The 57,671-nt window shown below is 55.7% G+C and carries 39 protein-coding genes and 5 pseudogenes (1 of these 44 cut by a window edge); 26 read left to right on the top strand and 18 right to left on the bottom strand.

Annotated features, from left to right (window positions below; all coding sequences use genetic code 11):
• Both RYB09_RS02705 and queF read left to right on the top strand, forming a co-directional pair.
• Nucleotides 1–296, top strand: the 3' end of a protein-coding gene (locus tag RYB09_RS02705) for a lipoprotein-releasing ABC transporter permease subunit (RefSeq protein WP_316887404.1). It extends 949 nt beyond the left edge of the window; the window shows 296 of its 1,245 coding nt (coding positions 950–1,245); the start codon falls outside the window, past its left edge; it ends in the stop codon at nt 294–296.
• 129 nt (nt 297–425) lie between these two features.
• Nucleotides 426–1,256 carry an NADPH-dependent 7-cyano-7-deazaguanine reductase QueF gene (queF, locus tag RYB09_RS02700; protein WP_122280302.1) on the top strand — a complete coding sequence of 277 codons (831 nt, stop codon included), beginning with the start codon at nt 426–428 and terminating at the stop codon, nt 1,254–1,256.
• 254 nt (nt 1,257–1,510) lie between these two features.
• On the opposite strand, the gene RYB09_RS02695 is transcribed toward queF, so the two are convergent.
• Together RYB09_RS02695 and RYB09_RS02690 are read right to left on the bottom strand one after the other, a co-directional pair.
• Nucleotides 1,511–1,777 carry a DUF4404 family protein gene (locus RYB09_RS02695; protein ID WP_002552893.1) on the bottom strand — a complete coding sequence of 89 codons (267 nt, stop codon included), beginning with the start codon at nt 1,775–1,777 and terminating at the stop codon, nt 1,511–1,513.
• Nucleotides 1,778–1,880: 103 nt separating this feature from the next.
• Entirely contained in the window at nt 1,881–2,489 is a 609-nt protein-coding gene (locus RYB09_RS02690; RefSeq protein WP_316887401.1) for an HAD family phosphatase, read from the bottom strand.
• 198 nt (nt 2,490–2,687) lie between these two features.
• Between RYB09_RS02690 and RYB09_RS02685 the strand changes: the two genes are divergently transcribed.
• A complete protein-coding gene (locus tag RYB09_RS02685) occupies nt 2,688–3,389 on the top strand; it encodes a VacJ family lipoprotein (RefSeq protein ID WP_004659844.1) in 702 nt (233 codons plus the stop codon).
• 88 nt (nt 3,390–3,477) lie between these two features.
• Here RYB09_RS02685 and RYB09_RS02680 read toward each other — a convergent pair whose 3' ends face one another.
• Entirely contained in the window at nt 3,478–3,777 is a 300-nt protein-coding gene (locus tag RYB09_RS02680) for a PilZ domain-containing protein (protein WP_316887399.1), read from the bottom strand.
• A 267-nt stretch (nt 3,778–4,044) separates the two neighbouring features.
• Between RYB09_RS02680 and rssB the strand changes: the two genes are divergently transcribed.
• Together rssB and rssC are read left to right on the top strand one after the other, a co-directional pair.
• Nucleotides 4,045–5,229, top strand: a complete 1,185-nt coding sequence (gene rssB / locus RYB09_RS02675; protein ID WP_002552897.1) for a two-component system response regulator RssB — start codon at nt 4,045–4,047, stop codon at nt 5,227–5,229.
• Nucleotides 5,226–5,711, top strand: coding sequence for an anti-sigma factor antagonist RssC (rssC, locus tag RYB09_RS02670; RefSeq protein ID WP_002552898.1), 486 nt, complete (start codon nt 5,226–5,228; stop codon nt 5,709–5,711). The genes rssB and rssC overlap by 4 nt, the downstream gene beginning before the upstream one ends.
• Nucleotides 5,712–5,796: 85 nt before the next feature.
• On the opposite strand, the gene tal is transcribed toward rssC, so the two are convergent.
• Both tal and RYB09_RS02660 read right to left on the bottom strand, forming a co-directional pair.
• A complete protein-coding gene (tal, locus tag RYB09_RS02665; protein ID WP_316887398.1) occupies nt 5,797–6,723 on the bottom strand; it encodes a transaldolase in 927 nt (308 codons plus the stop codon).
• A 208-nt stretch (nt 6,724–6,931) separates the two neighbouring features.
• Nucleotides 6,932–9,301, bottom strand: a complete 2,370-nt coding sequence (locus RYB09_RS02660) for a TonB-dependent siderophore receptor (RefSeq protein WP_316887396.1) — start codon at nt 9,299–9,301, stop codon at nt 6,932–6,934.
• Between the two features lie 240 nt (nt 9,302–9,541).
• On the opposite strand from RYB09_RS02660, the gene RYB09_RS02655 reads away from it, so the two are divergent.
• The 4 genes from RYB09_RS02655 to RYB09_RS02640 all read left to right on the top strand — a co-directional run bounded on the left by RYB09_RS02655 (nt 9,542) and on the right by RYB09_RS02640 (nt 12,944).
• Entirely contained in the window at nt 9,542–10,786 is a 1,245-nt protein-coding gene (locus tag RYB09_RS02655) for a M20/M25/M40 family metallo-hydrolase (protein WP_316887394.1), read from the top strand.
• A 134-nt stretch (nt 10,787–10,920) separates the two neighbouring features.
• Nucleotides 10,921–11,364: a LexA family protein gene (locus RYB09_RS02650; RefSeq protein ID WP_029241055.1), complete on the top strand. Its 444-nt coding sequence runs from the start codon at nt 10,921–10,923 to the stop codon at nt 11,362–11,364.
• Nucleotides 11,365–11,442: 78 nt separating this feature from the next.
• Nucleotides 11,443–11,682: a hypothetical protein gene (locus RYB09_RS02645; protein ID WP_002552903.1), complete on the top strand. Its 240-nt coding sequence runs from the start codon at nt 11,443–11,445 to the stop codon at nt 11,680–11,682.
• Nucleotides 11,683–11,816: 134 nt separating this feature from the next.
• Nucleotides 11,817–12,944, top strand: a complete 1,128-nt coding sequence (locus tag RYB09_RS02640; RefSeq protein ID WP_316887392.1) for a sensor histidine kinase — start codon at nt 11,817–11,819, stop codon at nt 12,942–12,944.
• Between the two features lie 91 nt (nt 12,945–13,035).
• Here the strand turns inward: RYB09_RS02640 and RYB09_RS02635 are convergent.
• Nucleotides 13,036–13,278, bottom strand: a pseudogene (locus RYB09_RS02635) (GNAT family N-acetyltransferase); the annotation flags it as partial.
• 392 nt (nt 13,279–13,670) lie between these two features.
• Between RYB09_RS02635 and RYB09_RS02630 the strand changes: the two are divergent.
• The 4 genes and pseudogenes from RYB09_RS02630 to RYB09_RS02615 all read left to right on the top strand — a co-directional run bounded on the left by RYB09_RS02630 (nt 13,671) and on the right by RYB09_RS02615 (nt 21,122).
• Nucleotides 13,671–16,208, top strand: coding sequence for a hypothetical protein (locus tag RYB09_RS02630; protein ID WP_316887391.1), 2,538 nt, complete (start codon nt 13,671–13,673; stop codon nt 16,206–16,208).
• A 10-nt stretch (nt 16,209–16,218) separates the two neighbouring features.
• On the top strand, nt 16,219–18,036 hold the full coding sequence (locus RYB09_RS02625; RefSeq protein WP_316887389.1) for a nuclease domain-containing protein: 1,818 nt from the start codon (nt 16,219–16,221) through the stop codon (nt 18,034–18,036).
• Nucleotides 18,037–19,024: 988 nt separating this feature from the next.
• Nucleotides 19,025–19,766 (top strand): annotated as a pseudogene (locus tag RYB09_RS02620) (DNA adenine methylase).
• Between the two features lie 384 nt (nt 19,767–20,150).
• Nucleotides 20,151–21,122 (top strand): hypothetical protein, encoded by a 972-nt coding sequence (locus RYB09_RS02615; protein ID WP_316887386.1) that lies wholly within the window; start codon nt 20,151–20,153, stop codon nt 21,120–21,122.
• 56 nt (nt 21,123–21,178) lie between these two features.
• Here RYB09_RS02615 and RYB09_RS02610 read toward each other — a convergent pair.
• Nucleotides 21,179–21,625 (bottom strand): annotated as a pseudogene (locus RYB09_RS02610) (site-specific integrase); the annotation flags it as partial.
• Nucleotides 21,626–21,987: 362 nt separating this feature from the next.
• On the opposite strand from RYB09_RS02610, the gene RYB09_RS02605 reads away from it, so the two are divergent.
• Both RYB09_RS02605 and RYB09_RS02600 read left to right on the top strand, forming a co-directional pair.
• Nucleotides 21,988–22,797, top strand: coding sequence for a DUF6602 domain-containing protein (locus RYB09_RS02605; protein ID WP_316887384.1), 810 nt, complete (start codon nt 21,988–21,990; stop codon nt 22,795–22,797).
• A 193-nt stretch (nt 22,798–22,990) separates the two neighbouring features.
• Complete coding sequence (locus tag RYB09_RS02600; RefSeq protein ID WP_316887381.1) at nt 22,991–24,784, top strand: NACHT domain-containing protein; 1,794 nt, start codon at nt 22,991–22,993, stop codon at nt 24,782–24,784.
• A gap of 105 nt (nt 24,785–24,889) precedes the next feature.
• Here RYB09_RS02600 and RYB09_RS02595 read toward each other — a convergent pair whose 3' ends face one another.
• The 3 genes and pseudogenes from RYB09_RS02595 to RYB09_RS02580 all read right to left on the bottom strand — a co-directional run.
• Nucleotides 24,890–25,159 carry a pyocin activator PrtN family protein gene (locus RYB09_RS02595; protein ID WP_316887379.1) on the bottom strand — a complete coding sequence of 90 codons (270 nt, stop codon included), beginning with the start codon at nt 25,157–25,159 and terminating at the stop codon, nt 24,890–24,892.
• Nucleotides 25,156–25,797, bottom strand: a pseudogene (locus RYB09_RS27135) (hypothetical protein). The gene RYB09_RS02595 and the pseudogene RYB09_RS27135 overlap by 4 nt, the downstream one beginning before the upstream one ends.
• A gap of 500 nt (nt 25,798–26,297) precedes the next feature.
• A pseudogene (locus tag RYB09_RS02580) lies at nt 26,298–26,783 on the bottom strand (DNA cytosine methyltransferase); the annotation flags it as partial.
• 171 nt (nt 26,784–26,954) lie between these two features.
• Between RYB09_RS02580 and RYB09_RS02575 the strand changes: the two are divergent.
• Together RYB09_RS02575 and RYB09_RS02570 are read left to right on the top strand one after the other, a co-directional pair.
• Nucleotides 26,955–27,599, top strand: a complete 645-nt coding sequence (locus tag RYB09_RS02575) for a hypothetical protein (RefSeq protein ID WP_057401597.1) — start codon at nt 26,955–26,957, stop codon at nt 27,597–27,599.
• Between the two features lie 5 nt (nt 27,600–27,604).
• On the top strand, nt 27,605–27,922 hold the full coding sequence (locus RYB09_RS02570; protein WP_225231654.1) for a hypothetical protein: 318 nt from the start codon (nt 27,605–27,607) through the stop codon (nt 27,920–27,922).
• Between the two features lie 72 nt (nt 27,923–27,994).
• On the opposite strand, the gene RYB09_RS02565 is transcribed toward RYB09_RS02570, so the two are convergent.
• Nucleotides 27,995–28,489, bottom strand: a complete 495-nt coding sequence (locus tag RYB09_RS02565; RefSeq protein WP_016982465.1) for an Hcp family type VI secretion system effector — start codon at nt 28,487–28,489, stop codon at nt 27,995–27,997.
• A 40-nt stretch (nt 28,490–28,529) separates the two neighbouring features.
• Between RYB09_RS02565 and RYB09_RS27130 the strand changes: the two genes are divergently transcribed.
• The 3 genes from RYB09_RS27130 to RYB09_RS02550 all read left to right on the top strand — a co-directional run bounded on the left by RYB09_RS27130 (nt 28,530) and on the right by RYB09_RS02550 (nt 31,694).
• Nucleotides 28,530–28,931, top strand: a complete 402-nt coding sequence (locus RYB09_RS27130; RefSeq protein ID WP_410478293.1) for a hypothetical protein — start codon at nt 28,530–28,532, stop codon at nt 28,929–28,931.
• A 61-nt stretch (nt 28,932–28,992) separates the two neighbouring features.
• Nucleotides 28,993–30,012 carry a tRNA dihydrouridine(20/20a) synthase DusA gene (dusA, locus tag RYB09_RS02555; protein WP_316887370.1) on the top strand — a complete coding sequence of 340 codons (1,020 nt, stop codon included), beginning with the start codon at nt 28,993–28,995 and terminating at the stop codon, nt 30,010–30,012.
• A gap of 194 nt (nt 30,013–30,206) precedes the next feature.
• A complete protein-coding gene (locus RYB09_RS02550) occupies nt 30,207–31,694 on the top strand; it encodes a glucan biosynthesis protein D (RefSeq protein WP_316887473.1) in 1,488 nt (495 codons plus the stop codon).
• A gap of 19 nt (nt 31,695–31,713) precedes the next feature.
• On the opposite strand, the gene RYB09_RS02545 is transcribed toward RYB09_RS02550, so the two are convergent.
• Together RYB09_RS02545 and RYB09_RS02540 are read right to left on the bottom strand one after the other, a co-directional pair.
• Nucleotides 31,714–33,120 (bottom strand): glucosyltransferase domain-containing protein, encoded by a 1,407-nt coding sequence (locus RYB09_RS02545; protein WP_257605797.1) that lies wholly within the window; start codon nt 33,118–33,120, stop codon nt 31,714–31,716.
• 121 nt (nt 33,121–33,241) lie between these two features.
• Nucleotides 33,242–34,720 carry a hypothetical protein gene (locus tag RYB09_RS02540; RefSeq protein WP_058402044.1) on the bottom strand — a complete coding sequence of 493 codons (1,479 nt, stop codon included), beginning with the start codon at nt 34,718–34,720 and terminating at the stop codon, nt 33,242–33,244.
• Between the two features lie 239 nt (nt 34,721–34,959).
• Here RYB09_RS02540 and RYB09_RS02535 point away from each other — a divergent pair, with 239 nt between their 5' ends.
• Nucleotides 34,960–35,391, top strand: coding sequence for a universal stress protein (locus tag RYB09_RS02535; protein ID WP_005782898.1), 432 nt, complete (start codon nt 34,960–34,962; stop codon nt 35,389–35,391).
• A 7-nt stretch (nt 35,392–35,398) separates the two neighbouring features.
• Here the strand turns inward: RYB09_RS02535 and RYB09_RS02530 are convergent, their stop codons facing one another.
• From RYB09_RS02530 to RYB09_RS02515, 4 genes are read right to left on the bottom strand one after another with little or no spacing between them, the layout of a single operon-like run.
• A complete protein-coding gene (locus RYB09_RS02530) occupies nt 35,399–35,863 on the bottom strand; it encodes a response regulator (protein WP_002552910.1) in 465 nt (154 codons plus the stop codon).
• Nucleotides 35,860–38,196: an ATP-binding protein gene (locus tag RYB09_RS02525; RefSeq protein ID WP_058402045.1), complete on the bottom strand. Its 2,337-nt coding sequence runs from the start codon at nt 38,194–38,196 to the stop codon at nt 35,860–35,862. The genes RYB09_RS02530 and RYB09_RS02525 overlap by 4 nt, the downstream gene beginning before the upstream one ends.
• Nucleotides 38,193–38,861 (bottom strand): response regulator, encoded by a 669-nt coding sequence (locus tag RYB09_RS02520; RefSeq protein WP_122280295.1) that lies wholly within the window; start codon nt 38,859–38,861, stop codon nt 38,193–38,195. The genes RYB09_RS02525 and RYB09_RS02520 overlap by 4 nt, the downstream gene beginning before the upstream one ends.
• Entirely contained in the window at nt 38,858–40,042 is a 1,185-nt protein-coding gene (locus RYB09_RS02515) for a sensor histidine kinase (RefSeq protein ID WP_122280294.1), read from the bottom strand. The genes RYB09_RS02520 and RYB09_RS02515 overlap by 4 nt, the downstream gene beginning before the upstream one ends.
• A 193-nt stretch (nt 40,043–40,235) precedes the next feature.
• Between RYB09_RS02515 and RYB09_RS02510 the strand changes: the two genes are divergently transcribed.
• On the top strand, nt 40,236–40,760 hold the full coding sequence (locus tag RYB09_RS02510) for an SgcJ/EcaC family oxidoreductase (protein WP_058402047.1): 525 nt from the start codon (nt 40,236–40,238) through the stop codon (nt 40,758–40,760).
• Between the two features lie 72 nt (nt 40,761–40,832).
• Here the strand turns inward: RYB09_RS02510 and RYB09_RS02505 are convergent, their stop codons facing one another.
• Nucleotides 40,833–41,369 carry an RNA polymerase factor sigma-70 gene (locus tag RYB09_RS02505; protein ID WP_002552913.1) on the bottom strand — a complete coding sequence of 179 codons (537 nt, stop codon included), beginning with the start codon at nt 41,367–41,369 and terminating at the stop codon, nt 40,833–40,835.
• A 316-nt stretch (nt 41,370–41,685) separates the two neighbouring features.
• Here RYB09_RS02505 and RYB09_RS02500 point away from each other — a divergent pair, with 316 nt between their 5' ends.
• The 4 genes from RYB09_RS02500 to RYB09_RS02485 all read left to right on the top strand — a co-directional run bounded on the left by RYB09_RS02500 (nt 41,686) and on the right by RYB09_RS02485 (nt 57,442).
• On the top strand, nt 41,686–42,444 hold the full coding sequence (locus RYB09_RS02500; RefSeq protein WP_219171220.1) for a thioesterase II family protein: 759 nt from the start codon (nt 41,686–41,688) through the stop codon (nt 42,442–42,444).
• A gap of 111 nt (nt 42,445–42,555) precedes the next feature.
• A complete protein-coding gene (locus tag RYB09_RS02495) occupies nt 42,556–55,566 on the top strand; it encodes a non-ribosomal peptide synthetase (RefSeq protein WP_316887362.1) in 13,011 nt (4,336 codons plus the stop codon).
• Nucleotides 55,567–55,729: 163 nt separating this feature from the next.
• Nucleotides 55,730–57,142 carry an aspartate aminotransferase family protein gene (locus RYB09_RS02490; RefSeq protein ID WP_058402068.1) on the top strand — a complete coding sequence of 471 codons (1,413 nt, stop codon included), beginning with the start codon at nt 55,730–55,732 and terminating at the stop codon, nt 57,140–57,142.
• An 81-nt stretch (nt 57,143–57,223) separates the two neighbouring features.
• Nucleotides 57,224–57,442 (top strand): MbtH family protein, encoded by a 219-nt coding sequence (locus RYB09_RS02485; RefSeq protein ID WP_003304661.1) that lies wholly within the window; start codon nt 57,224–57,226, stop codon nt 57,440–57,442.
• Nucleotides 57,443–57,671: the final 229 nt, after the last annotated feature.

Genomic DNA, 57,671 nt, shown 5'->3' with positions numbered 1-57,671 from the left:
CGATCTTCATGGTCCAGGGCACGGTGATCGGTATTGTCGGCACCCTGATCGGCGGCGTGCTGGGCATTATTGCCGCGCTGAACGTCAGCAGTCTGGTCGGTTGGGTCGAGCGGGTCAGTGGTCAGCACATCTTCAGTTCCGACGTGTACTTCATCAGCAACCTGCCTTCCCAATTGCAGGGCGGCGATGTGCTGCTGATCTGCAGTGCCGGGTTTATCCTGAGCTTTCTGGCCACGATCTACCCAGCCTGGCGCGCCGCGCAGATCCAGCCTGCGCATGCATTGCGTTATGAGTGATCAGAACCGAGTGTAGTCGCCGAGGCCGCATTGCGGCCCGCGACGGCTGCGGGCTGAAGCGGATTTTCGCTGAAAGCCCTGCGCAAACGCTATAAACTCGCCGCGTTAATTCATGATCCAGGTATCGCCATGCATCCCGCAGCCGAACACTCGCCGCTGGGCAAGTCCAGTGAGTACATCGCCACCTATACGCCATCTTTGCTGTTCCCGATCCCCCGTGCTGCAAAGTGGGCGGAGCTTGGGCTGACGGCTCAGACGCTGCCTTATCAGGGTGTCGATTTCTGGAATTGTTACGAGTTGTCCTGGCTGCTGCCGTCCGGCAAACCAGTGGTGGCCATTGCCGAGTTCAGCATTCCGGCCGATTCGCCGAACATCATCGAATCGAAGTCCTTCAAGCTATACCTCAACTCGTTGAATCAGACCGCCTTCGCTGCCGTTGAGCAGGTGCAGGCAACCCTTGAGCAGGATCTGTCAGCTGCGGCCGGCAAGCCGGTTGGCGTGCGCATTCGCAGCCTGAGCGACATTGAGGGGGAGGGTGTGGCGACTTTGCCGGGCGTCTGCATCGACGATCTGGATATCACGGTCAGTAGCTACGATCGCCCTCAGCCTGAGCTGCTGCGCTGCGATGAGTCGCGAATTATCGAAGAGAGCGTGCACAGTCATTTGCTCAAATCCAACTGCCCGGTCACCAGTCAGCCCGACTGGGGCAGTGTAGTGGTCGAGTATCGCGGTGCGGCGCTGGATCACAGCAGCCTGTTGGCGTATATCGTCAGCTTCCGCCAGCATTCCGACTTTCACGAGCAGTGTGTGGAAAGAATCTTCCTCGACCTGCAGCGTTTGCTCAAACCGGAAAAACTGACGGTTTATGCACGCTACGTACGCCGCGGTGGTCTGGATATCAACCCGTATCGCAGCACAGAAACGCTCAATGTGGACAATCGCAGGCTGGCGCGGCAGTAGCAGCGTCTGCCGCCAAGGGCGTGGACGCAGAGCGTCCGGAACGGCATTCTCACGCGGAGTGGTGGAACGATAGTTGTCTGTGTCCATCAGTGCCGATGCAGCGCGTCGTTACCCACTGACTGATATTTCCAGGTTCAGGATTATCGTGCCGACGCCCCGCGTCGGCATGCATTGGGTGACGCTCTGCGTCACAACTCTACGCCTCACCATGCAGCAGCGGCCGGACGCAGAGCCAGCAGAGCGGCATTCCCTAATCAGACTCCGATATTGCCCAGCGTCTGCACGATGTTGCGCAGGGTGCCAGCGATGGTCGGATGCTCCAGCTCGAAACGCTCGACGGCCAGGTTCACGCCGTCAGCCAAACTGCTGTCTTCATGGGTGGCGTTTTCCAGCTGAATTTCAGTTTCGATTTGTTGCATGAGTTCGTGAAGATTTTCCCGGTCAGACTCCGAAAGCGGGGGGTTATGCTCCAGTTGCTCGCGCAGGGTGTTGAGTTGTTCTTGCAGTTCGCGGGCGGGCATGACTTGCTCCTTGATTGATAAGTCTGTCTCATGGACTTCGCCGAAGAGCTAAAGGTCCATGATCACTCAAGACTAATCCAGTCAGTGCCTGGCTGCACGTGTATCAGGGTTTTTCACCTTTGCTGCGGCGTAATGCGATATCGGCCAGGCAGGACTCCAGATCGCCAAGGTGATCAATGACCGAGTGCACACCCATCGAATAGAGTTTGAGCGTGGCCTGCGCGCGTCGCTGCTCGCGTTCGGCGTCACTCAGTGCCTGCCATTGCGAAGGCGAAAGTCCGCACAGTGGCCCGCAAGACGCCAGGCCAATGGTCCACAGCCCGGCATTCAGCCCGGACTGCAACAGGCGTGGGTCGCCGCTGATCAGCACGCAGCCATCCAGCTGGCTGACCTTCAGGGCCATCAGCGCCATCCAGCAAGCATCCGGGGCGGGCCATTTGGCGGTTGGGCGAGGGGCGGGAATCATCCAGTCACTTACTGGCTCAGCCAGCGTAGCGCTGACGGTTTCAGGCAGCTCGTCAAGCCAGGCGCAAGGCATTCCCTGATCACGCAGAGTCCGCAGAATATCCGTTGCGCCAGGTGTGAGCTGCGTGTGCTCATGGCCTGGTGCAGGCAAGGTCGCGGCCTGTGCACCGAAGTCCACCAGACAGCCGCTAAGGCCGAACAGCAGGGCGGGAAAGGTTGGCAGGGGCGTGAGGACCGGCGCGAGCATGAGGAACTCTCTGAAATATCCAGAAACGCTACCGGTATTTTGTGACACTTCGATGAATGTGCGATGACGGGGTTTATCCGGAACCCTTTGCTGACAGACCTGCCTTATTCATGACAGAAGGCTTTATACTCCCTGTCCTAGCGTGTGGGGCGTAGCACCCGCGTCATTATTTCGATATCTCGATCAGGAGTGTCAGCTATGCCCGTGACCGGTGCAGGCTTTATCAAGCGTTTGCTGCAATTGTCCCTCTGTGCCGGCATTGCGCTGGTTCCGGTAGCTGTTCAGGCCGCCGAAGATGACCCATGGGAAGGCATCAACCGCTCCATTTTCAGCTTCAACGATACCCTCGACGCTTACACGCTCAAGCCGCTGGCTAAGGGGTATCAGTACATCGCGCCGCAATTTGTCGAAGACGGTATCCATAACTTCTTCAACAACATCGGCGATGTCGGCAATCTGGCGAACAACGTGCTGCAAGCCAAGCCTGAAGCGGCCGGTGTCGACACTGCGCGTCTGATCGTCAACACCACGTTCGGGCTGCTGGGTTTCATTGACGTGGGTACCCGCATGGGCCTGCAACGCAACGATGAAGATTTTGGCCAGACACTGGGCTACTGGGGTGTGCCGAGCGGCCCGTTCGTGGTGATTCCGCTGCTGGGTCCAAGCACCGTGCGTGATGCCTTCGCGAAATACCCGGACACCTACACGTCTCCGTACCGCTACATCGATCATGTGCCGACCCGTAACACGGCGCTGGGCGTGAATCTGATCGATACACGTGCCAGCCTGCTGTCTGCCGAGCGTATGGTCAGCGGTGATCGCTACACGTTCATTCGTAACGCTTACCTGCAGAACCGCGAGTTCAAGGTCAAGGACGGAAAGGTCGAAGACGATTTTTAATCGACACTTTGCCTCTGCGTGAATCAATAAAGGCGACCCTGGGTCGCCTTTATTATTTTTTGAAAGTGTGAAGTAATTCCGCCTGCAGTCAGCTCATCGAGACGATGGAAAGCCCCAGTTTCTGTCCGCCGCCTTCTTCGTCATTGACCCACACCACCTCGGTTTCGGCCTCAAGTCCCTTGAGCGCAGGATGATCAGAGTCGATGCTCACGCTAAGCTTGTCCCCGACCTGGAATGAGCGTGGTGCCTGGACCTGCATGCCTGAGCTGGAAAGGTCAATGCATACGGCGGGAATCACCTGGCCCGCGTGGATCAGGTTGACGTCTGCTTCGACGCGCATGCGGATGTAATCCCGCTTTTCCTCGTAGTTGCGATCATTTCCACTCATGTACAGTCCTTCGTTTTAGTTGCTGATTTGTGAGTTCTTATAACTCCGGGTGATTTGCGATGTAAAGAGCGCAAAGTGAGGATAGGAGCATGCTTGAAACACCCGTCGGATGGGAGTACCGTCTGCGCCTTGAAGGGCACCTCTGAGACACGCCACGCACATCCAGTTGTCGCGTGTTATTACGGAGAGGCTAGAAGCGAATCCAGTAAGCTGGTTCCGGAAACACCGGGCCGCCTACGCCAACCTGATCTGGCGCCGTTTGCCCCCATGCCAAAAACCAGTGCCAAGCTGCTGATTATCGATGACGACGACGTAGTGCGCGCGAGCCTTGCCGCCTACCTTGAAGACAGTGGCTTCAGCGTTCTGCAAGCGAGTAATGGCTTGCAGGGAATTCAGATGTTCGAGCAAGAGAACCCCGATCTGGTGGTCTGCGATCTGCGCATGCCTCAGATGGGCGGGCTTGAGCTGATCCGTCAGGTCACCGCCATTGCTCCGCAGACGCCTGTCATCGTTGTATCCGGTGCGGGCGTGATGAGCGATGCGGTAGAGGCCTTGCGCCTCGGCGCTGCCGATTATCTGATCAAGCCCCTTGAAGATCTTGCCGTGCTGGAGCATTCAGTGCGTCGGGCGCTGGATCGGGCTCGTCTGCTTACTGAAAACCAGGTCTACCGCGAAAAGCTGGAAAAGGCCAATCGCGAACTTGAAGCCAGTCTTCACCTGTTGCAGGAAGATCAGGACGCAGGTCGGCAAGTGCAGATGAACATGTTGCCGATCACCCCGTGGTCGATTGACGAATTCAAGTTTGCCCATCAGATCATTCCGTCGTTGTATCTGTCCGGCGATTTTGTCGATTACTTCAGGGTCGACGAACGGCGTGTTGCCTTCTACCTGGCAGATGTTTCAGGTCACGGTGCTTCATCGGCGTTCATCACGGTGCTGCTGAAGTTCATGACGACTCGGCTGCTGTTTGAATCCAGGCGTGGCGGAACACTGCCGGAATTCAAACCGTCGGATGTACTGGGGCATATCAACCGCGGGCTTATCAGTTGCAAGCTGGGCAAGCACGTTACGATGGTCGGCGGTGTTATTGATGAAGAGTCAGGTAAACTGACGTATGCCGTGGGTGGTCATCTGCCACTGCCGGTGTTGTATTCCGAAGGGCAGGCGCGGTATCTGGAAGGTCGCGGCCTTCCGGTCGGTTTGTTCAACGAAGCGACCTATCAGGATCACGAAATCGACCTGCCAGCATCCTTCAGTCTGACCATGTTGTCTGATGGCATACTGGATCTGTTGCCCGGTGATACACTCAAAGAGAAAGAAGCCGTCCTTCCCGAGTTGGTCAAGACGGCTGGCGGCAGCCTGGATGGCTTGCAGCGGGTTTTTGAATTGGCAACGCTAGGGGAGATGCCGGATGATATCGCCTTGTTAGTGTTAAGCAGGAATCTTGAATGAGTACCGGTAGAATCCAGTTCGCCGAGCAGGAAGGCACCTTCGTTCTCAAGTTCGTGGGTGAAGTGCGGTTGACGCTGTGTTCGGCCCTGGATGCGACTATCGAGCGTATCTTCACTGCGTTGAATTTCTCGGCGGTGGTCATCGATCTTACCGAGACGCGCAGCATTGACAGCACAACGCTTGGCTTGCTGGCCAAACTTTCGATCCTGTCGCGCCAGAAGGTCGGACTGTTGCCGACTCTCGTGACCACTCACGAGGACATCACGCGCCTGTTGCAGTCGATGGGCTTTGATCAGGTGTTCAACATCGTTGACCGGCCCCTGCCGCGGCCTGAGAGCCTGACTGACCTGCCTTCGCAGGATCAGTGCGAAGAAGTGGTCAAGGCCAAGGTACTTGAGGCGCACAAGATCCTCATGGGCCTTAACGACTCGAATCGTGAAGCATTCCATGATCTGGTCAATGCACTGGAAGGTCAGCGCTAGGGGCCATTGGCGTCTGTCCTTCTGATCACTGAACGACAGGCAGCAAAAAGGGCGACACCCGTTAAGGTGTCGCCCTTTTTCGTTATCAGGCTTTTGCGGAGAGCAGCGCTTCCAGCTTTTCCTGATCGCGAGCGAACTGACGAATGCCTTCAGCCAGTTTTTCAGTGGCCATGGCATCTTCATTGGAGGCCCAGCGGAACTGGCTCTCGGTCAGGCTCTGGCGAGCCTCACCGGCATTGCCCGGTGCAAGCTTGCGTTCCAGCGTACCGGTATCTTCAGCCAGTTTCTTGAGCAGGTCGGTGCTGATGGTCAGGCGATCACAGCCCGCCAGCTGTTCGATCTGGTTCAGATTGCGGAAGCTTGCCCCCATGACCACGGTTTTGAAGTCGTTGGCCTTGTAGTAGTTGTAGATTCGCGTCACGGACTGCACACCCGGATCCTTTGCGCCTACATAGTCGGTGCCTGAAGATTTCTTGTACCAGTCGTAGATACGGCCCACGAACGGCGAAATCAGGAACACGCCTGCCTCGGCACAGGCGATTGCCTGGGCGAAGGAGAACAGCAACGTTAGGTTGGTCTGAATACCGTCCTTCTCTAGCTTCTCAGCGGCACGGATACCTTCCCACGTGGCTGCCAGCTTGATCAGCACCCGATCACGTTTGATGCCGGCGGCATCGTAAAGGCCGATCAAGCGCTCGCTGCGCTCGATCAGGGCATTGGTATCGAACGAGAGGCGTGCGTCCACTTCAGTGGATACGCGGCCCGGAACCACCTTGAGAATTTCCTGACCGATGGCGACTGCAAAGCGGTCGCAGGCCAGGCCGATGTCACCCTTGGCACCGCTGAATGCGTCGGCGAGCATCTGAGCGTTGTTGACGTCGGATGCGGCCTTGAGCAACAGCGAAGGATTGGTGGTGGCGTCCTCTGGTTCGAGGCTTTTGATTGCACCGAAGTCGCCTGTGTCAGCAACAACGGTAGTGAATTTCTTGAGTTGATCCAGCTTGGAAGTCATGAGCGTGCTCTGTCCTGTGCGGTTGGATGACATTACCCGAGCGCTGCCGACCACTCAAGGCCGCAGCGTTTCCTGCTGCCGATGATAGGCCCTGAGGGACGGCATTGTCGTGAATACCTTTGTCGAGACTGTTTTTGAGCCTCGCACGCACTGCTTGTTCCCTTGATGTGAATTTAACGGCCATCAGGCACCTTGCAGCGTGCAAGAGTCAGAGCGACCACTTCAGCGAGACCATCAGGTTGCGCGGGTCGCCGTAAACGCCGCTGCCGGTCGCCAGGGGAATGCCCTGCCAGTATTTTTCGTCGAATACGTTGTTGAGGTTGACCCGCGCGTCCCAGTGCTCGTCGAAGCGGTAGCCTGCCATCAGTCCAACAATCGCATAGGCCTCCTGCTCGGAGTGACCGGTGCCGACCCGGTTGTACGTCTCGCTTTGCGCCAGAACGTCGGCACCCACGCGCCATTTGTTCAGGTTGCCGGGCAGGTGATAGGACGTTGCTGCCTTGAACAGGTGTTTCGGTTGATTGGGCGCAAACAGGTCGCCCTTGTCATTGCTCCTGTCTTTGACGTACTGGCTCAGCACCAGTGTGTAGGACGCGGAGGCTTGCCAGTCAGGTGTCAGCTGGCCGCTGATTTCTGCGTCGATCCCTCGGCTGCGCACTTCACCGGCTGCTTCGTAGCAGACGCGATTCTGCTGCTGGCAAGTGACTGGCGGATTGACGATGGCGTACGCGCGGTTTTCCTGGGTCATGTCGAAGACTGCCAGCGATGCGTTCAAACCACCGTCGAAGTATTCGCCTTTCAGGCCGATTTCGTAACTTTCGCCTGTCATCGGGTCCAGCACGCCGCCGCCCACGTCCAGCTGGTTCTGCGGCTTGAAGATCTCGGTATAGCTTGCGTAGGCCGAGTAGGTATCGTTCAGGTCATAGACGATGCCGGCATAAGGCGTGACCTCACGAATGACTTTGTAGTCACCATTGCTGGCCGACCGATTCTGATAGTCGTACCAGCTCACCCGGCTGCCGACGATAACGTGCAACGGATCAATCGGGTTGAAACGCGCGGCTGCGTAGACGCCTTCCTCGGTGGCGGTGTTCTGATTGACATAGGCGGTACGCGTGGCAGGGTCCGGTTTTGCAATGAGATTGGGGTTGAAGGTGTAGATATCGACCGGTGTTGAGCCGTAAAAGCCGCCTTTCTGGTCAAACTTTTCTTCGCGCCGACTGACGCCGAGCATCAGCTCGTGCTGTCGGCCAAACAGCTGGAATGGCCCGGACAGCGAACCATCCAGACTGGTCTGCACGTCTGTGGTGTCGTATTCGCCGGCCGCCTGGCCGTAACCCGTGCCACTGGCGGTCAGGTAGTTGGAGTACATGTCGGATTCGGCCCAGATTCTGGTCGCCGCCAGTTTGCTGCTCCAGCCGTTGTCGAAGCGATGAGTCAGGTCAGTGAAAACGCTGACGTTCTCCCTGTCCCAATACGCCCAGTCGTTACTGAGGAAGGTAGAGCGCGGCAGGTGAAGGTTTTCACCATTAGGGCCTGATGGCAGGCTGCCCCAGTCCGAGGTTGCGTCATCGCGCTGTTTCGAGGCTCCGATGGTCCAGGTGGTCGATTCGTTGAGGTCGGCTTCCAGAACGCCATAGAACGTCTGGCGCTCTTTGTCGCGTTCATCGACAAAACTGTTGCCCGTTTCATAGGCTGCTACCACCCGGCCACGTAACGTACCGGAATCGTTGAGCCTGTTCGACGCCTCCACCTCGGTACGGTAGCGGTCCCAGCTCCCGGCGCTGGTGGTCACGCTGACTTGCGGGGTAGCAGTAGGGCGCTTGCGGATCAGATTCAGTGTCGCCGACGGACTGCCTGCACCGGTCATCAGCCCAGTAGCGCCGCGTACCACTTCAACGCGGTCGTACAAGGCCAGGTCAGCGCCGGAGATGGTGTCCAGTGTGAAGGTGCTGACGATAGTCGGCAGACCGTCATACATCAGGTTATCGATTGTAAAGCCGCGCGCCAGAAACTGCTGACGGTCCGAGCCGAATTTGCGTAGCGTCACGCCGGGTGCATATTTGACGACATCATTGAGGTCGTTCATGCCCTGATCTTCAATTCGCTGGCGGGTGATCACGCTTACCGACTGCGGTGTCTCGCGAATCGAAAGGGGCAGCCCGGTCGCGCTGCTCATCGAGCCCGTGGTGTAAGAACCGCTGCCTTCTGTGGTGGCCATTCCTGCAATGCCCGCCTGAGCGCTGATGTCCACATTGCCCAGCGTCAGCGAGCCACCGCTCGATGGCTGGAATACCCTCGCAGCATTGCCCTGCACCTGCGCATCAAGGCCGCTGCCCAGCAGTAGCTGATTCAATGCCTGAGCCGGTTCCAGGCTGCCTTTGATAGCTGGAGCCTGCTTGCTTGCAAGCAATTGGTCATCCACCGATATCTGCATGCCGCTCGCCTGACTCAGTTGTGCGAGCGACCTGGAAAGTGCCTGTGCAGGCAGATCGAGTTGAACGGGGCTGGCCACAGCGGCGGCCGACAGACCGAGAGCCACAAGGCTGGCCAACGAAGGTAGAAACGGACGAAGCATTGGGGTAATTCCTGCAGGGACTGGGACGTGGCGGGAAACCTGGGTGATGGCGTGCTGGCTGGCAGGTCGTGACAGGCGGCAGCGGAGGGCGAGACTAACAAATTTTTCACATCTTATTAAATGCTAATCACTATCAGTTACATTCTCATACATATTTGTCTGATGAGACTCGCTTGTGGCGTCGAGCAGTGCATTGGGGTAAAGATGCTGTTCAACTCGCGATGATCTGAAGGAACCAGCATGCATTCACGACGTTTCCCCATCACGGCCGCAATCGGCTTTTCATTGTTTTCCATGGGCGTCATCGCCGCTGAGCTGCCATCTGATCTGTTACTGAAAAAAGCTCAGGCTGAACAACACTCCTACCTCGAAACCGTCCGGCAACTCGTGGATATCGATACGGGTACCGGCCAGGCACCCGGACTGAAAACCGTCAGCGCGATGCTGGTGGAGCGTCTCAAGGCATTGGGTGCCGAAGTTTCCACCACGCCGGCAGACCCTTCTGCGGGTGACAACATCGTTGGCAGGTTCAAAGGCAATGGCACCCGGTCCTTTCTGCTAATGGTCCATTACGACACGGTCTTCGGGCCGGGCACTGCCGCCAAACGCCCGTTCAGGCTCGACGGCGAACGCGCCTATGGCCCTGGTGTGGCAGATGCGAAGGGCGGCGTGGCGATGATTCTGCATTCGCTGCAACTGCTGCAGGACCAGAAGTTCAAGGATTTCGGCACGCTCACCGTGCTCTTCAATCCGGACGAGGAAACCGGCTCCAGCGGGTCGAAAAAAGTCATAGCCGAACTCGCTCGTCAGCATGACTACGTGTTTTCCTACGAGCCGCCTGACAAAGACGCCGTGACTGTCGCCACCAATGGCATCAATGGCCTGCTCCTCGACGTCAAAGGCAAGTCGTCACACGCAGGCTCGGCCCCTGAAGCCGGGCGCAATGCGGCCATCGAGTTGGCGCACCAACTGCTGCAACTCAAGGACCTTGGCGATCCGGGCAAGGGTACGACGGTCAACTGGACGCTTGTCAAAGGCGGTGAGAAGCGCAACATCATCCCGTCCAGCGCTTCGGCCGAGGCGGACATGCGCTACTCCGATCCAAGCGAGAGCGACAGGGTGCTCGCTGACGGTCAGCGGATTGTGAAGAAAACCCTCGTTGATGGCACCGAAGTGACCTTGCGCATGGAAAAAGGCCGTCCGCCGCTGGCCAGGAATCCGGGTTCCGAGCAACTGGCGAAAACCGCGCAGACGCTCTATGAAAAAATCGGTCGCAGTGTCGAGCCGATCGCCATGCGCTTCGGTACCGATGCGGGCTACGCCTACGTACCGGGTAGCGCAAAACCTGCCGTGCTGGAAACCATGGGCGTTGTCGGAGCTGGCTTGCATGCGGACGATGAGTACATCGAACTGTCGAGCATCGCGCCCAGGCTTTACCTGACAGTGGCGCTGATTACCCGGTTGTCGCAAGACGAAGCGCCGTGACAGTACGCGAGCATTGACCGTGCATCGGGTTGAGTCCACACCATTTGTCGATGTGTCAGGTCGTGGAGATTGACCTGGCCCCTGATAAACGATTAACTGTATATGTATACAGTTAATCATAAAAGGCTCGTCCCATGAGTGTCACATTCCTTGGCCCCTTGTCGGCAGGGGGCATCAAGCTCCCTTTGCTATCCTTGTCATCCGTCGGTTCCAGGTCGCCAGTGGTCGAGAAGCATGTCTCTATCGCAGAGCTTTGTGAGGTCCGTGAGCCGCACGTTTATCTGGCCAGGGTCGAGGATGAAGGCATGCAGGGAGGCGGCATGCGCACCGGTGACATGTTGGTTGTCGACCGCAGTCAGTACGCCGAGCACGGTGACATCGTCGTCGCCTCACTCAACGCAAGGCAGATGTGTCGGCGTTTGCACATGCGTGGCGACGTCGTGATCCTCAAGTCCGAACACCCGGATTATCCACCACTGCATGTCACTGACCACGACGACCTGATCATTCTGGGTGTGGTGACCTACAGCCTGAAAAACCTTCTTGAAGGGCGCACCGCCTCTTCAGCTCATCGATGATCGGGCTCATGGCCTTGCATTGCACGCTTCACCGTGATCTGCTGCCGACCCTATGGTTTTAACCCGGAAATTGAGCGAATGCAGGAACAACTTGACCAGTTACGGCTCCCCAAGGCTGTCCAGGGTGCTATCAGTGATCTGGTAAGAGCGCTCGAGGCAACCAGCACCCGCGCTGACGTGGAGGCCGAAGGGGCGTTGCAGATCGAATACATTCACGGTCTTGAGACAAGCAGAAAGCTGCGTCCCGCCGATGCCGAGGCGCTCTACATCATTTTTGACGACGCAGTTCAGGCTCGTTTACAAGCGCTTTCCGATTAGCTCCGGGCCTCGATATTTTCCTGGTCTGCGTGAAATTCATTTAACAAATGTATCCGTCTTTTTGATCGGAATTGGTGTTTAACTCGCCCCACGAATCTGCAATTCGCGGGGTTCATTTTCGGGTTTTAATTGCTATGCGGTTATCGGGCTTCATCCTTGAGAACATCGAGCCTATTGTACTGGAGTGGACCGACTTCGCGCGCACCATGTCCACGCTCGGCGAGCCTCTGGATACCAAGGAGCTCAGGGATCACGCCGAGCAGATGCTTCGAGCCATTGCCACTGATCTGAGGACGGATCAGTCGTCGCAGCAACAGGTCGAAAAATCTCAGGGTCAGGTCGTATCGCAAGAAGACACCGCTGCGAAAAGCCATGCGATCACTCGTTTGATGTCAGGCTTCACCATCGATCAGGTGGTCTCGGAGTTTCGAGCGTTACGCGCGAGCGTGATAAAACAGTGGATGATGCGCCCGACCTCGGACACCCAGCAGCAGATGGATGACATGATCCGCTTCAACGAAGCAATAGATCAGGCTCTCGCGGAATCCATCTCCAGCTATACCGGTGCGGTTCAAGCCTCGCGCAATATCTTTCTGGGCATCCTCGGGCACGACTTGCGTACACCGTTAAGTGCCATATTGCTGGGCGCAGACGTGCTGTTGCGTACCAATGACCTGGGCGCGCGGCCAACCAAGGTGGCATCAAGGATCTACTCAAGCGTGAAACGAGCCAATCAGATCGTTGGCGATCTGCTCGACTTCACACGGTCACAGATCGGTCCCGGCATTCCGTTGAAAAAGACTCAGACAGACATCCAGCCCGTCTGTGCTCGCATCGTTGACGAATCGCGTACGGTCAATCCAGAGGCGGATATTCACCTGACTTCCAACGATCCGGTCATTGGCAATTTTGATGGTGATCGCCTGGAACAGGTCTTCTCGAACCTCATTGGCAATGCGATACAGCACGGCAACAGCCGCGATCCTGTCGAGGTAACGCTGGCAGCTTCTGACGGCACGCTTCAGTTCACCGTGCATAACACAGGCAGTCCGATTCCCGAAGACGTGCTTCCTTTCATCTTCAACCCGATGGATCGCTACTCGCCCGAGAAAATGACTGACAACGGTCCCTACTCAAGCCTTGGGCTTGGCTTGTTCATCGTCGCCAAGATCGTCGATGCCCATGGCGGGCGTATTGAAGTGACGTCAAAAGCGGACCTGGGGACTACGTTTGCGGTGTTTATTCCGTTGCATGCGGAGTGAGCCCCCGACAGATGGCGCTTGTGTCATCTGTCTTTCTCGATCGACTGCGTCTTCGCGTAAAAGCCTTTGTACGGTCCAACGTTGCCGCAGTATCTTCGTCACGGCTGGCACCGACTGATATCCAGCCGACCACCTGCTCGTTCAACTCCTCGACCAATACGCAAGGCTCGCCCGATTCAATCGAGCGAACCCAAAATGATTCACGCTGAGCCAGATTCGCTTCCAGCGAATTCAAGTATTCGGCCGGCATCAAGTCACGGTATGCGTCTTGCCAACTGCTGACATGCACCTGGGCAATGGCCTTTGCGTCAGAGGGGCGCGCCATGCGAATCATTGATGTGCTCCTTCTTTGAAAGCGTTCAGGAGAGGGAGAGCCGGTTACTTTAGCCTTGATTAGGTGAGTCAAAGATGGAGTCAGCCTAGATGTATATCAATTTGGCGATTAAAACGTATTGAGGTAATGGAAAGCATATTAAAATCAATGAGTTACATTAGACTCTCAGCAGCGGCATATTCGGCCGAATTCTTCATAGGGCTGAGGATGATTTCATTTTTGGCTAAAATATGAGGCTGTGGAAAACGATCTGATGCTGAAAAGCTGGCGGATCACTTGCTTACTACACGCAGCTGTCAAATTGACATCAATAGGCTGGACAGTCGTTGGTCGGTGAGGTAGGTTTTGACTTCGATCTGATGTGCATACCACTGAAAATAAATGAGAGAAAAATGGAAAGCTCGAACAAACGGATTCTTTTTGGTAAAAAATATCGCGCAATACATAACTCGGATGCTCCATCTAATCTTGGATACTTAGATGTGGTTTTTGAGCAGATTAATGGTGAGTTATATCTTGTCAATGAAAAGGATTTCTTTTGTGAGACCTGTCAAGTATTTGTAACTAGCAACTATCATGATATTGACTCCCGATTTGAAACGGGGGAGCTTTTTCAAATTGAAGCAATGCCAACTACCCAAGACTGGAAGGAAGGTGATTGCCGTTACGTCACCACTGCGACCAAGGTAGAGTCGAGATTGCCTCGAAAAGCAGCCTTACAGATATTCAGTACCGAGCTCCCGTCGCCTAATGAAAAAACTATTTACACAGATGCACCCCCTTTCACTACGCTGATTCTCATTAAAAATGGTACCTCGCTCTATGGACCATTTCAAACTTCGTCTGAGAGCGATATCGACGGTAGCACTGTAATAAAGCTATCGGCAGTTGAAGGTCCGTTTCCAGGCAAGAGCGTTACTGGCAGTATTCGTAAATATCGTTATGAAGATATTGAGCCGGGAGTTGCCCACTATGACGTACGAGGGGATAGATACTCATTTCTCTTGAGGGCGGAAATGCTTGAGCAGCAGTATTGCGAGTATATAGACTTTGCATCAGACGAAGAAGTCGTAAAGCTCGGAAGCGAGCTTATGAAAAAAGTAAATTTTAAATCTTTCACAAAACATGAACAGATGATGTTTAGGGCTGCTTTGAGCAAGTCTAAAAATATTCCTAGCAACTCTGTTGAGCAATTAAACCGTTTTTTTGCATTGGCTACAGTTACCGCAGATAAGCTAGATTCGCTGGACAGTGCTCTGCATGATTATCTACAAACGTCGATTGGTCAGGATCTTCTAAGTAAACATATTGATTCAAGAGAGGAAGTGTATTTAAGGAGGTTTAGGGTTGAAAAGGAAGAGAAATTAACGGAGGAGTTTTCTGCTCTAACATTGAAAGTCGACAAGCTTAGCAAACTTCAGAAGAGTCTTGAGGCTGAAAACCAGAGCGCTACAGAAAAGCTTGAACAGCAGAATGCTAATTTCAAAGCACAGCAAAGAGTTTTTGTAGATGAAGCGCGAAATAAAGAGCGCAGCGAACTAGAGGCTGAAATTACAAAAGCTAAAACTGAACTTAAGTTGTTAAAGGATGAAGCTCAGCCTTATAAGGACTTAGCCGCATTAAAAAGTGACATAACCTCTGCCGATGCTCGTTTGAAAGTCTATCAAGAGCAAAGCACTATGGCTAAACAGAGCAAAGATCTCATGGAGGATGAGCTCAAGCAACGTGACGAGGAACTACGTAAAAGGCTTTTCACGCTTCGCCCGTACGTAGAGGCTATATCAGGGATGACGAATCCGACTGAAGAACTTCTCAAAATCTTGCCGCACTCTAATGCACGTGAGGTTGATCCTGATCTTATGCTTGCTGAGCGTAATCGGTACATCGATGAGCTTCGCCTAAGACTTGCACACAAGGGTCGCCACTACCCAAAAGACTTCATCGCCAACCTTTTAATATCCATTCAACAGAGTTTTATTGTTATTCTCTCTGGGCTGCCAGGCGTAGGTAAAACGTCCTTAATAAAAATTCTTGCAGACGCAAAAAATCTTTCATCTCGTATGTTGAATATATCCGTAGGCAGAGGATGGACAAGTCAAAGAGATCTTATAGGTTACTTTAATCCGCTCTCCAACCGCATGATCCCAGCTCCTACTGGGTTCTACCAGTATATCAAGTCTTGTCAGCACGAAAAGTTTGAGGCAGCAGCTCCGCTGTGGATACTTCTAGATGAGGCAAACCTTTCTGCAATTGAGCATTATTGGGCACCATTCATGGGTATGGCCGATAAGGAGTCCGACAAGATACTTAGGGTGAATGACACTGAACTACCTATTCAAATTCCGAGTTCTTTACGTTTTATTGGAACAATTAATAATGACTTGACCACTGAGCCTCTAAGTCCTCGCCTTATTGATCGGGCTCCTATAATTACTCTGGTGCCAAACGGTGAGCGCTATGAAGATGAAGGCTTGGACACAGAGTTGGATGCACTGGAACTACCAGTGAGTCACAGCACGCTTCATCACATGTTTGACGTTGACCAAGGCCTTCCTCTTGAGGATGAAAGGAACGCCATAGCACATCAAATGGCATTTCTACAGGAAGTAAAAACTGTTCTCATGGATGATAATGTCGCATGGGGGAAAAGATGTGTTATCTCTAAACGTAAAGAGAACGCTATCGAGCGTTACTGCTTAGTCGCTCATCCATTAATGCGTTCAAGTTCTAATATGCGTGCTTTGGACTACGCGTTGAGTCAGCACGTTTTGCCTCTAATACAAGGTAGCGGAGACGGGTATGCATTGCGACTTGAAAAGCTAATTGATTTATTAGATAAAGACGATTTTAAGATCAGTCACGGATTGCTACGTCGGATGCATGAAACAGGCCGGATGGATATGAATTCTTTTAGCTATTTTTCGCACTGAGTAGTTGTTCATGATTGAAATATCAATGTTATTACAAGATCATGAAGGAATTCACGTTTTTCCTCTGCATGAGGTCTTCACGGAAATTCCCTCTATCCGAGAGACTGATTCGATATCCTTTAGGGTAAGTTGCCCAAACAGCTTCGGCGAGCCAAAGGTGTTTATCCAAGATCATGGTATTTCTCTTAACCGGCCAAGTCTCAATGGTGAGGTGGTAGAACATACTGTTGAGTTTAGTCGATATTTGTCAAACCATTTTGGAGTGACATCCATAGCTGTGTCTTTCTCCAATAGTCAAGAGTTGGTGAGGGTGACTCCGATTAACGTGTATGCTATGAAAGTTAATAAAGAACAGGCGGAAAAGATTTTAGAGTATCTTTCATCTAAGATGAGCGACGTAACCCGACTGTGTTTTTCTAAGACTCATATTGGTTCTGATTCCAAACAGGGTGAGACTTCGGATACACTTACAAAGATAGACTATTCGCGTCGGGTTTTGGAGTTTCTTAGTTCGAATCGATATCGGTTTGCCACTCAGCCTTGTAAGCGCTCAGCTGAAACTCTGAAAGTTGCAAGCTATGAGGATAATACCCACATTACTGATAAGGACATCTCTTGGCTTTTTCAGCATCTGGATCAGATTTATCCAGTCTCCACTGACGCCTCTAAAGTTACTATAAATAATCGGCATTTTTCCATAGATCAAATACAACGTAGCTCCGTGAAGGCCAATACAGATCTTTTTGAAAATCGTGTTATATACAGCTTCTTGCTGAATTTAAAAGGGTTTTTATTATCTATTCCTGATTTCAGAAGGAAATATCAAACCTTGACGCCATATAAAGACTATTTTGCGTTTGATAGCATACTTCAGAAAGTGGAAGCTCCTCTCATGGAGCGTCGCTTTCGAGAGGCAAGAGTTCTTTTGCAGCAATGCAATGAGTTGCTTGCTTTTTTTGCTAAATATTTGCCTTGTACATGTCGGGGTACTGTCGCTCCTATTTTGACTCCTCACGCCAAGCGTTTTATGCATTATGAAAGATCTTTCAGGATGATAGATAGTTGGTATAAGTTGGGTCAGCCTGCATGGAATGGAACTAATTATCTGTTTGGCTTGAAGTCACTTGATAAGCTTTACGAGTTTTTTTGCTTGTATAAGATCGTAGATAATATTTTAGGTATAGGTTATAAGTTGACTAATGCGGGTGTCAATGAGCCTAATAGAAGCCACGGCATGCGTGGTAGGATTGCTCAATTTTCTGACGAAAAGATTACTAACTACTATAGGTTCGAGTCTGCCGGACGAGTTCTAGAATTTTTCTATGAGCCAACAATTTGGGCTTATAGTGAACTATCAAAATCTGGCGAGTTGATCGATGTTTTTCATTCCAATGGCGTATCAAACCCATACTATACACCGGACTTTGTGGTCCGGCTGGATAATGGTGGGAACGACCCCGCTTACTATATTTTTGATGCCAAATACTCGACAGAAAGCCAGACTAAAGAACGCCACCTACCTGAAATAATTGAAAAGTATTATCTGAAGATAAAAGCTACTGGCAAGGATAGGCGGATTGACTCCAGCGCTGTAAAGCTCGTGTATGCGCTCATCCCTAAGACTTTTAATCAAGAGCATGGATATCACGGCGGACCGTTTAATATTTACGATAGTATGCCTACCAGCCCATATTTTGGTTTTTTAAAAGTTACCCCTGATGAAGAACGTCCACTAGATAGGCTTTTATCCACCCTTTTCAAGGCTAGCGCTCCAATAGGTACAGGTTCCGGTGAGAGCATGCCAAGTGAAGTCGTCACTCTAACCTGAAAAGGAATCCTGGCGCCCCTCTTCACTAAATAATGCTGAGGCTATGTTGCACCTGATGTTACTAAATTAAAAAAATCAAAGTTTCATTGGTTGGATCTGATCTTTCGTAATGTAAGTCCCGCTTTCCGAGGCGGGCTTGCTTCATCAGATCTGCTCAAGCATCCAGAACTCCTGTAGCGCTCAGAGCAAGCAGCTATGTTGGCAGGCTGGTTCTAGTCTCGGGCAGGCTTGAACTCATTGATTGGTAAATCGGATATTTGTTGGTCACGAAGCGCATCAACATTGGCGCAAACGAGCTTAGGGGCGTGAAAAGTTCTATAAACGAGCACAAAAAAGTTACTGCCGTGAGCACAACAGCTTGACGCTCCGGCAGCCTGACAACCTTACTTAACGAGTGCGTCTATTCCAGACACAACGCCATTTGAAAAATGAACGCGAATACCTGGGCAGGTCACTTTACTCTGAGTGCACCTATAGGTAACGACTCTGTTAGTAACTTGGCCTTTGGTATTCGTTTTTGTAGTGATAACGGCTCGATCTAATCCATATGCAGCGTAAGCTAGGCATTCGGAGTCGCCGATACGTACCTCCTGCTTAACTGCGCGCTGCGCCTGTGAGCGACTTAAAGCTCCTGAGGCAATAAGTCCCTCGAGTACTCCAGGATTGGAGAACTGTTTGCTAACGCGGTACTGCCCACATGCTCCATAGGCTTTCTCGTTAGTTTCGTCCGTCCAGCCGCTGTCGTAAGCGCTCTTGCTTGCGCATGCCGCCAGTTGTGAAATGAGGGCAAAAACTAAAAAATTTTTCAGCACTGTCGTGATCCTTTATTTTTCTGAGTTAAAAGAGCGGCGAGTCTTGATACGTTAGCACCTCGACTCGTCATTGCCCCCTCATGTTACCCCTGTAAGTTCAGCCAAGGCTCTCGCTTCGTGCATAAAGCGAAAGCCTATCACCTGCTTATATATACAGTAAAAGTCTTGCTTTTTTTATGTCCATACCTATCATCCCTTGGATGGGCGGCAGACCGTCTCATTCCACCTCACGAATGCTACGTCGAAGTGTTCGCTGGCGGTGCGGCTGTATACTTCATGTGTCCCCAGACCGCAACCATTGAAGTCTTGAGCGACATCAATGGAGACCTGGTGACGTTGCATCGCGTCGCCCCAAACCACCTTGAAGAATTTGTCCGCCAGTTCAAATGGGACTCAGCTCCCGCCAGGTATTTGAGTGGCCGAAGATGACCCGCCCCGAAACCTTCACCGATCATCCATTGCGCCGCTCGTTTCTTCTACCTGCAGCACCACGCTTTCGCAGGCAAGGTCAGCGGGCAGATTTTCGGGACCGCAACGACGGGCCCGGCTATCAACCTGCTGCGGATCAAGGAAATCTTGTAGGCAGCCTGGCAGCGTTTGTCAGGTACGTATGTGGAGAACCTGCCGTGGCTCGAATATGCCGAGCGCTACGACCGGCCTCACACGTTCCACTACATGGACCCGCCTTACTGGCAGGCGGCCGGGTATGGTGTGGACTTTCTATTTGAAAACTACGAGCGGATGGCTGAGTTCATGCGGCGGTGTAAGTGGGAGGTGATGGTGAGCATCAATGATCATCCTGATATTCGGCGTGCGTTCGAGGGATTTCATTTTGAGACAATGGACATCCGTTATACTACATCGAACCGGCGGAATGGTTCGGTGGGTGCCAGCCCCGAGCTGGCAACTACAAGTTGAGGTTCCGAGGTGTTAGGGCTTTTGCTCTATAATTGCTTTGCCATAATTTGTATAATCCCATTTGCGCTCAGTGATGTGAAAGTTTTTGTGATATTTTGCTTTTTTTATATGTGTATTGACTTAGAGGTAGCAAGGTTATGACTGCCTCCGCGAATTTTTCCTAGTGTTTATGTGATGATAGGTCTACAGCAAGATAGGCATTTTAAAGTCTCGAAATGGAACGGCGTGACGTACCCCCTATTCCACCTGCGGATGGAGGTACGAGGGCTGTGCCACACAGCGTGGAGCCAAACGGTAGGCGACGTGAAGCGTGATTTGCGAAGCTTGCTATAAGCCCTCTATCATGCATATGATGCACGTCTATAATTTATGAAGTGCGTGCATATGGATATGTCTCCTGACATTCAATCTGTAGAGGCTTACCTTAACTCTCATCAGCGACTGAAAAGAGCAGCCCTTCAGGATCTGCTTGAAGTGGTTTTGCCAACGATTAAGTATATTCACAATACCAATGGAATAGACTTTCCTTGTCCCGAAATAAGAATAGTTCGCGCACCGTCGATTCAGGCAGAATGTACGTCTTATGTAATACAAATCTATGAGGGATTAATAGAACTTTGTTTAAAGTCAGAATCTGCTCTGATCGATAGCGTTATACCAGAGCTTTCTGGAGAGAACTTTGATTATTCACTTGTATCCAAGTTTAGTTTTTCTTGGGTGATTGCCCATGAATGGCTTCACCATGTGAAACAGCACAATGCTGTCGCAGAACAGCTTAAATACTCGTTTCCTAGGGTTGGTGAGGCTTTAGAGATCGACGCAGACTTATGTGCTATTGCAATTATCTTTAGGCTTACTCAAAGAATATATGTAGGGCGCGAAAAAGCTTTGTTGGCGCGTAAGGTCGCTATGTATTGCGTGTATTGGCCGCTTCGTAATATTCCTTTGTCCCGACAAGATAGGGACCATCCACCTATGGCCCTTCGCTTGTATCATATGTTGACTAAGCTAGGGCAGCTCGCTGATCTTCAAGAAGAAAGGATAAATCCATATGAGATTTCGGAGGGCCAGCATGAAAGAAATCTTATGCTGTTTAAAGTTGTAGCACGTTGCGAGAGTTTATTTGATCATGAACAGGCGGGGTACAGCCTGCTAGAGGAATGGACAGACATCTTACATAATGGGCGTCATATGGATTTTTATATTGACTGGGAAAAAATTTGCCCGTTAGTTGAAGAGTTGTCAGGTACGACGGCGGATATAACTAAATACAAGCCTAAAGGTTACATTGATCCGGTTTTCGACGAGTCCAATTGGATGATCTCAGGGCCTGGTATTGAGGTGCCGGATACGTGATTTCAGTGCAAGCAGATCGAGCAGGTTGATTGCTGGTGTCTGTCTGCCCGCATGAACGCTACGGACAGCATCGATTTTAGATGTAATAGATCATTGCCTACACTTTGCGCCTGAACACCCCTACCTTCCTTGCCCATTCACCATTGCGCGTACTCAACCAATTTCTGACTGGTCAAATCTGAGTCTGCTATCTCCCCCAGCCAGCTCTAGCCTATGGCCATAAGCGTTGCCCTCTTGGTGTTGCTCAAAGGACGAACCTTCTCATACTCGTCAAGGTATCGATCAATCATCTGTTTGACGCTGACGGTATTGCGGTTCATGCGCTCAATCGCAACAGGTACGGCCAGCTCTTCCTCACGTCGTTTCATCCACACTTGAGCCGCCTGCTTGCGATCGAAGGTGTAGGTTTCCTGATAAACTGGCTGCCCGTCTCGATTGATCCGTATCTGCGCGCAGTAGGCAGTTGTGTTTTCCTCGCGCTTGCGTGGTCTGATCGTGCCCATTTTGAATTGGTGCATTTCTGATTTGAGTTGGTAAACGTACCAACAGCTCTCGGAAGACAAGCAAAAATGGCCAAAAAACACTGCATAAAAGATCAGTATTGATGAGCATCGACAAAACAGAAAGCCCAGTAAACGCTGGAGAATCAAGCCCGGCGCTGTCCTGGCGCTTTTCGGTTGCGCTGATGATGGATTGGACAAACCTTTTCGAAAAGTATTGATTTTTCTGCAGTCTCATAGCACTAATTGTTCTTGTGTACCAATTCTGTACCATAACCTTTTAATCTGAAGTCGAATTCGTTTTCAGGTGTGTAGGCACTGATGGCATCCTGCTGAAGCCATATTTGATGATTCAAGGATAGAGAATGCTGACCAGCCACATGAGCGCTATCGAAGACAGACTGCTAGCAAGCTTCAAAATTAGCGGTAATACTGGCCATGGGCTCCACAAAGGCAGTCCTCGGGAGGTTTTCATAAGGGAGTTTCTCGAAGCACATCTCCCATCAACAGTTTCGATTGGGACTGGGGAGATTATCGACTCTTCCTCTCGGCCTGACGAACCTCGAAATCAGTTCGATATCGTTATATATCGCAAGGACTTCCCGAAACTAGACATTGGCGGTGGAGTAAGTGCTTTTCTCGTTGAATCTGTAATTGCAACGATTGAAATAAAATCTACGCTGAATAGGCAAGGTGTCGAGCAGGCCGTTGCCGCCTCTTGTAATGTGAAGAAACTAAAGTCCAATGTGTTTAAGTTTGTGCAGATCGGTTATGAGCTTCCAGGCATAGTGAATTTTATTTTTGCATACTCAGGTCCCGTAAAAAACAGCACCATCTACAACTGGGTACAAGATGCTCACGTGAAGCAGGATATAGAAGTCGAGTCGGTATCATTTCCGGATAGATGGGCAACCCCTGCACCATCCATAGACGGCGTTTTTGTCCTTAAGAAAGGGTTTATACATTTCGATAATATTCCGGATACACTAACCCCATCTGATATTAGAGCCGCTCATCCGTACTCAAGCTGGGTATCAGTAGAGTCTGAATCTAGCTCGCTACTATATTTTTTCTTCTTGCTGACCAATATTTGTGTGCATAGCGCCAGTTTTGCGATTGATACGGGGAAATATATGTCAACCCTTCCAAAGGAAAAATTCTCACTAATGCCGTAGTTTGTATGCTTTTAGAATTTAGAGATTTAGCTTGTATAAGGGTTTTGTTTTTATCAATGTGCATATTATATGTAGCTTGAAAGGTTTTTTTGATGGCCGGTTTTGTTTTAGAGATTTATTTAAAGTGGCGTAATCGTATGTGGTCTAGATGAGCGCGTTACCACTCAGTGCCAGACATAGGGAGTAGAGCGATATGGTAGTCGAAGCTAGTGCAATTGCATCCACGAGTAAGCTGTTGGCCCCTTTTTTGAAATCCATATATAACGGGCTTTCTGATCGAGCGAAGATTGGATTCGAGATTTGGAAGAGTGTGAACGGGGCTAATGTAGCTGCAAGTTATTTTTTTAGACTGTCTCAGGTAAAGACGATTTGGACTCGGGGGGATACTGCTTACATTGATGAGTTTTATTATCCCATCATATTGTCGGAGGGTGAGTCTGTTAAATCCGTAGAAAGTCTTCATGATATAGAAAGTCAGTATTTTGTGGTGCAAGGTATTGTAGGGCAAGGCAAGTCGATATTTATGCGATATCTTGCCCTGTCTCTATTGAAAAAATCTAAGGTGGATTTGTTGCCCGTGTTTATCGAGCTCAAAGACATTAATGACAAAGTATCAATGCTTGACTTGATTTTCGATGAGCTTCGGTCTTTAGGATTAGATCCTACTGTAGAGGTTTTTGATGCATTAGCGAGCAGGAATAAGATAGCGTTATTTGCAGACGGTTTCGACGAGATACCTGGGGATTCTGTGTCTTCTGTCATCAGGGAGCTGGGGAGGATGATGGCTAAATATCCCCAGATGAAGATAGGCGTTTCATCGCGCCCCGGGAACGCAATTCAGAATCTGCCGGGTTTTGTCGTATTGGTATTACATGGATTGGATTCTCAAGATTATGATCCATTTTTAGAGCGTTTGGGTGTGGATGTGTTCAAACGCCACGCGCTTATTATGGCTATCGAAGACAGTCCGCCTGAGATTAGGGAGGTTATGAATACTCCTTTAATGTTGTCAATAGTTGTATTGATTTATGAGAGTTATCAAGAAATTCCTTCTTACCTTTCTGAGTTTTTCGATGCGCTATTTCATGTTGTTTTTACCCAGCATGATCGAAAAAAAGTTGCTTTCAATAGGCATCATTATAGTGGGCTGTCTGAAAGCGATTTGCAGCATTTGTTTGAGGCATTTTGCTTTGTTGTCATGAATAAGAATTATGGGAGGACGCTAACGATTACGCAGTTTAACGAATGCTTTGATCGGGCGAAAAAGTATGTGCTCGGAGTTGGGTGTAATGTTCAAAGCTTCAAAAAGGATATAGTTGGTGTGGCATGTTTAATGCTCGATGAGGGCGTTGGCCTGACAACTTTTCTGCATAAGGGAATATTGGATTACTTTTCTGCAGCTTTCATCGCAAGAATGGACTCCATTATCGCATCGAAGTTTTACGCAAAATGCGCGAGTAATTATAGTCAGTGGACTTATGTGCTCGGCTTTCTTGAGAAAATTGACCATTACCGTTTTTGTAAGTTTTACGAGCTAGGTCCAGTAATGAATGAGTGTGTCGAACTTGGCGAAGTTTTGGCATATAAAAGTTCGGATTCGATATTGAGGTATCTTGCAGAAGTCTTTCCGCACTTGGAATTTACATATAGTGTCGATGGCCGGCTGGTATTATCTACCACGGGGGGGCGCTCTTTAAGATATGAGTTATTGCAGGACCTCACCGCGATGCTTTTCATGCAGAATCCTGGCACTATATCCGAGTATCTCCAGTTGAAAGGGCTTGATGCATCTCCTCTGAATGCTGAAAACACTTCAATCGAATATGGCCTTAAAGAAGGTCTTCTATTTGCCGGGGTTAATCAGGTTAGAAACACCTTGGTGTCCGTTGAAAATGATTTGATTGCAAGAGTCAGTGCAGCTCAGATTGTGGTTAATAATCATGAAGAACGTACTAGACTAATAGATATAGATTTTGAAGATGTCTAGTAATGTTGCATGTGGCGAAGGCTCATCTTAAGATGCCTCGGTCTTTAAACGCTTTTTGTCAGCTCTAAATGAGTGGCACACCTGCCTGCAGGTGTGCCCTTGGGTTCACGCCGCTCTGCCCATGAGCTGATTTTGCTCCTTAGTCGCCTTGTCTCCTTGCCGGTCAATGTATTCAGCTAAGTCTTTAAGGTGAATCCCAAGCGCTGCTTTCTGACTATCGGCGCCAAGCCGTACAACTGGAATATCTATTTCGCCATCAAGCCTTTTGCGCTTGAACTTTTCAACAGTTATATGCATGTAATCTGAACACACACGATCCAGTGGTATTACAGCTCGTCCTTCATACTGTGCCATCAGCAAAAACAGAGTATTCACGGCTTCACCTGCTTGAATTGAATTACCCATACCAATGGGTTGACGTTCCAGCTTTCGTGCCCGTTGAGCGATACCCATAGAATCGAGAACAGCTCCTCCTCCGGGTAACCAATGCCATCAGGGTCCAGATGGTCGCAGCAGCTCATTACACCCTCGGCAACAGCTTGTTCGGGCGTGATGTCGTGCAGCCTTTCGATGCGTACATCTGTGATTTCCAACAGAATCCGGGACGCCCAGCGCGGCATGTGGATGCTGGGCCGCCATTTAAAGCCGTAGTCACCAGCTACATCTATCCGATAGATGCAGTGCCTCGGTTTGCGAAGGGCTGCTGGAACGGCACAGATTTTTTTGCCTGTTCTCACCTATGCCGAGTAACTAAAGGCGTGGTTGCTCCAAGACTCATGTCCGGCGTCTGGGCAGGGTATCCATGTCTCGCGTACCCAAAGCCGGTCACCTGGCTGGTCGTAAGGTCAATCAGCTGTGTGTACATCTGCCGTTTGCGCTCCACGTCCGTTGGCAAGCTCCTTGTGTGGAGTACGTGGAGGCGTTTCCACCATCCGGCGCGTTACTGTCTTCTGGCCTGCCAGTAATGCGTGCGTCATCTGCCCGTTGAATAGTATGGGTCGCTCTTTACCCATCGCTGTGTTGGGCGTAACCATGTTACTGGGCTTGCTATGAACCCGTCTGGTTGGAGTTGTGCAGAGCATCGCGTTATAGGCGAATATTAGCTCCCGAGGGTGGGCATCGCGCTGATGAAGCATCATCGCAAAGTTAGCGATGTCCTCGAAGTTGCCAGGGTTTCCCTTGGGAATATGCCCGACCAACATCTCTGCCAGCGTTCTATCCTGCACCCTGGTTTCACTCCAGCCACGAAGACCTTTAGCGCGAGCTTCGGCTAGCTTTGTTTTCATGGCTGCAGCGAAGTTGTCGACGGCCAAATTATCGGGGTGTTGGTGTACTTGGCCAGGAAAGAGACGGGCGCAAAAGGCATCCAAATCTGCAAGGTATTGAGTTGCATCTGGAGTGCCGACATTCCCGACCAGTGTGCGTGACTTACCGAGCAGTGCCATGCTGTCGCTCAACACTGCGATCGTCTCGGTAAGTTGCCTGCGCGCTCTGTCACGCGCTCCTGTGCGGCTCATGCTGCCTCCCAGCAGAGTTCGATCTGCCGCCATGGGTCGTTTGCTTTGGCAAGTGCGGCCATCGGCGGTGGGCTGACGCTGTTGCCGCACATGTGCACCTGCTGGGTCTTAGTGAATGGCTTGCCGTCGGTGCCGTGGGTGATGACGTAGTCGGCCGGGAAGCCCTGGGCCTTGTACAGCTCGGACGGTTTGAGCATTCGAAGGCAGATGTCTACGATCACGTAGGGCGTACCCTTGACCATCACGGTGACCAGCGCCAAGCGATCCTTGGTCGTAATCGTGTGCGCTGGTTCTCCGGCGCTGCTGATGTTCTCGGTTCCGTAATAGCTGATCAGAAACGCGGCGACGCGCAGTGCGCCTTCCTAATGCTCTGGGGAGAGTCTGAGCGATACGACAGAGATTTTACCGCCGCCTCCGGCCGTGACAGTAGGCGCAGGCTCGTCAAGCGGCTGGCCGACGCAGGCATCGAACTGCCGCTCCAAAACCAGAGAAAGGGAAAGGCTGATGTCAACAGTGAGCTGGTTATCAAATTGGGAGCCTTTGGTGCTTGGGGGGGATTTTGATTTTTGTCCGTAGCTGGGCCGCTAGTGACTGCACTTACGGCAAAGGTTAATGTTAGAGTAAGGTTTTGCAAGCTGGTCACGGATGAACATATGGACGAATTTTGCACGCCAGAGTCAAACAATAGTCCCACTTGGACACTGCTTGATGTAATCATTTGGAAAGCATGGCCCGAGCGATTGGGCGGTGGCACCGCTTATTCAAGACGATTCAAAGATGCTTGGGTGGTTCATAATAAATCATATATCAAGGCGGCAGCAGCTAAGTACTTCCTCCCTATTGAGCTGTTGGCCGGAGTTTGTTGGATTGAGGTTGGCGGCGACCCAAATATTGTGGACAGGATAGGCTTTGAAGTAAGAGCTTTTGACCGCTTGGGTAATCGGCCACACCTAATTACTAGTCCCCCACTAAAAACCAGTTTTGGTTGGGTCAGCATCCAGCTTCGCACAGCAGCTGTTACTTTAGGAATGAATCCCGATGAGATGGATATCAGTCAGCTTCGGAGCTTGGCTAACTGTATTGAAACTGATATTTATAATATTGATATTGCGGCAAAGCACATACGTATGCTTGCTGATTATGATAATTTTTCTACCATCGGAATGGAGGAGGTACGAGTTATCGGTGCTCGGTATAATCGAGGTACAAGTTGGTCGTTAGATGAGATAAAAAAAGATATGCGTTACGGTAATTTCATCGTCAATTTTTGGTCTCACCTCAAACAGCTTATGATGTGATAAATATGAAAATTAAAAGCGTATTGTTACGAGTTTTTTTGTACGGTATCTATTTTTTCTGTCTGCTAATGTATGTGCTCTTTCAGGGGTCTGAATATGATTGGATGGATCCCAGTATGCTCGCGTCACCACCTGGTCTCGCGCCATCACCTGATAATCTATCCTTGCCGATTCAAGATGAGTCTAACAACAGAGCAGTTTTTCGGGGCTTGATCGTAACCATAGCTGTCGTTGTGCAGATGGCTATTTGCTTTTCGCTTTCTCGAAAAGAAGCAATAATTACTGTCACTCTACTTGGTGTCACTTTGCTTCTATTCAAATAAGTCTGGAGCCCGCCCTGTCGTTGGGCGGCCTTCAGTTGTTAAAGAATGCCGCTGAATTGCTAATGCTTTTGATTACGCAAAAGGCTTGTTTGCGGTCCTATCCCACCCCCCTGAGACAATACCAGCATTTCCTCCGTCAGCACGCCGCTGCTGAGAATACTCGAATTTTATACGGCCATAATTGAGTGTGATCATTTCCATAGGTAAGCCAGCATGCTCCGCACCATTACCGCTGACGGTTGATATCAAGACTTCTTCAAGAACGATATCTAGATATTTAAATTTCTCGGTGCCTGCACGGTGTACGCGAATAGTTACTTTGTTGATATGCGAGCCTCGGCAACAAAGTTCAAATAGTTTTGGTGTTGCTCTGTCTATATATTTACTGACTCTAAAGTCGCCCAGGGTCACGCCCCCAGCAGTCGCGCCGCCGCTAGAAGAGGCAGTTGTACTGATCGACTGAACCGCATCGTAATGATATGACAGCAGCTCCACCCAGCCTTTGTGGGCGTTGTCCAGCGACTCGCCCTCTACACCGTCCACCTGCATAAATGCGTCAAAAGACATATTAGCTTCCTGCTTAAAAATTGAGGGCTTAGACTAGCTTATGGAACCCCTAGATTGCCAGCTTCTGACTGCTCAATGCTTAATCGGCTACCTCTCCCAGCCAGCTCTCGCTTATGGCCTTAATCGTTGCCCGCTTGGTCTTGCCAAGAGGGCGAACCTTCTCGTACTCATCAAGGTATCGGTCGATCATCTGCTTGATGCTGACGGTTTTGCAGTTTATGCGTTTGATCGCACCAGGTGCGGTCAGCTCCGCTTCACGTTTCTTGATCCAGGCTTGGGCAACCTGCTTACGGTCGAAGGTTTAAGTTTCCTGATAAACTGCCGGGCCGACCCTATTGATCCGAATCTGAGCCGTGAAGCCAGTAGTTTGTCTTTGCGTTTCCGTGCCGTGATCGTGCCCATATCATTTGCTACATTTCAGGAACGATTTGCTACATCGTAGCAATCGCTCGTGAAAAGCAAGCAAAGACGGGTAAAAATAGCTGTATAAAAGACCAGTAAATATGATCAGCGAAAATCGAGAAACCCCAGCAAACATTGAAAAATCGGCCCCTGTACTATCCCGTCGCTTCTCCGTCGCCCCGATGATGGACTGGACCGACCACCATTGCCGATACTTCATGCGCAAGCTCTCAAAGCATGCATTGCTGTACACCGAAATGGTCACCACCGGTGCCTTGCTGCACGGCGACCGTGAGCGGTTCTTGCGCCATGACGAGACCGAGCACCCGTTGGCGTTGCAGCTGGGCGGCAGCACGGCGGCGGACTTGGCTGCCTGTTCCCGGTTGGCTGAGGAGGCGGGCTACGACGAGGTCAATCTGAACGTCGGTTGCCCAAGCGACCGGGTGCAGAACAACATGATCGGCGCATGCTTGATGGCGCATCCGCAGTTGGTGGCTGATTGTGTGAAGGCCATGCGCGATGCGGTCGGCATCCCGGTCACGGTCAAGCACCGGATCGGCATCAACGGCCGTGACAGCTACGCCGAGTTGTCTGATTTCGTCGGCAAGGTTCATGAGGCCGGTTGCGGGAGTTTTACGGTTCACGCGCGTATCGCGATTCTCGAAGGACTGTCTCCCAAGGAAAACCGCGATATTCCGCCGCTGCGTTATGACGTGGTCGCGCAGTTGAAGTCTGATTTCCCCGATCTGGAAATTGTACTCAACGGCGGCATCAAGACGCTGGAGCAGTGTAGCGAACATTTGCAGACCTTCGACGGCGTCATGCTGGGCCGTGAGGCTTATCACAACCCGTATCTGTTGGCGCATGTTGATCAGCAGTTGTTCGACAGCACTGCGCCGGTTATCAGTCGTTACGATGCGTTGGAGTCGATGCGGCCGTACATTGCGGCGCATATTGCCAGCGGTGGCAACATGCACCATGTCACTCGGCACATGCTCGGGCTTGGTTTGGGTTTCCCCGGCGCACGGCGTTTCCGTCAGTTGCTGTCGGTTGATATACACAAGGCCGAAAATCCCATGCTGTTGCTGGATCAGGCAGCGGCGTTCCTTGAGGGGCATTGAGTTAATCGGACGAGCTGAACGGGTGGATTTGGCGGGCTGATCTATGCTCAGGTCTACCGCCCACCAGATCTACCCCCACCAGGTCACTTCCCACCATGTTGAATCGACGAAACTTTCTCGAGTTTTCTTCGATATCTGCTCTGTTGTTCGTATCAGGTATCCCTTCTTCCTCACAGGCTGACGAGCCGCTGAAAATGGGCGATAGCGAGCCCTTTTCGTTTGATCTTTTAGTGCAGCGCGCAAAAGAGGCCGCCTCACAGCCGTACATTGTGCCGTCAACTCTTTCGGCGGAGGTACTGGCGAAACTGGACTATGACGCTCACGGCAAGATTCGCTTCAAGCCGGAGTACGCATTGTTCGCGGAGGGACCGGGCCAGTTTCCGATCACTTTTTTCCACCCGGGGAAGTTTTTCCCCAAGCCGGTGCGGCTCTATGTCGTCGATAAGGGTGCTGCCAGGGAAATTCTCTACGATCAGGCGTATTTCGACATGCCCGAAGACAGCCCTGCGCGTCAGTTGACTCAGGGTGTTGGCTTTGCCGGGTTTCGCTTTCAGGAAAGTCGAACAGGCGATCAGAAAAAACTGGATTGGCGTAATAACGATTGGACGGCTTTTCTCGGCGCTGCGTACTTTCGTGCCATTGGCGAGCTGTATCAATATGGACTTTCCGCACGGGGTATCGCGCTGGATGTCGCCCAGCCCGAGCGTGCGGAAGAATTTCCCGACTTCACTCACTTCTGGTTTGAATCGCCGGACAGCAATACATCCGACTCGGTCGTTGTCTATGCACTGCTTTACGGGCCGAGTATCTGTGGGGCGTATCGCTTTGCCATACAGCGGGGCAAAGGGGTGGTCATGGAGGTCGAGGCCGCACTGTTCATGCGCGGCGAAGTGCAAAGGTTCGGCATCGCGCCGATCAGCTCAATGTACTGGTTCAGTGAACAGACCAAGAAAACAGCTGCTGACTGGCGGCCCGAGGTGCATGACTCCGACGGACTGGCGATCTGGACCGGTGCAGGCGAGCGAATATGGCGACCGTTGAACAACCCGCCGAGAACCATGGCATCTGCCTTCAGCGACAATAACCCGCGAGGTTTCGGTCTGCTGCAGCGGGATCGCGAATTCAGCCATTACCTGGATGGCGTGCATTATGAACGGCGGCCGAGCCTGTGGGTCGAGCCCTTGGGCGATTGGGGGAAAGGCGCCGTACAGTTGGTTGAAATTCCTACAGACGATGAGATCCACGACAATATCGTCGCCATGTGGGTACCTGAAAAACCGGCAGGCCCCGGAACAGATTACCGGCTGCGTTATCGTCTGCACTGGCTGGCGGACGAGCCATACCCCGGTGAGTTGGCTCATTGCGTAGCGACTCGTTTCGGTAATGGTGGCCGGCCAGGACAGACGCGGCCGCAAGGCGTGCGAAAATTTGTCGTCGAATTTCAGGGCCGCACTCTGGAAAAAGTGCCGTTCAATACGTTTCCGGAAGCGGTATTGTCCAGCTCAAGAGGGACTTTCTCCAATATTTTCACCGAGGCAGTGCCTGACGGTCTGGCGGGGCATTGGCGGGCGCAATTCGACCTGACGGTAGAAGGTGCAGAACCGGTAGACATGCGTCTGTATCTGCGACTGGGTGAGCTGACGTTAACCGAGAGCTGGCTGTACCAATACCATCCATTCTGACGGATGAGGCCCGATGCGGTCAGTGCTCTGGATGATAGTCCTGCGGCTCGGTGATTTTTTTGAGCACCAGATAACCCGTATTTTCAGACAGGTGAACGCGATAAAGCGGCCTGATCAGCACCGGGGGCTGAAGATGTTCACCGACTGGCGGTTCGGTATATTTATGGACATTGATGATGCCGGTTCTCGGCAGTGCTTCCGGCAGCGTCAGGTAATGAGTATTCAGTAGGTAACCCAGTACCGGTAAGACGTTTGAGGCCGACTGCGCCGCGGGCAACCAGTTTTGCAAATAGAACCCTCGCAAATGTATACGCTCCAGCGTTCTCGACTGTGATAGCGCGTCGATGTCGTAGGCAATGCTTCGTGCAACATGCTGGCCCAGCTCTTTTTGCGCGCTCAGAACATTCCCGTAGACAAACGAAAGCGAGAGCATGCCCGCCAGTGGCAGGACGATAAACAGTCTGGGTAACAGCGTTTCCGGCGGGCAGGAACGTTCGTAAAGATAGAGCGCTGCGACAATCAGTATCGAAAAACCGGTCAGGGTTCGGGCCTCCGGGATGAAGTCTTTGAGCATCAGGGTTGTACCCGATACAAGAAATATCAGCAGTGGGGCGGTGACCAGAAATATGAAAAACACGCCCACTCTGCGCCAGAGGGGCTCGGCATATTGCAGCAGGGCTGTCGCGATGGAAATGAGTTTCACAGTGGCAACAAGGGTGATAATCGTGGCGGTCATTTCAAGTAACTCACCGTGCACGAGCAGTGCTATTTGCTGAGCCAGAAACTGTATACGGTCATCTAGCTCCTGTAACGCGCCCTGATTTATATTCAGCAGATGCGTGCGGCTGCCTTTGATGAACGGTATCGCCAGGCACGCATAAATCAGAAGCCCCATTGCCAGGATGATCAGTTGGCTCAGTAGTGAAGAGAACAAGGCGTTGAACGTCTTTCTCGCCTCGACGCTGCGAATAAACTCAATACAGTACAGGCCCACTAAAACATTGAGTGCCGGCTGATAGAGTGCAAGCGCTGCAGCCATCCATAAGGCCGCTTTCCAGCTGCTTTTCAACGGCTTGTAGGTCGAATGCAGCAGTGCCTCCACCGCCAGGCACAGGCTCAGTACCATCCCTGGACCGTCGTATTGGTAAGACAGGTTCTGCAGGAAGAAGGGGTTGTACAGAACAGGCAACACAATCAGGCAGTTCAGCGCGGTAGGGCGGCTAAAGTAATGATGCGCCAAGCGGGTCAGGGATACCGCCAGCAGGCCAGTGGTCAGCAATAACGGCAGCGGGAACAGATTGATCGCGCCTGACGAAAAACCGAGCACCATATAAAGTAGGTCTACGCCGGGGCGGCCTTGTTCTGTCCAGCGACCCTGTGCAAGTTGCGACCTCCAGTAGTCATCGGCGTAAGTCTGGTCGGCCATGAGAAACGGAACTATGTACAGCAGGCTTGCCCCGAGCAGTAGCCAATATGAGTGTTGCCAGGAAAGTGCTTGACTCAGCCATCTGATAGGGGGCATGGGAAGTGTCGCTGCGGAAAGTGGGTTACGGTTCCCAGATATAAGTATCGGGGGTTGTAATTTTTTTCATGACGATGCAGCCGGTCTGCTGATGAACCTTAATGCTGTAGAACGTGCGATCAACTATCGGTGCACTGGACGTCAGGTCCTGCGCAGTGCATGGCGATGTCAGCCATTCACCGCGAGTGATACCAACGCGTTGCAGTCTTGCAGGTGTCGCGCGCTCGTCGACATTCATGATGTATTTGATCGCAGGAAGTTTTTCGAAGGTTCCGCTGGCCGCTGGCAGCCAGTTTTGAAGTGGCTGACTGTCGAAGTGAAAAGTGTCTATATTTTGCAGATCAGGCAGGGTGTCGATGTCGTAGGCAAGGCTGAAAAGTACATAAGTGCCGAGCTCTTTCTGCAGGATCAGCACTCTGGCGTAGGCATAGGAAAAGGACAGCATGCAAACGACCGGCAGGATCAGCACCAGACGCACTGCATCATGCTGTTTCCAGGCATGCGTGTTGATCAGGAAAAAAAGCGCGATCAGCAGTGTCGAGAATCCCGTCAATGTTCCGGCCCGGCCGGCGAAATCATTCGCTAACAAGGCTGTTCCGGGAATCAGCAGCAAGAGTGCAACAGGCAGGCTCAGGTAAAAGAGGACAGCGACTGCCTTGCGGGCAACGCCGTTCGGTCGCCTGAGTGCGCTGAGTACTTGGCTGACGTAACCAGGTAGCGCAACCAGTAAAAGCGCGATAGCCAGCCAGGTGGTGCCTGTGTTGAACAAAAATCCCACGTTCTGGTGGAGCAGGGCCAGCCGCCTGATTATTTCCGCAAGCCAGTGACTGTCCATTGTCAGCAAGTCGTATGCGCCGACCGTCACGTAAAGGCACAATCCGCACAACAACTGCGTCAGCCTGATCATCAGCAGCCTGCCAATGAAACCCGGAATGCGCTGCTGTATCAGCGCTCTCATGCATTCAACGCAACAGAGGCCGAGGAAAACATTGAGGCTTGTTGTACTGGACGCCAGTGCGCAGGCGATCATCAGGCCTGGAATGGCCAGTTTTCTGATCATTGCGGGGGAGTCATAAACAATTGCGAAAACGATCAAAGCGATGCCCAGCGCAATGATCGGGCCATCGTAGTGGCTAGAAAGGCTCTGCAGGAGGAACGGGTTGTACCAAAGCGGCAGTACCACCAGACAGTCAATCACTGTGGGCGTCGCAAAGCAGTCACGCACCCACTTGAACATGGCCCACGAAATCAGCGCTGTAGCGATTAACAGTGGCAGTGGGAAGAGTTCGGGTGCGCCGGTTGTAAAGGTCAGCGCGCGATAGGCGAGGGTGGCAAGTGGATATCCTTGCTCTGCCCATTGCCCCTGAGCATTGCTTGAGATCCGGTCATCTTCGGCAGAGGGCGCATTGGCGAGCAGTAACGGCAGAATATAGAAAACGTTGGCAGCCAGGATGAATAGCAGCGTGGCCTGTTTCGAGAGGCGTTTGTTCCAATGGGCAGTCATTGACTGATCGTTCCATGAGACCGATACCGCCACTGCCGGTCGTTGCTGGCACTACTGCACTCACTCTAGAAGAATAAATGCCTTCGTCAAATCAAATCATCTTCCAGCCCATCGTGTGTTGCGGTCGCAGAGGTGTAGGCCAGCACACATTGCCCTGAATCAACAAGCTGCCGTTCAGCAGTGGTTGCCCACCAGCCAACGGATTATATTGATCGCATACCCCCTCAAGGAAAGCGCACATGCACAAAGTTTTGGTTCCCTTCGACGGCTCCGAGCACGCCATGCGTGCCTTGGGCTATGTCATCGAATTGTCTGGCGACCTCACCAAATCGCTTGAGGTGCATATCCTCAATGTGCAGGCCAGCCCCATTGATTACAGCCTTTATCTGGCCCCCGACATGATTGAGGGCGTCAAGGCCGGGCTGACCAATGAAGGCAAGCGCGTGCTTGATGACGCGATTGCACTGCTGACCGCCGCGGGCGTGCCGTTCCAGGCCCATGTCGAGCTGGGCAACGTCGCCGAACAGGTAGAAGCCGAGGTTCAGCGATTGGGTTGTGATGCTGTGGTCATGGGCACCCGCGGGCTTGGCAACTTTGGCGGCCTGCTGCTGGGCTCGGTAGCCACGCGGGTGATCCATGAAGTGTCGGTGCCGGTGACGCTCATCAAATAAAGACGCCTCACTGCTGCGCCAGTGTCCGTGGCTGGCGCAACAGCTCGATGTTTTCCGGCGGCACCAGCTTGCGCAGCGATTTATACAGGGCGCGAGTTTCCAGCAGGTTCCAGATACGCAGCATGGTCTCCAGCGCATCCAGCGGTTTGCTGATGAAGTCCCGTGCGCCCAGCGCCAGGGCGCGTAGGCGGGTATCGCGTGTCGCGTCGGCGGTCAGGACCATGATTGGTAGATAGTCATTGGCCGGGATGCGCCGGTTGAGCTGTTCCAGAACCGCAAAACCATCGAATTCGGGCATGTGCAGATCAAGCACCACCAGGTCCGGCTCAAAGCTGTTGAACAGGTCCAGCGTGCGCAGCGGCTCAGTGCTGCTCAGCACATTGGTCAGGCCCTCGCGGGCAAGCAGTTGCTCCATCAGATCAAGGTTGGGCCGCTGGTCGTCAATGATCAGAATGCGGAAATCTCCGGTCATGTTGGCTCCGGTAAATACTGGTCCAGGAGGGCGAGAAACACCGGCACCTGAATAGGTTTGGTCAGAATGGCCGTTGCACCGGCCTGTTTCAGTTCGCAACTGGCTTTATCACTGGTGTCGGCTGTAATCATCAGGACGGGGGTATTGGCCGTAGCCGGCATGCGCCGCAGGCGTTGCAGCACCTCAAGGCCTTTGATGTCCGGCAGGTTCAGGTCCAGCAGAATCAGTTGCGGCGCATGCTGGCGGGCCAGATCCAGCCCCAGCTGACCCTGCATGCTCGACAGCAACTGGATACCGGGCCTGCGCTGCATCAGTGTCTCGATCAAGGCCATGCTCGACAGGTTGTCTTCGATGCACAGCAGCTTGCCATGATAAGCCGGGCGAGCAGGCAGGCGGGCGGCAAGGGCGGCGTCAGCGGGCATGCCAGTCTGTGGCAGGGGAGCCGTGGGGGCGTGCACCAGAACAAGCGGCAGCTCCAGTATGAAGCGGCAGCCTTCAGCCGGTGTGTTCTGCACTGACAGGGTGCCGTGCATCATTTCCAGCATGCTTTTGCTCAGCGCCAGCCCCAGCCCGGTGCCCTCGACGCTCGGGTTGGCATCCAGTCGTTCGAACGGTTTGAACAACTGCCCGATACGCTCTGGCGCAATTCCGTAGCCGGTATCGATTACGCTCACGGTAACTCGCTCGTCTGACTGCTCGACTTCAATCCGCACCTGACCCTCGGGACGGTTGTATTTGATGGCGTTGGACAGCAGGTTGAGCAACACCTGAATCAAGCGCTGGCGATCCGCGACCACGCCAAGCTTGTCAGACAATTGCGGCAACGCCTTCAATTCGATGTTGGCGTCAGCCGCCATCGGCGAGACCAGCACCAGCGCTTCTTCAAGCACGCTCGACAGTGATACCGGTTCCAGGCTCAGGGACACATGCCCGGCTTCGATTCTGGCGATGTCGAGCACTTCATTGATCAGTTTCAGCAGGTGCTGACCGGCTCGCAGAATATGGCCGATTTGCGGTCGCTGGCTTGCAGGCGAGTCCATGTCCAGCAACTGGGCAAAGCCCAGAATCGAGTTCAGGGGCGTGCGCAACTCGTGGCTCATGCGTGAGAGAAACTCACTTTTCGCCCGGCTGGCCCGCTCGGCTTCCTCGCGGGCAGTGCCCAAGGCAATTTCGGCGACACGACGATCACTGATGTCACGGGTGATCTTGGAAAAGCCACGCAGTTCGTCATTGCCATCGTATTGGGCGGTAATCACCACGCTGGCCCAGAAACGGCTGCCGTCCTTGCGTCTGCGCCAGCTTTCTTCGGTATAGCGGCCGTTGACCGTGGCTTCACGCAGGGCCATATCAGGGTGTTGCGGACACTCCTCCGGCAGGTAAAAAACAGAGAAGTGCTTACCGATGATCTCTTGTTCTGTGTAGCCCTTGATGCGCTCGGCACCTGCGTTCCAGGTGGTGACATAGCCGTTGCGGTCCAGCGCAAAGATGCCGTAGTCCTTCACGCCTTCGATGATCAGCCGCAAACGTTCTTCATTGTCTCGCAGCGCGCGTTCGCGTTCGGCCAGCAATTGACCGGCTTCGACCAGTCGGGTGCCGAGCTGGCCGATTTCGTCCTTTTCCGGGGGTTGGGGCAGCAACGGGTGCCCGAGCGCCAGCCGCTGAGCATTGCGTTGCACCTGATGCACCCTGGCCACGATGCCTTTGGACAGCATCAGCACAGCAAGAATGGCTCCGAATATTCCGCAGGCGGCTGCCAGCAGGGTCGAGAGCAGCAGGCGTTCGCGGGTAGCGGCCGCCGCTTCGGTACGTTCGGCGAGCAAGGCGTCTTCGCGCTCGCGCATGATGCCGATCCGCTCGCGCAACTGGTCGAGCACGTATTTGTTTTCGACCAGAATGCGGGCAACGGTTTGTTGATCTTCCATGCTCATCGAGCGCAGCTTTTCCAGGCCGTCGACCTTGGTGTTGATCAGCGGCTCAATGGCTTTGAGGTGTTCGCGCATCTGCCCATCGCGCACATTGTCGTTGAGTCGCGCCAATGCCGCCCCGATCAGCGGCTGTGCATTGATGTAGCCGGGCAGGAAGTCTTCCTGATGAGTCAGCAGGTAGCCACGCACACTGGCCGCACCTTCTGCGATCTGGGTATGCAGTGTCTGGATGTCGCCTTGCACCAGCAGCACCCGACGTACATCTTCCTCTGCCTGTGCGGTCTGGCGTTCAGCGATATAGATGAGCACCAGCGAGAACATGAGAATCGCCAGCGGCAAAGAAATGGCCACCAGCGCCTTGCCGCGTAACGGAAGGTCTTCCCAGCGACTGCTTCCGGGTGTCGTCATCGCCACTCGCTCGTCGACTGGCTCACCAGGCCCAGCGCCACGCCACGCACGGCGGCCTGAGTACGGTCCGAGGCACCCAGTTTGCCGATGACCTTTTCCACGTGTGCCTTGGCGGTGCCGGTAGTAATGCCGAGTTTTTCGCCGATTTCACGATTGCTGAAGCCGCCCGCCACCAGTCCCAGTACCTGACGTTCGCGAGGTGTGAGGGATTCCGGCAGGGCTGCGCCACTGGTGTTGCGCTCGGTCATGCGCCGTAGCAGGCGCGCACTGACGGTGCTGTTCAAGGCTTCTTCGCCACGGGCCACACGTTGCAGACCGGCGATTACTTCGTCGCGGCTGGCGTCCTTGAGCAGATAGCCCACCGCCCCCGCGCTGATCGCGGCTTCCAGATGATCAGTGCTGTCGTCCATGGTGAAAATCACCACTTTCAGGTCCGGCATACGCTGCTGGAGAACTCGCGCAGCGCCCAGTCCGTTGAGCACTGGCATGCGAATGTCGAGAATTGCGATGTCCGGTTGCAGTTCCTGGCACAGGTCGATGGCTTGCTGGCCGTCTGCGGCCTGGCCGACCACTTCGAATTCCGGATGCCCCGCCAGCAGCGAGACGAACCCGGTGCGGGTTACTTCATGATCGTCCGCCAAAACCAGTCGCACAGTGTCAGTCATGTTGTTGCCTTGTCTGCGGTAAAAGGGACGATGGCGCGCAGCCGGGTGCCGCGCTCAAGGCGGCTGAAGCAGGTCAGGCGACCGCCCAGAAGGCTGGCGCGTTCCTGCATGGCCACCAGGCCCAGCTTTTGAACGCTACTGCCGTTACGCGGCTTTTCGGTGATGAAACCCCGGCCGTTGTCTTCCAGGCTTAGTGAAACATTGTCGTTACTCAGTTCCAGCGCCAATTCTACGCAGCTGGCACCGGCGTGTTTGAAGACATTGTTGATGCCTTCCTGAGCGATGCGGAATAACGCAATTTCCAGGTGGCTGGGCAAGCGTGCCTGGGAACGCGACGTCCACTGCACGGCGATGCCCGCTTCACGCAGGCGGTCGGCTTCCTTGTCGACTGCCTGCAACAGCCCGAAATCATCCAGCACGCTGGGTCGCAGACCGCTGATCAACTGCCGTCCTTCACCGACGCAGTGCTGCGCCAGCTTGAGAATGGCTTGCAGGTCGGCGTCCAGCGGTTCAGGCAGTTGCGGACAGCGACCGGCAAAACCCTGCAGCCGCTGGTGCAGACCGGCGAGTGTCTGGGCCAGCCCGTCGTGCAGGTCGTAGGCCATGCGTTTGCGTTCGTCTTCCTGAGCGGTGAACAACTGGCGGACCAGTTCGGACATGGTGCGTTCTCTGACGACCAGTGCTTCAAGCAGCCGATTGTTTTCCAGATGTGCGGCCAGCAACGTTGCCAGCAGTTGCAGGGACTCGATGTCCTCATTGTCCGGGGCATTGATGCCCACGCTGTTGGCCAGCAGCAAGGTACCGAAACAGCCTTCGTCGGCACCACGCAACGGCAATAACAGCACACAAGGCAAGTCGGGACCGCTGCGCTCCAGCCATTGCGGGCCGATGGCCAGCGGGTCGGCGACTGTTTCAAGGGTACTCAGGCGGTCCGCATTGCCATGACTGGCGGTGGTGTGCACGTTGTTGTCGGTGCCCCATTCCAGCAGCAGGCCATGGTCCATGGCGACGAATGCGCAGGCGCGCTGCAGCACTCGCTGGCGCATGGCCTCGGGAGGTAATTGGGTCAGCTCCTGACCGGTATCCACTAACAGGCGCAGGCGAGCTGCGCGGCTTTGCGACTGGCGATACTGGTTGCGGATGGCCAGCGCGCTTGCCGGGTCATGGGGGGGGCTTTGCATGAGGAGCTCCAGCGAGGGTGGATGCCCGCGCGGGCATAACGAAAGTGACGCTATTAGAACTTTATCAGGAGGTAAAGCCTATCTGCCGATTGGCATACACAGTTAACCCCGGTTGGCCGATGGCGCGCGGTGGCGGGCAGGGCAAAGTGGCACTCACTGAATCCCTGAACAGATCCCCCGTAGGAGAGTAGCGATGAAAACTAAATTGACCGCCCTGGCCCTGTTGCTGGCTGTGAGTGCACCGATGGTTCAGGCTGCTGCCGAGCCGTCCGGCTACACTTACCGCATGGTGGCCGAGACGCCAAGCAATGTGAATGACAAGGAAATCGCCGGTCTGTTTGACCGCTGGAACAAGGCTCTGCAGACCGGTAATTCGAAGACAGTCGCCTCGTTGTATGCGCCGGACGCAGTCTTGCAGCCTACGGTCTCCAACAAGGTACGTGCTACTCCGGCAGAGATCACAGACTACTTCGATCACTTCCTGGCGCTTAAGCCGGTTGGCGAGATCAACTACCGTGAGATTCGTCGTCTGGGGCCTGATGCCGCTGCGGACAACGGCGTCTACACCTTCACTCTGACGGCTGCAGACGGCAAGAAAACCAAGGTACAGGCGCGTTATTCGTTCCTTTACCACCGCATCGGCAACGAGTGGAAGATTCTCAACCACCACTCTTCGGCCATGCCGGAAGTACAGCCTGAGTACCAGGTCAGCCGCTGATCGACCGTCTACTCAAGGCTGAAACAAAAAATCCGGAGCCAGTGCTCCGGATTTTTTTGTCTTTCTGAATTATCACGCTTCAGCGTTGGCACCGTTGACCTTGCGGCAATGAACAAGCGCATCGCGGATCATGAAGTTGACCAGCGTCGGTGATACGCCCAGTTCCTTGGCGATGTCCTTTTGTGGCACGCCGTGCAGACGGTACATCTCGAACGCGTAGCGGGTGCGGGGTGGCAGCTCGGTCAGGGCGTCGGCAATTTTCTCCAGGCTGGAGAAGTTGATGTGCGAGGTTTCCGGCGATGCCCCCTGAATGACCACATTCAGACCCTCGGCCTCGGGGCCGGTGTATTTCTGTTCCAGCGCCTGTTTGCGGTAATGATCGATGGCCAGATTGCGCACGATCTGAAACAGGTAACTGAGCTGGGCCTTGAAAGTCAGCGTGGCTTGAGGTGCCGAGCGCAGTCTGAAGAAGGCGTCCTGCACTACGTCCTCGGCCCGGGACCGGCAACCCACGATGCGCGCCGCGATTTTGACCAGCAGCAAGTAGTTGTCGACGAATGCCTGGAGTAATGGTGAGTCGCACTTACTTGTGATTACGTGTTCCGTCATGGAATTCACCTTGCTGCCTGAACAATGGAGGGGGAGGGCCACAGGAGGAGCGGCGCCGTCACATGGGGCGATAAATTAGCCTTAATGATAATTATTGTCAAATGCGAAAGCCAATCAGCGCACTTTAAAAGTGCGGCCTTGTCAGGCGCGCTCTCGCGACGCGCATCTCCACTAATTATTTGCAGGCGCCATCCGTTCTCATTGGTGACAGGCCCGACCACGGTTGCGGCCAGGGAATACCTCAGGAGAACCCCATGCGCTTCGATCACGCGCAACGCCGCTTTTACATCCGCGCCAACAGAGGGACGGTTCAGATATGAGCACGCCCGTGAGCCTGACGCTGTTCTGCCTGCCTTTTTCCGGTGCCAGCGCGATGTTCTACAGCCCCTGGCGGCGCAAATTGCCGGAGTGGCTGAACGTACGGCCTTTGGAGCTTCCCGGTCGCGGCATGCGCATGGATGAGGCGTTGCAGACCAATATCGTGCAGTTGGCCAACCGTCTGGCCGACGAAATCAGTGCTGACCTGAATACGCCCTATGCGCTGTTCGGCCACAGCCTTGGTGGTCTGCTGGCCTTCGAACTGGCGCATGCGTTGCGTGAACGGGGTCTGCCTGAGCCGCTGGCGCTTTTTGCATCGGCTACCGCTGGTCCGGTGCGTCGCGATGTCAGCGAATACGCTCTGGCCAAGACCGATGAGCAACTGATCGACCGACTGCGCACGCTCAAGGGCACCAGCGAAAACGTCATCGCCAATGACGAGCTGATGCAATTGATGCTGCCGATCCTGCGCGCCGATTTTCTGCTCTGCGGCAGTTTCGTGTATGGCAAGCGCGAGCCGCTGAACCTGCCGATCCATGTTTTTGGCGGCAAGCAGGACAGTGTCAGCGTCGAGCAGCTGCTCGACTGGCAGGAGGAGACCTGTACCGGTTTCTCGCTGGACATGTTCGAGGGGCATCACTTCTATCTGGTCGATGAGCAAGTGCAACTGCTCCGGCACCTGCGGCGCTATTGCGAACTGCATCTGGCGCGTTGGCGCAACAGTGCGTCACGGCAATTGAACCGGGCAGCCGGCTGACCGCTTTTGCCTCTTTTGGCTTTTTTGTCTCACGCACGGCCCAACTCAGGGTGCGCGCCTTTTTGAAATTCAGATCTTATCTGGCACGCCGAATCTAGCAGGAACTCCATCATGGATGCGTTTGAACTCCCCGACACTCTGGCCCAGGCTCTTCAGCGTCGCGCCTTGCACACGCCGGATCGGCTGGCGCTGCGGTTCCTCACCGACGAGAAAGACCAGGGACTGGTGTTGACCTACCGTGACCTGGACCTGCGCGCGCGGACCATCGCCGCTGCGCTGCAACGTCAGGCCGTGCCGGGGGATCGGGCGATTCTGCTGTTTCACAGTGGGCCAGACTATGTCGCTGCGTTTTTCGGCTGCCTGTACGCCGGGGTCATTGCGGTGCCGGCTTACCCGCCGGAATCCAACCGTCGTCATCATCAGGAGCGGCTGCTGTCGATCATCGCCGATGCCGAGCCACGGCTGGTACTGACCGGTTCCGACCTGCAGCCCGCCTTGCTGCAGATGGATGAGCTGGCTGCTGCCGATGCCCCACAACTGCTCTGCGTCGATACGCTGCACAGTGCGTCTGCCGACAATTGGCAGGGGCCACAATTGCAGGCCGACGACATCGCGTTCCTGCAATACACCTCGGGCTCGACCGCCTTGCCCAAGGGCGTGCAGGTCAGCCATGGCAACCTGGTTGCCAACGAACTGTTGATTCGTCATGGCTTCGGCATCGACGTCAATCCGGACGACGTGATCGTCAGCTGGCTGCCGCTGTATCACGATATGGGCCTGATCGGCGGCTTGTTGCAGCCGATTTTCAGTGGCGTTCCGTGCATCCTGATGGCCCCGGCCTACTTCCTCACGCGGCCATTGCGCTGGCTGGAAGCTATCAGCGAATACGGCGGAACCATCAGCGGCGGGCCCGACTTTGCCTACCAGTTGTGCAGCGCGCGGGTCAGTGATTCTGCGCTGGAGCGGCTCGACCTGAGTCGCTGGCGCGTGGCGTATTCCGGCTCCGAGCCTATCCGCGAAGACAGCCTGAATGCGTTTGCCGAGAAGTTCGCCAGTTGCGGCTTCACGCCGGACAGCTTCATGGCGTCGTATGGGCTGGCCGAGGCCACGCTGTATGTTGCGGGTGGCAAGCGCGGCAAAGGCATTCCTTCACTGCGTTTGAATACTCAGGCGCTGGCGCGCAATGTGGCAGAGTTGGGCGACGGTCAGCCAGTCATGAGCTGCGGCACCGGCCAGCCGGGGCATGGCGTATTGATTGCCGACCCCGCCACCCTGCAAGTGCTGGACGAAAACCGTATCGGCGAAGTGTGGGCCAGCGGGCCGAGCATCGCTCACGGTTACTGGCGCAACCCTGAAGCCACCGCCAAGGCGTTCGTCCAGCATGACGGCCAGACCTGGCTGCGTACCGGCGATCTGGGCTTTCAGCGGCACGGCGAGTTGTACATTACCGGCCGTTTGAAAGACATGCTGATCGTCCGTGGCCACAACCTGTACCCGCAGGACATCGAGAAAGTCGTCGAGCGCGAGGTCGATGTGGTGCGCAAAGGCCGTATTGCGGCGTTTGCGGTCAATCAGGACGGTAGCGAAGGCATTGGGATCGCTGCCGAAGTGAGCCGCAGCGTGCAGAAAATGCTGTCCGCCGAGGCGCTGATCAAGATCATTCGCCAGGCCGTTGCCGAGGCGTTTCAAGAAGCGCCGAGCGTTGTGGTGCTGCTCAATCCGGGTGCTCTGCCCAAAACTTCCAGCGGCAAGTTGCAACGTTCGGCCTGCCGCACGCGTCTGGCCGACGGCAGCCTGGACAGCTACGCGGTGTTTCCCGTGAACGATGCAACGCATCAAAACCGGACCCTGAGCACAGGATCGGACCTGCAAGCGCAGATCGCCAGTGTCTGGTGCGAGCATTTGCAATGTGAGCAGGTCAGCGCCGACGATCATTTCTTCCTGCTGGGCGGCAACTCCATCGTCGCCACCCAGGTAGTGGCCCGCTTGCGTGAAACACTGGGCATTGACCTGAACCTGCGCCTGCTGTTCGAAGCGCCGACGCTGGCCGCCTTTGCTGCGCAGATCGAAGCGCTTCAAATCGCCGCATCGCAAGGCGACAGCCAGACGCAGAACGCTATCGCCCGGCTGCCCGGCAACGAACAGCTGCCGCAATCGCTGGCACAGAATCGTCTGTGGTTCCTCTGGCAACTCGACCCGCAAAGCAGCGCCTACAACATTCCAGGTGGCCTGTACCTGCGTGGCGAACTGGACACTACGGCGTTGCTTACCAGCTTCCAGCGTCTGATCGAGCGCCATGAATCGCTGCGCACGCGCTTCTACGAGCATGACGGCGTTGCCTTGCAACGCATCGACGCGCCCGGTGAGTTCCATTTCGACACTCTGGATATCAGCGATCTGCCGAGCGAAGAACGCCAGACTCGTGCGCTGGCGATCCGTGAGGAGCAGGCGCGCCTGCCATTCGATCTGCAAAACGGTCCGCTGCTGCGCGTTACGCTGCTGCAACTCGACGAAGAAGAGCATCAGTTGCTGGTCACGCTGCACCACATCATTGCCGACGGCTGGTCGCTGAATGTGCTGATCGACGAATTCTCGCGCCTCTATGCGTCGGCTGTTCAGGGGCAGCCACTGGAACTGGCACCTCTGCCACTGCGTTACGCCGACTATGGCCAATGGCAGCGCGAATGGCTGGCAAACGGCGAGGCCGAGCGCCAGCTCGACTACTGGAAGCAGCAACTGGGCGATGAGCAGCCGACCCTGGAATTGAGCACTGATCGTCCGCGCTCGGCACGTCAGCAGCACAGCGCTTCGCGTTATAGCCTGCGCCTGAGTGCCGAGCTGAGCGCCGCCGTACGCAATACTGCGCAAGCCTGGCAATCAACGTCGTTCATGCTTTTGCTGGCAGGCTTCCAGGCGTTATTGCATCGCTACAGCGGGCAGACCGACATTCGCATCGGCGTGCCCGGTGCCAACCGTCCTCGTCATGAAACCCAGGGCCTGATCGGCTTCTTCATCAATACCCTGGTGCTGCGTGCGCAACTTGACCCGCGCCTGCCGTTTTCCACGCTGCTGGCCCAGACCCGCCAGGCCGCGCTGGAAGCTCAGGCGCATCAGGACGTGCCGTTCGAACAACTGGTCGAAGCGTTTCCGCAGGCCCGCGAACACGGGCTGTTTCAAGTCATGTTCAACCACCAGCAACGCGACCTCGGCGCATTGCGTCGTCTGCCGGGGCTGCTCGCCGAAGAACTGCCGTGGCACAGCCGCGAGGCCAAGTTCGACCTGCAATTGCACAGCGAGGAAGACCGTAACGGTCGTCTCAACCTGTCCTTCGATTACGCCGACGAGCTGTTCGAGCGCGACACCATTGTGCGTCTGGCGCGGCACTACGTTGAGTTGCTGACCCAGGTCAGCCAGCAGGCGCAGGTTGCGTTGGGCGACGTGCAATTGCTCGGCGCTGACGAACTGGCCGAGCAGACGCAGTGGAGCGCTGCCGCGCGCACGCCTGCACACGTCTGGCTGCCGGAACTGCTGGAGCGTCAGGCACTACAGACTCCCGAGCGTATTGCGCTGGTCTGGGAGGGCGGCAGCCTCGATTTCGCCAGCCTGCATGTCCAGGCCAACCGTCTGGCGCATTACCTGCGCGACAAGGGCGTCGGCCCGGACATCAAAGTGGCAATTGCCGCCGAGCGTTCGCCGCAACTGTTGATCGGTCTGTTGGCAATTCTCAAGGCCGGGGGCGCCTATGTGCCGTTGGACCCGGATTACCCGATTGAACGACTGGCCTACATGCTGCAAGACAGCGGCGTCGAGCTGCTGTTGACTCAGAGCCATCTGCTCGGCGACCTGCCGGGCGCAGACGGGGTCTGCACGGTTGCGATGGACATGCTGCACCTGGACAACTGGCCGGTCAGCGCGCCGGGCCTGCATTTGAGCGGCGACAATCTCGCGTACGTGATTTACACCTCCGGCTCCACCGGACAGCCCAAAGGCGTCGGTAACACCCACGCTGCACTGGCCGAGCGCCTGCAATGGATGCAGGACACTTATGGGCTGGATGAAAGCGATGTGCTGATGCAGAAGGCGCCGATCAGCTTTGACGTGTCGGTCTGGGAATGTTTCTGGCCGCTGATTACCGGTTGCCGCCTGCTGCTGGCAGGCCCCGGCGAACACCGCGACCCGCACCGCATCGCGCAACTGGTCAACGAGCACGGTGTGACCACGCTGCACTTTGTGCCGCCCCTGCTGCAGCTGTTTGTCGACGAGCCGCTGGCGCAGCAATGCACCAGCCTGCGTCGCCTGTTCTCTGGCGGCGAAGCGTTGCCGAGCGAACTGCGCAACCGGGTGCTGGAGCAACTGCCTGGCGTACAACTGCACAACCGTTATGGCCCGACCGAAACCGCGATCAACGTCACCCATTGGCAATGCCAGGTTAGCGACGGCTTGCGTTCGCCGATTGGCCGTCCGCTGGGTAACGTGCTGTGCCGGGTGCTGGACAGCGAGCTCAACCCGCTGCCGCGCGGGGTTGCCGGGGAACTGTGCATCGGTGGCATTGGCCTGGCACGCGGTTATCTGAACCGTCCAGGGCTCACCGCCGAACGCTTTATCGCCGATCCACTGGGCCAGCCAGGTGAGCGCTTGTACCGCACCGGCGATCTGGTGCGCTGGGCCGCTGACGGTGCGCTGGAATACCTCGGACGTCTGGATCAGCAGGTCAAACTGCGTGGCTTCCGCGTCGAACCGCAGGAAATCGAAGCCCGTCTGCTGGCCCAGCCGGGCGTCGGTCATGCTGCCGTGCTGGTGCGCGAAACCGTTGCTGGCCCGCAACTGATCGGTTATTACACTGCCGAAGCCGGACAGGATGTTCAGGCCGAGCGCATCAAATCGGCGCTGGCGCTGGAACTGCCGGATTACATGGTCCCGGCGCAACTGGTGCGCCTCGACAGCATGCCGCTGAGCCCGAGTGGCAAGCTGGACCGACGCGCCTTGCCCGAGCCGCAATGGCAGACTCGCGAGCACGTCGAGCCGCAAACCGACCTGCAAAAGCAGATCGCCGCCGTCTGGCGCCAGGTGCTGGGCGTGCCGCGCGTCGGTCTGCGCGACGACTTTTTCGAGATGGGTGGGCACTCGTTGCTGGCCACGCAGATCATTTCCCGCGTGCGTCAGGCCTGCGATATCGATTTGCCGTTGCGTGCGCTGTTCGAAGCCAGCGAGCTGGGCGCGTTTGTCGAACAGGTTCAAACCATTCAGCTGTCCGGCGAACGCAGCAGCCTGCAACCGATTGCCCGCGTCGACCGCAGTCAAGCGGTGCCGCTGTCCTATTCGCAACAGCGCATGTGGTTCCTCTGGCAGATGGAACCGGACAGCCCGGCGTACAACGTCGGCGGCATGGCACGCCTGAACGGCGTGCTCGATATCGAACGTTTCGAGGCCGCGCTGCAAGCCTTGATCCTGCGCCACGAAACCCTGCGCACCACCTTCCCGAGCGTCAACGGCGTAGCCTGCCAGAAGGTCAGCGAACAGACCGGCCTGCGCGTGCAGTGGCAGGATTACTCGGCGCTGCCTGCCGAGCTTCGTCAGCAGCGCCTTCAGGCACTGGCCGACAGCGAGGCGCATCAGCCTTTTGATCTGGAGACCGGTCCGCTGCTGCGTGCCTGTCTGGTCAAGGCGGCTGATCTTGAGCATTACTTCGTTCTGACCCTGCACCACATCGTCACCGAAGGCTGGGCGATGGACATTTTCGCCCGTGAACTGGGCCTGCTCTACGAGGCGTTTCTTGACGGCAAGCCGTCGCCGCTGGAGCCGCTGGCGGTTCAATACCTTGATTACAGTGTCTGGCAGCGTCAGTGGATGGAGGCGGGTGAGCGCCAGCGCCAGCTGGATTACTGGACCGCGCAGTTGGGTAACGAGCATCCGCTGCTGGAACTGCCCGCTGACCGGCCACGCCCAGCGGTACAAAGTCATCAGGGCGAACTGTACCGTTTCGACCTGAATCCCGAACTGGCCGCCAAAGTCCGCGCGTTCAACGCGCGCAATGGCTTGACCCTGTTCATGACCATGACCGCCACACTGGCGGTGCTGCTCTACCGTTACAGCGGTCAGAATGACCTGCGCATCGGTGCGCCGGTGGCCAACCGCATCCGTCCGGAAAGCGAAGGGCTGATCGGCGCGTTCCTCAACACCCAGGTGCTGCGCGTGCAGCTTGACGGGCAAATGAGCGTTGCGCAGTTGTTCGAACAGGTTCGTCACACTGTTATTGAAGGCCAGTCGCATCAGGACCTGCCGTTCGATCATCTGGTCGAAGCCCTGCAACCGCCACGCAGCGCGGCCTACAACCCGCTGTTCCAGGTGATGTGCAACGTGCAGCGCTGGGAATTCCAGCAAAGTCGCGAGCTGGCGGGCATGACCGTCGACTATCTGGTCAACGATGCGCGTGCCACCAAATTCGACCTCAACCTGGAGGTCACCGAGCTGGATCACCGCCTGGGTTGTTGCCTGACCTACAGCACCGATCTGTTCGACGAGCCGCGCATCGCGCAGATGGCCGAGCACTGGCTGAACCTGCTGCAAGCACTGCTCGCCGACCCGCAACAGCGCCTGAGTGAACTGCCGCTGTTGCAGGACGCCGAGCGTCAGCAACTGCTCGACAGCCTCGGCGTCGAAGCCGGCGAACAACGGCTTGATCAGTGCATTCACAGCCTGTTCGCCGAACAGGCGCTGCTGCGCGCAGAGGCGCCGGCACTGACCTTTGCCGGTGAAACCCTGAGCTACGCCGAGCTGGACGCCCGCGCCAACCAACTGGCGTGGATGCTGCGCGAGCGCGGCGTCGGCCCGCAGGTTCGCGTCGGCCTGGCGCTGCCACGCTCACTGGACATGGTCATCGGCCTGCTGGCGATCCTCAAGGCCGGTGGTGCGTATGTGCCACTGGACCCGGAATATCCGTTGGAACGCCTGCACTACATGATCGAAGACAGCGGCGTCGGCCTGCTGTTGAGCGACCGTGCATTGCTTGCCGCGCTGGGCGAGTTGCCTGCCGGTGTTGCCCGCTGGTGCCTGGAAGACGATCAGCTGCTGCTGGAGTCTTTTTCGTCCGATGAACTGCCGTTTATCAGCCTGCCGCAGCATCAGGCGTACCTGATTTACACCTCCGGCTCGACCGGCAAGCCCAAGGGTGTGGTGGTGTCCCACGGTGAAATCGCCATGCATTGTCAGGCGGTGATTCGTCGCTTCGACATGCAGCCCGATGACTGCGAACTGCATTTCTATTCGATCAACTTCGATGCCGCCACCGAGCGTCTGTTGGTGCCGTTGCTCAGCGGCGCGCGCGTGGTATTGCGCGCTCAAGGTCAGTGGGACGCCGAAGAAATCTGCACGCTGATTCGCCAGCAGCAGGTCAATATTCTCGGCTTCACCCCCAGCTATGGCAGCCAGTTGGCGCAGTGGCTGGCCACTCAAGGCCAGACCTTGCCGGTGCGTATGTGCATCACTGGCGGTGAAGCGCTGACCGGTGAACACTTGCAGCGCATTCGCGCAGTGTTCCAGCCGGAACTGTTGTTCAACGCCTATGGCCCGACCGAAACCGTGGTCATGCCGTTGGCCAGCCTGGCCCCGCAGCAACTGGAAGAGGGCGAAGCCAGCGTACCGATCGGTCGTGTGGTCGGCGCGCGGGTTGCCTATATTCTCGACGCCGATCTGGCCCTGGTGCCGCAGGGCGCGAGCGGCGAACTTTACATCGGCGGTGCCGGTCTGGCGCAGGGCTACCATCAGCGCCCCGGCATGAGCGCCGAGCGCTTCGTGGCCGACCCGTTTGCCAGCAACGGCGGGCGTCTGTATCGCACCGGTGACCTGGTGCGCCAGCGCGCCGACGGGCTGGTGGAGTACGTGGGGCGTATCGACCATCAGGTGAAGATCCGCGGCTTCCGTATCGAACTGGGGGAAATCGAAACCCGTTTGCTGGAACACGAGGCCATCCGCGAAGCCGTAGTGCTGGCGCTGGACACGCCGTCGGGCAAGCAACTGGCGGCTTATCTGGTCACTGATGTGGCCGGGCAGGGCGACGAGCAGCAGGCGCAATTGCGTGAATCGCTCAAGTCGCACCTCAAGGCGCAATTGCCGGATTACATGGTGCCAACCCACCTGATTCTGCTCGACAGCATGCCGCTGACCGCCAACGGCAAACTTGATCGACGGGCATTGCCTGCACCGGACCCGGAACTCAATCGTCAGCACTACGTAGCCCCGGCCAGTGAACTGGAGCAACAGCTGGCGGCGATCTGGTGTGCGGTGCTGAATGTGGAGAAAGTCGGCCTCAACGACAACTTCTTCGAACTGGGCGGCGATTCGATCCTGTCGATTCAGGTGGTCAGCCGGGCGCGTCAGGTGGGTATTCATTTCAGCCCGCGTGATCTGTTCCAGCACCAGACCGTGCAGACCTTGGCTGCCGTGGCGACCGCCAGCGAACTGATTCAGGCTGAACAGGGCCTGCTGCAAGGCGCGTCGGCCCTGACGCCGATTCAGCACTGGTTCTTCGACACGCCGATCCCCGAGCGTCAGCACTGGAACCAGTCGCTGGTGCTGGAGCCGCTCAATGCACTCGACCCGCGTCTGCTGGAGCAGGCGTTGCGTGCACTGCTCGAACAGCATGACGCATTGCGCCTGAGCTTCACCGGGCAAAACGGCAAATGGCAGGCTGAACACCGTGCAGTGACGGCAGAAACCTTGCTGATTCAGGCACGGGTTGCGGACATGGCCGAGTGTGCGGCGCTGTACGCCGACACCCAGCGCAGTCTCGATCTGCAAAACGGCCCGCTGTTGCGCGCCTTGCTGGTCGATGGTCCGCAGGGTCAGCAACGTCTGCTGCTGGTCATTCACCATCTGGTGGTCGATGGCGTTTCGTGGCGGGTGCTGCTCGACGATTTGCAAACGGCCTATCGACAGTTGAGCGAAGCAACGCCAGTGCGCTTTGCCGCCAAGACCAGTGCGTTCCGTGACTGGGCCGCACGCCTGCAGGCCTACGCGGGTAACGAATCGTTACGTGAAGAGCTGCACGTGTGGCAGCGTCAACTTGGCGGTCCAGCGGCGCAGTTGCCGTGCCACAACCCGCAGGGCGGCCAGCAGAATCGTCAGGCGCAAACCGTCAGCGTGCGACTGGATGCCGAACGTACCCGACAACTGCTGCAACAGGCACCCAGCGCATACCGCACTCAGGTCAACGACCTGCTGCTGACGGCGTTGGCGCAAGTGGTCTGCCGCTGGAGCGGGCAACCATCGACGCTGGTCCAGCTGGAAGGGCACGGCCGCGAAACCCTGTTTGACGACATCGACCTGACCCGCACGGTCGGCTGGTTCACCAGCGCTTATCCGCTGCGCCTCACCCCAGCAGTGGCTGGCGATGCAGCGCCGGGGGAGTCGATCAAGGCGATCAAGGAGCAGCTGCGTCAGGTGCCGCACAAAGGCCTGGGCTATGGCGTGCTGCGCTATCTGGCCGACAGTGCCAGCAAAGCCGCCATGCAGGCGCTGCCGGTGGCACCGATCACCTTCAACTACCTCGGTCAGTTCGACCAGAGCTTCGCCAGCGATGCGTTGTTCCGTCCGCTGGAAGAGTCAGCGGGCGCGGCACACGATCCGCATGCGCCGCTGCCCAACGAGCTGAGCATCGACAGCCAGGTGTATGGCGGCGAACTGCTGCTGCGCTGGACTTTCAGTGCCGAGCGTTATCAACCCGCCGCCATCGAAGCGCTGGCGCAGGATTACTTGGCCCGGTTGCAGGCGCTGATTGCACATTGCCTGAGCGATGGCAGCGGTGGCCTGACGCCTTCGGACTTCCCGCTGGCCGATCTGGATCAGGCGCAACTCGACGCACTGCCGGTCGCTGCGACGCACATCGAGGACGTCTACCCGCTGACACCAATGCAGGAGGGCATGCTGCTGCACACCCTGCTGGAACCGGGCACCGGCCTGTATTACATGCAGGACCGCTATCGCATCAACAGCGCGCTCGACCCGGAGCGTTTCGCCCAGGCCTGGCAGGCGGTGATCGCCCGTCATGAAGCGCTGCGTGCGTCGTTCTGCTGGGACATCGGCGAAACCATGCTGCAGGTCATCCACAAGCCGGGTAGCACGCCGATTGATTATCTGGACTGGTGTGATGTGCCGCAGGACCAGCAGGAGCCGCGTTTGCAGGCATTGCTCAAGTCCGAGCGCGAAGCCGGTTTCAACCTGCTCGATCAGCCGCCGTTCCACCTGCGCCTGATTCGCGTCGACGAAGCGCGCTACTGGTTCATGATGAGCAACCACCACATCCTCATCGATGCCTGGTGCCGTTCGCTGCTGATGAACGACTTCTTCGATATCTACACTGCGCTGGGCGAAGGTCGTGAAGCACAACTGACGCCTGCCCCGCGTTATCGCGACTACATCGGCTGGCTGCAACGCCGTGGCCTGGCGCAGGCGCGTGACTGGTGGCAAGACAACCTGCGCGGCTTCGAACGGCCGACGCCGATCCCCAGCGACCGGCCGTTCCTGCGTGAACATGCGGGCGACAGCGGCGGCATGGTCGTGGGCGATTGCTATACTCGCCTTGATGAACGCGACGGCGCACGACTGCGCGAGTTGGCGCAGCAGCATCAACTGACCGTCAACACCTTCGCCCAGGCAGCGTGGGCATTGACCCTGCGGCGTATGAGCGGTGATCGCGACGTGGTGTTCGGCGTCACGGTGGCCGGTCGTCCGGTGGAACTGCCGCAAATGCAGCGCACCGTTGGGCTGTTCATCAACACCATCGCGCTGCGCGTCGGCATACCCGGCGACGATCAGCGTTGCAGCGTGCGCCAGTGGCTGAGCCAGTTGCTGGACAGCAACATGCAACTGCGCGAGTACGAATACCTGCCGCTGGTGACCATTCAGGAGAACAGCGAACTGCCCAAAGGCCAGCCGCTGTTCGACAGCCTGTTCGTGTTCGAGAATGCGCCGGTGGAAGTTTCGGTGCTCGACCGTGCACAAAGCCTCAACGCCACGTCGGATTCCGGCCGCACCCACACCAACTATCCGCTGACGGCCGTCTGCTATCCGGGTGATGACCTAGGCCTGCATCTGTCTTATGACCAGCGTTATTTCGACGAATCCACCGTGCAGAACATGCTCGGCGAGTTCAAGCGCCTGCTGCTGGCGCTGATCGAAGGCTTCCACGGCGACATGAGCGAACTGGCACTGCTCAGCGAGCAGGAACGCTCGTTCCTGATCGAGGGCTGCAACCAGAGCGAGCACGCGTACCCGCTGGATAAAAGCTACGTCGAACTGTTCGAAGCACAGGTCGCGGCGCATCCGCAGCGTATTGCGGTCAGTTGCCTGGATCGCCAGCTTAGCTATGCCGAGTTGAATATTGCCAGCAACCGTCTGGGCCATGCCCTGATCGAGGCCGGTGTCAGTTTCGATCAGCCGGTTGCCTTGCTCGCCGAGCGTGGCGTTGAACTGCCGGGCATGATAATCGGCAGCTTCAAGGCCGGTGGCGGTTACCTGCCGCTGGACCCGGCGCTGCCCGATTCGCGACTGAGCGGCATCATCGGCCAGAGCGGCACGCCGCTGCTGGTGTGCAGCGCGCAATGTCTGGAACAGGGCAGGGCGCTACTTGAAGCGCTGCCCGAGTCCGCTCGTCCGCAGTTGCTGGTCTGGGAAACTGTGCAGCAGAGCGAATCAGCGCAGCACAACCCTGGCCGCTACAGCGCACCGGACAACCTCGCTTACGTGATCTTCACCTCCGGCTCCACCGGGCTGCCGAAGGGCGTGATGGTCGAGCAGCGCGGCATGCTCAACAACCAGTTGAGCAAGGTGCCGTACCTGAGCCTGAGCGAAAGAGATGTCATCGCCCAGACCGCTTCGCAGAGTTTCGACATCTCGGTCTGGCAGTTCCTCGCTGCGCCGCTGTTTGGCGCGCGGGTGGATATTGTGCCGAACGACATCGCCCGCGACCCGCAGGCCCTGTTGGCGCATGTGCAGGCGCAGCGCATCAGCGTGCTGGAAAGCGTGCCGTCGCTGATAACCGGCCTGCTCGCTGAGGAACATGCAACGCTCGACAGCCTGCGCTGGATGCTGCCGACCGGCGAAGCCATGCCGCCCGAGCTGGCCAGCCAGTGGCTGCAACGCTACCCGCAGATCGGTCTGGTGAATGCCTACGGCCCGGCTGAGTGTTCCGACGACGTGGCGTTCTTCCGCGTCGATGCAGCGTCCACACGCAGCGCTTATCTGCCGATCGGTTCGCCGACCGACAACAACCGCCTGTACCTGCTCGACGATGCGCTGGACCTCGTGCCGCTGGGCGCAGTGGGTGAGCTGTGCGTGGCCGGGGCCGGAGTCGGTCGTGGTTATGTCGCTGACCCTTCGCGCAGCGTACCGGTATTCGTACCGCATCCGTTCGGTGCACCGGGCGAGCGTCTATACCGCACCGGAGACTTGGCGCGGCGGCGCAAGGACGGCGTGCTGGAGTACGTTGGCCGGGTTGACCATCAGGTGAAGATTCGTGGTTATCGCATCGAGCTGGGCGAAATCGAAACCCGCTTGCTGGAGCATTCGGCGATCCGCGAGACGGTGGTGCTGGACGTCGACGGTCCGCAGGGCAAAGTGCTGGCGGCCTATCTGGTGCCAAGCGCTGCCACGCAGGATCCCGATGCGCTGCGAGACGAGCTGAAAAACCACCTCAAAGCCAGCCTGCCGGACTACATGGTGCCTGCGCATCTGGTGATTCTGGAGGCCATGCCACTGACGCCGAACGGCAAGCTTGACCGCAAGGCCCTGCCTGCGCCGGACGTCAGTCAGGCGCAGCAGGAATACCTCGCGCCGCAGACCGAGATGGAGCAGCAACTGGCGACGATCTGGGCCGATGTGCTCAAGGTCGAGCGGGTGGGTATTACCGACAACTTCTTCGAGTTGGGAGGGCACTCGCTGCTCGCTACCCAGGTCGTCACCCGTGCGCAGAAGCTGTTGCAGCGCAACGTGCCATTGCGGGCGATGTTCGAATTCAACACCGTTCAGGCGTTGGCCGAGCATCTGCAAAGCCTTGGCGGAGCGCAGGTTGACGAGCAGAAATTCGACCGTCTGGCGGACTTGATGGCGGAACTGGAAGGGCTCTGATCGGCCTCTCGTCGGCGCGCTGGCGTTGCGGATAAAAAACTCGTTACCGGGTGTAAATCCGCAGCTCGCTGGCGCGTTTTCAAGGGAAGGAATAAACGCCTGAACCCGCATGGCCAACCATCATGCATCAGGTCATTCAACCAGCGTATTGAGGGTTGCACAGATGTCAGTTGCTACCAGGCTTATCGATGATCAGTTGACACGGGTTGCCCCGGCAGCGGCTGAAACGCTCTACCAATTCGAAGAGTCGCCATTGCTGGCCCGGCAAAATCGCCAGGAATCCAATGCGCGCAGTTACCCGCGGCGTATCCCGCTGGCGCTCAAGCGAGCCAAGGGCATTCACGTCGAGGATGTCGAAGGGCGGCGCTTCATCGATTGCCTGGCAGGCGCGGGCACACTGGCGTTGGGGCATAACCATCCGGTGATCATCGAAGCGATTCAGCAGGTGATCAGCGATGAGTTGCCGCTGCACACCCTGGACCTGACCACGCCGGTCAAAGACCAGTTCGTTCAGGACCTGTTCGGCCTGCTGCCCCCAGCGCTGGCCAATGACGCGAAGATCCAGTTCTGTGGCCCGACCGGCACCGATGCGGTGGAAGCCGCGCTGAAACTGGTACGCACTGCCACTGGACGCAGCACGGTGCTGTCGTTTCAGGGCGGTTATCACGGCATGAGCCAGGGCGCGTTGAGCCTGATGGGCAGCCTGGGGCCGAAAAAGCCGCTCGGCGCGTTGCTCGGCACAGGCGTGCAGTTTCTGCCGTACCCCTATGATTACCGCTGCCCGTTCGGGCTTGGCGGCGAACAGGGCGTGCGCGCCAACCTGCATTATCTGGAGAACCTGCTCAACGACCCGGAAGCCGGTGTGCAGTTGCCTGCAGCGGTCATTCTTGAAGTGGTGCAGGGCGAGGGCGGGGTCATTCCTGCTGACTTGGACTGGTTGCGCGGCGTGCGGCGTATTACTGAAAAGGCTGGTGTGGCGCTGATTGTCGATGAAATCCAGAGCGGTTTTGCCCGCACCGGCAAGATGTTCGCCTTCGAACACGCCGGGATCATCCCGGACGTCGTGGTCATGTCCAAAGCCATTGGTGGCAGCCTGCCGCTGGCGGTGGTGGTCTACCGTTCATGGCTCGACACCTGGCTGCCGGGCGCCCACGCAGGAACTTTCCGTGGCAACCAGATGGCCATGGCTACCGGTTCGGCGGTAATGCGCTATCTTCAGGAACACAACATTTGCGAGCACGCGACGGCGATGGGCGTGCGTCTGTCCGGGCACTTGCGTGCCTTACAGCGTGACTTCCCGCAACTGGGCGATATCCGCGGGCGCGGGCTGATGCTGGGTGTTGAGCTAGTCGATCCGGCCGGTGTGCGCGATGCGCAGGGTCATCCGCCGGTATTTGCCCGTCTGGCCCCGCTGGTCCAGCGCGAATGCCTCAAGCGCGGGCTGATTCTGGAACTGGGTGGTCGACACGGCAGCGTGGTGCGCTTCCTGCCACCGCTGGTGATCACCGCCGAGCAGGTCGACGAAGTGGCCGAAATCTTTGGTCGCGCACTCAACGCCGCTGTCGCACAGCTTTAATTTTTCGACGTAGCGATACGTTCAATCCCTATAGCTGCTATGAATTGGCACAGCAGCACTGAACCAACACGGAGAGCAGCAATGACTTCAGTATTCGATCGGGAAGACATCGTCTTTCAAGTTGTGGTCAACCACGAAGAACAGTATTCGATCTGGCCCGACTACAAAGCCATCCCCAACGGCTGGCGCACGGTTGGCAAAAGCGGCTTCAAGAAAGAGTGCCTGGCCTACATCGAAGAAGTCTGGACCGACATGCGCCCCCTGAGCCTGCGCCAGAAAATGGAAGCCCAGACGGCCTGATTGAGTGTTATACACAAGTCCTGTGGGAGCGAGCTTGCTCGCGAAGAGGCCGGTACAGCCTTGACCACCGTGCGACGCTGCGCAACTGACTATCGTGCGACGCAGAGCGTCGCGACCCGCATTCCCACGCTGGAGCGTGCGCAACGATAACTGACTATCGTGCGACGCTCCGCGTCGTCATGCCGTTCTGGACGCTCCGCGTCCTCTTGCGACGCAGAGCGTCGAGACC

The sequence above is a fragment of the Pseudomonas syringae group sp. J254-4 genome, from assembly GCF_032586855.1.
Classification (GTDB): Bacteria; Pseudomonadota; Gammaproteobacteria; order Pseudomonadales; family Pseudomonadaceae; genus Aquipseudomonas; species Aquipseudomonas amygdali.
The sequence above is the reverse complement of the archived record's forward strand: the minus strand, read 5'-3'. Positions and strand labels throughout refer to the sequence as shown.

Excerpts from the sequence above, each read along its gene's own strand:
- RYB09_RS02525 (WP_058402045.1), bottom strand. The coding sequence starts at position 38,196 with ATGACGACACCCGGAAGCAGTCGCTGGGAAGACCTTCCGTTACGCGGC.
- RYB09_RS02630 (WP_316887391.1), top strand. The coding sequence starts at position 13,671 with ATGGAAAGCTCGAACAAACGGATTCTTTTTGGTAAAAAATATCGCGCA.
- RYB09_RS02655 (WP_316887394.1), top strand. The coding sequence starts at position 9,542 with ATGCATTCACGACGTTTCCCCATCACGGCCGCAATCGGCTTTTCATTG.
- RYB09_RS02680 (WP_316887399.1), bottom strand. The coding sequence starts at position 3,777 with ATGAGTGGAAATGATCGCAACTACGAGGAAAAGCGGGATTACATCCGC.
- RYB09_RS02645 (WP_002552903.1), top strand. The coding sequence starts at position 11,443 with ATGCAGGAACAACTTGACCAGTTACGGCTCCCCAAGGCTGTCCAGGGT.
- RYB09_RS02500 (WP_219171220.1), top strand. The coding sequence starts at position 41,686 with ATGAGCACGCCCGTGAGCCTGACGCTGTTCTGCCTGCCTTTTTCCGGT.
- queF (WP_122280302.1), top strand. The coding sequence starts at position 426 with ATGCATCCCGCAGCCGAACACTCGCCGCTGGGCAAGTCCAGTGAGTAC.
- RYB09_RS02690 (WP_316887401.1), bottom strand. The coding sequence starts at position 2,489 with ATGCTCGCGCCGGTCCTCACGCCCCTGCCAACCTTTCCCGCCCTGCTG.
- RYB09_RS02640 (WP_316887392.1), top strand. The coding sequence starts at position 11,817 with ATGCGGTTATCGGGCTTCATCCTTGAGAACATCGAGCCTATTGTACTG.
- rssC (WP_002552898.1), top strand. The coding sequence starts at position 5,226 with ATGAGTACCGGTAGAATCCAGTTCGCCGAGCAGGAAGGCACCTTCGTT.
- RYB09_RS02565 (WP_016982465.1), bottom strand. The coding sequence starts at position 28,489 with ATGTCTTTTGACGCATTTATGCAGGTGGACGGTGTAGAGGGCGAGTCG.
- RYB09_RS02685 (WP_004659844.1), top strand. The coding sequence starts at position 2,688 with ATGCCCGTGACCGGTGCAGGCTTTATCAAGCGTTTGCTGCAATTGTCC.
- RYB09_RS02505 (WP_002552913.1), bottom strand. The coding sequence starts at position 41,369 with ATGACGGAACACGTAATCACAAGTAAGTGCGACTCACCATTACTCCAG.
- RYB09_RS02495 (WP_316887362.1), top strand. The coding sequence starts at position 42,556 with ATGGATGCGTTTGAACTCCCCGACACTCTGGCCCAGGCTCTTCAGCGT.
- RYB09_RS27130 (WP_410478293.1), top strand. The coding sequence starts at position 28,530 with ATGGAACCCCTAGATTGCCAGCTTCTGACTGCTCAATGCTTAATCGGC.
- RYB09_RS02530 (WP_002552910.1), bottom strand. The coding sequence starts at position 35,863 with ATGACCGGAGATTTCCGCATTCTGATCATTGACGACCAGCGGCCCAAC.
- RYB09_RS02615 (WP_316887386.1), top strand. The coding sequence starts at position 20,151 with ATGGATATGTCTCCTGACATTCAATCTGTAGAGGCTTACCTTAACTCT.
- tal (WP_316887398.1), bottom strand. The coding sequence starts at position 6,723 with ATGACTTCCAAGCTGGATCAACTCAAGAAATTCACTACCGTTGTTGCT.
- RYB09_RS02660 (WP_316887396.1), bottom strand. The coding sequence starts at position 9,301 with ATGCTTCGTCCGTTTCTACCTTCGTTGGCCAGCCTTGTGGCTCTCGGT.
- RYB09_RS02540 (WP_058402044.1), bottom strand. The coding sequence starts at position 34,720 with ATGACTGCCCATTGGAACAAACGCCTCTCGAAACAGGCCACGCTGCTA.
- RYB09_RS02510 (WP_058402047.1), top strand. The coding sequence starts at position 40,236 with ATGAAAACTAAATTGACCGCCCTGGCCCTGTTGCTGGCTGTGAGTGCA.
- rssB (WP_002552897.1), top strand. The coding sequence starts at position 4,045 with ATGCCAAAAACCAGTGCCAAGCTGCTGATTATCGATGACGACGACGTA.
- RYB09_RS02515 (WP_122280294.1), bottom strand. The coding sequence starts at position 40,042 with ATGCAAAGCCCCCCCCATGACCCGGCAAGCGCGCTGGCCATCCGCAAC.
- RYB09_RS02570 (WP_225231654.1), top strand. The coding sequence starts at position 27,605 with ATGAAAATTAAAAGCGTATTGTTACGAGTTTTTTTGTACGGTATCTAT.
- RYB09_RS02650 (WP_029241055.1), top strand. The coding sequence starts at position 10,921 with ATGAGTGTCACATTCCTTGGCCCCTTGTCGGCAGGGGGCATCAAGCTC.
- RYB09_RS02575 (WP_057401597.1), top strand. The coding sequence starts at position 26,955 with ATGGACGAATTTTGCACGCCAGAGTCAAACAATAGTCCCACTTGGACA.
- RYB09_RS02485 (WP_003304661.1), top strand. The coding sequence starts at position 57,224 with ATGACTTCAGTATTCGATCGGGAAGACATCGTCTTTCAAGTTGTGGTC.
- RYB09_RS02550 (WP_316887473.1), top strand. The coding sequence starts at position 30,207 with ATGGGCGATAGCGAGCCCTTTTCGTTTGATCTTTTAGTGCAGCGCGCA.
- RYB09_RS02600 (WP_316887381.1), top strand. The coding sequence starts at position 22,991 with ATGGTAGTCGAAGCTAGTGCAATTGCATCCACGAGTAAGCTGTTGGCC.
- RYB09_RS02625 (WP_316887389.1), top strand. The coding sequence starts at position 16,219 with ATGATTGAAATATCAATGTTATTACAAGATCATGAAGGAATTCACGTT.
- RYB09_RS02520 (WP_122280295.1), bottom strand. The coding sequence starts at position 38,861 with ATGACTGACACTGTGCGACTGGTTTTGGCGGACGATCATGAAGTAACC.
- RYB09_RS02605 (WP_316887384.1), top strand. The coding sequence starts at position 21,988 with ATGCTGACCAGCCACATGAGCGCTATCGAAGACAGACTGCTAGCAAGC.
- RYB09_RS02535 (WP_005782898.1), top strand. The coding sequence starts at position 34,960 with ATGCACAAAGTTTTGGTTCCCTTCGACGGCTCCGAGCACGCCATGCGT.
- RYB09_RS02490 (WP_058402068.1), top strand. The coding sequence starts at position 55,730 with ATGTCAGTTGCTACCAGGCTTATCGATGATCAGTTGACACGGGTTGCC.
- dusA (WP_316887370.1), top strand. The coding sequence starts at position 28,993 with ATGATCAGCGAAAATCGAGAAACCCCAGCAAACATTGAAAAATCGGCC.
- RYB09_RS02545 (WP_257605797.1), bottom strand. The coding sequence starts at position 33,120 with ATGGCCGACCAGACTTACGCCGATGACTACTGGAGGTCGCAACTTGCA.
- RYB09_RS02695 (WP_002552893.1), bottom strand. The coding sequence starts at position 1,777 with ATGCCCGCCCGCGAACTGCAAGAACAACTCAACACCCTGCGCGAGCAA.